This window comes from Thermus kawarayensis JCM 12314 (genome assembly GCF_055393575.1).
Map to the genome: position 1 here is coordinate 1 of NZ_AP043757.1, position 57671 is coordinate 57671.

A 57671-nucleotide genomic window follows, 5' to 3' on the forward strand; every position below is an offset into this window, starting at 1 on the left:
ATCCCGGTCAACCACAAACGGATTCACCGCCTACTGCAGGACTTCCACCTCTCCCTGAAGCGCGCTGTCCGGAGGCCCAAGCCCAACCCCCTGCTGCAGATTGTGCTCCTGGCGGGGGACAAGGCCGACCTCCGGGGTTTTCTGCTGAAGCAAAGGGAGCCTGAGCCCTTCGAGCTCCACAAGGCGTTTCCCTTCGGGAAAGCGGGTACACCGACTTCACCCTCCTGCCTTACCAGGGAGGGAAGGCCTGGTTCGTACCCATCTTGGGTCAGCCGCCTTGGCGGCTACGTTCCCCACAGGACGCGGACGGTGGTGGCCTTTGGCCTGGGCCCGTCCCCTTCGGCGGAGCTGGCTCTGAAGGCGTGGGAGGAGGCCAAGGCCTTTCTCCAGGCCCAGGTGGGGAGGTTCCCCAGGGCCCTGGTGCACCACGACCGTCAGCCGAAGGCTACGTTCCGGGGGGTCCTTTCCTGAGCCACGACTGGGTGGGGACGCTGCTGCTGAAGGACGGGCAGAGGCTTTCCTACAGCCTGATGGGGGCCAAGGGCGTCACGCGAAGCGTACATTTTCTCCGGTGGTGGAGAGCTTTTTTGCCCGGTTCAAGGGGGAGGGGAGAGACCAGTTTTTGGAGGCCAGAAGCCTTGGGGAGCTAAAGGAGGTGGTGAAGGAGCGCCTACGCTACTACCACGAGAGCCGGTTGCACTCGGGGCTCGGTTATCGGACGCCAAGGGAGGTGATGGAGGAGGCGCTGGGGCAAAGCACGCAGGACATCACACGGGAGGCAGGGTGAAAGTGTCTAAGTTTAGGGGGCTGGATCAGGGGATCTGGGACAAGGCCTCGCGTAGGGTCATGCCCCCTCTTTACCCTAAGGCCGTATAGCGGTCAAGTCTGAGGGACGGTGACCCCCGCAAACTCCGGGGAGCCCCTAGGTGTAGACTGGTGAGGAGAGCCTGGGCGATGAGGGGAGGGCTTGGGAAGGCTACGGTCCTACTGCTCTTGCTGGGGCTGGCGGCGTGTGCGGGAGGCCCCGCCGTTTCGCCCTTCACCGCCGGGTCGGTGGGCACGTGGAACCGGGAGGGCGAGCCGCCGGGCTTGGCCTTCATGGTGGCCGCCTCGCCCGTGGAGTGGGGCACGGTGCGGGTGATCCTGACCACCCCGGATCCCCAGGTGTTGCTGCGGAGCCTGGATGTGCGTCCCCTAGGCGGCTCGGGGCCTGTCTTCGGTTGGTGGGTGGACGGCCTAGCCCCGCGGCCGGGCACGTACCGCCTCGAGGCCTCCTTCCCGGGGGGCCGGTTCCTGAACCGTGAGATGCCGGTGGATCCGGCAACCCTGCTGCCGCTCGCGGAAAATCCCTCCCTTACCTTTGGCACCCGGGAGCTCGTCCTCCGCTGGGGAAGGGCGGTGGGGGCCGAGGCCTACTACGCCGAACTCTGGCGCCTCGGCGAGGGGGATCGGCCCGAGACCTCCTACTTTCTGCTCTTCACCCGGGCGTTGGAGATCCGGCTTGATGCGGGTACCGGCGGACTCTCGCTTCCTCCGGGCCGCTACCGCGCCCGGATCTTCGCCCTGAGCGCCGACCCCTACGACTTCGGCCACCTCCCGGACCGCCTCGCCCTCCCCTTCAACGTCTCTTCGGACTGGACACCCGTGGCCTCCTGGGGACTGCCCTAGACGCCGGGGAAGGAGAGGGCTTACTCCACCTCCAGGGCGAAGGGCGCGTAGCGGGCGACGGAGCCGTTGCTCACCTCAAAGCGCAAGCGGTAGACCCCAGGGGAGGCGGAAGAGGCGACCTCCACCTCGAGGTCCAGCCGCGCTTCCCCTTGCGCCCGGAAGGGGAGGCAGGCCTCTCCCCAGCCGATCCCTGGGGGAGGGGGGTTGCCCCGGTCGTCCCGGAGGCACACGACACCCCCGAAGGGGACCGAGGGGTAGTCGGAGACCACCCGGAGGGTGAAGAGGGCAGCTTTTCCCCTTTGGACCTTCTGGTAGGTGGGCTCGAGGTACACCTGGAAGGGGGGATCTGTGGCACCACCCCCGCAGGTCCAGCAGATGGGGCCAAGCTGGCCGCCACATCCCACGAGGAGGAAGAGGGTCAGCGAAGCCACCTTGGTGGCGAGGACCCACCGGCGCACGTTCCTTCCTCTTTACCTTTACCTTGCGGTCACCGGTCGTGTCAATCCTGTAGGGCCGCGTTTGCCCAGATATGCTCCCTCCACCTCCGAGCCCCAAAAGGCCCTGGTCAGCAAAGCTACCTTGAGGAAGGCGCTTTCGGGACCCTCCTTCCCTCGGTGTTCGCGAAAGAGAGCTTTCGCGAAAGAAGGCAGCGGCGGGCACCCCGAGGCAGATGCCGGGGGGCGAAAGCCCCCTGGCGCTCTTCCGCCTAGCTAAGGGAACCCCGAGGTTTTAACTGTGGAGCGGTCCGGACCTCCGCCCGCCTCCAACCAGAAGGGGCGGCTACGGAAGGCTTCCCTCGCCGGCTGCTCGTTCTGCTCCCGAGGCGTCCCCTACTCCCAGAGGCTCTTGACCCGAGGGTACTCCCTCAGGCGCTCGTCCTTGGTCACCAGCACCGCCCCAAGCCTCAGGGCCGTGGCCAAGATGAACCGGTCCGCCGGGTCCGGGTGGGGCAGGTCCAGGTAGGCCGCCTCCAGGGCCATCCCCGCGTCCAGGGGGACCACCCCGATCCCCCGCACCCGCAGACCCCGAGGAGGTAGAGAAATGCCGCAGAGGTGGTCGAGATCCGGTTTACCGCTCGGTCTAGCGCTCACCGTCTTGCTCAGCGCCTGCAGCTCGCTCCTCCAGGTGCCCTCCACCGTGGAGGTCGCCCTGGCCTTCCCCCAGGAGGTGCCCGCGGGGGAGGTGGCGAACGGCACCCTCACCGTGAGGGCCAGCGAGTTCAACGGCCAGGTGGCCCTCCGCATCCTCTCCCCGGAGGGCTTCACCCTTCTCTCCCCCACCTCCCTCACCGTGTCCAGCGGAGAAAGGCAGTACCCGGTGCAAGTCCGGGTGGAGAGGACGGTCTCCCCGGGAAGCTACGAGGTGGTGGTCCAGGTGGTGCCCCAGGGACAGGCCCCAAGGGAAGTGAGAGCCACCCTGAGGGTGGTGGCTCCTAGACCTCCCGACTTCACCCTCTCCCTCTCCCCCACCAGCCTCTCCGTCCAGCAGGGGTCCAGCGGCGCCACCACCCTCACCCTCACCCCGCAGAACGGCTTCACCGGGACGGTCTCCCTCTCCCTGGTGGACGGGAGCGGGAACCCCGTCTCCGGGATCACTCTCTCCCCCACCAGCGTGGCGGTCCCGGGCGGCGGCCCCGTCACCCAGACCCTCACGGTGAGCGTGGCCGCCAGCGTGTCCACCGGCACCTACGACTTGCAGGTCAGGGGCGCCTCGGGGAGCCTCACCCGGCAGGCGGCCCTGAGCCTGACGGTGAGCCCCCCGCCCGACTTCACCCTCGCCCTCGACCCCGGTTCCCTCGACCTTAGGGCGGGAGAGACGGCCACCTTCACCGCCACCCTCACCCCGAGGGGAGGCTTCCAGGGAGTGGTCCTCCTCTCCGTGAGGGCTCCCGGGTTCGCCCGCGTCTCCCCCGCCGAGACCGCGGTTAACCTCGCGGACGGGCCGAGGACGGCCACCTTCCAGGTGGAGGGGAGCGCCGAGGGAACGGGGGCCCTCGAGGTCAGGGCGGAGTCCGGGAGCCTGGCGAGGACCGCCACCCTTCCCCTCACCGTCCGCCCCTACGCCATAGAGGCCTCCGCCACCCCCGCCACGGGCTACGTGCCCCACGTCCCCCCCACCACCACCCTCACCCTCGCGGGCCGGGGCTACGCGGGCCTGGTCCAGGTGGCGGCCTCCGGGGGCTACACCGTTTCCCCCAACGTGGTGGAGGCCAGGGACGGGTCCCCCCAGACCTACACCCTCACCCTGACCCCGCCCGAGGGCGCCCCCTTCGGCGACCAGGAGGTGGCCCTCACCCTCACCACCACCGCGAGCGGCCCCAGGACCACCGTGAGGGTCCCCGTGACCCTCCAGGGCATCGCCCTGAGGATCACGGAGGTCACCCCCTACGACACCAACCCCAACACCTTCCACGTGGGGTTCGCTGTGGACCGCCTCGGAGGGTACGCCGGGACCCTGCGCCCGGAAGATTTCGCCTTCTACCAGGTCGACGGCCCCGCGTGCTCCTTCTTCTACAGCCCGCCGACGGGATTCCCTCACGAAGACTACTCCGCCGCGGTGGACCTGCGCTCCTGCCCCCCGGGGGACTACACCCTGGGGCTCCGGGCGGACAACGGCCAGGTGGCCGCCTCCACCACCTTCCGGGTGACGGTGGTGGCCCAAAGCCTCTCCGCCCGGGTGGAGCCCTCCAGCCTCACCGCCTACCAGGGGGGAGAAGCCCCCCTCACCCTGAGGCTCACCCCCTCGGGGGGACTCTCCGGCCTGGTGGCCCTGAGCCTCCTGGAAGGGGGTAGCCCCGTGTCCTGGGCCAGCCTCTCCCCGGGCTACCTCACCCTGGCCCCCAGCGGGGAGCAGTCCTTTCCCGTGAACCTGGACCTCTCCTCCACGGCTCCCCTGGGGGACCACGCCCTCACCCTGAAGCTGGTCCACAGCGCGGGGGAGACCGCCCTCCCCCTCTCCCTCGCCGTGAGAGCCCCCACCTTCTACGTCTCCCTCTCCCCCGCGAGCTTCACCCTCCGCCCCGGGGAAAGCGCCTCCACCGTCCTCAGCCTCACCACCGAGGGCGGCTTCACCGGGACGGTCTCCCTCTCCCTCACGGGGGCCTCGGGCTTCAGCCTCACCCCCTCCTCGGTGGACACCTCGGCCGAGAACTGGGGCCTCCTCCTGAGAAACGACAGCGCCTCCGCCCCCGGCACCTACAACCTGACCCTGGTGGCCACCTCGGGCTCCACCACCCGCACGGTCCCCATCACCGTCACCGTGCCGCCCCCACCCGACTTCCTGATCTCCCTCTCCCCCAGCGCCCTCACCGTAAACGCGGGCTCCAGCGGCGCCGCCACCCTCACCGTGACCCCGCAGGGGGGCTTCACCGGGACGGTCTCCCTCTCCCTGGTGGACGACGCCACGGGGAGCCCCGTCCCCGGGATTACCCTCTCCCCCACCAGCGTGACCGTCTCGGGCAGCTCCCCCCAGACCTTCGCCCTCACCGTGAGCGTGGACGCCGGCGTGGCGAGCGGCACCTACTACCTGCGCCTCCAGGCGGTCTCGGGCCCCATCGCCCGCGAGGCCCTCCTCAGGCTGACGGTGCCGTAGGCCTCCCAGGAAGGGAGGGGGCGGCCCGGGCCGCCCCCTCCCCCTTATGAGGGCGGGGAAGCCCCCGCTAGAATGGAGGCAAGATGGCACAGCGGAAGCTTCTCCTACCCCTCTTCCTCCTCCTCGCCCTCGGGGCCTGCACCCCGGGGACGCGGGAGGCGGCCCCCGAGCTCAGGCTCTCGGCCCAGGGCGCCCCCCGGGTCTTCCTCGGGGGGGAGGCGCCCCTGGCCCTGGAGGTCTCCCTCAGGGGCGGGCGAGAGGGCACCCTGTACGTCTTCCCCCTGGAGCCCCCCCAGGGCCTGACCTTTGAGATTCCCCCAGCCACCCTCCGCCCCGGGGAGACCGTTCGCCTGGAGGGGAGGGCGCGGGCCTCCCAGGACCTCGCCCCCGGGGAACACAGGGTGCGCCTCCGGGCCAAGGTCCTGGACCTCACCGCCGAGGCCGACCTCTCCCTGAGGGCCCTCGCCCCCTTCTCCCTGGAGGCCCCCTCCGAGCTCGGCCTCGCCCCCGGGGAGGAGGCCAGGCTCCAGGTGCGCCTCGTCCCCGGGGAGGGCTTCTCGGGCAAGGTGCGCCTGGAGGTGTCGGGGGCGGCCCGGGGCTCCCTGGAGGTGGACCTCTCCGGGCCCCAGGACCTCGCCCTCCCCCTCACCCTTCCCCAGGCCCTGACCCCCGGCCTCCACCAGGCCACCCTCGCCGCCTCCTGGGAGGGGTTCCGCCTGGAGAGGCCCCTCCTCCTGAGGGTGACGGCCCCGCCCCCCGACTTCCAGGTGTCCCTCACCCCCCAGAGCCTCCAGGTGGAGCGGGGGGGAACGCCCAGGCGGTCCTCACCCTCACCCCGCAAGGGGGCTTCACCGGGACGGTGAACCTCAGCCTGGTGGGCGCCCCCGATGGGGTCTCCCTCTCCCCCCAGAGCCTCCAGGTGACGGGCCCTGGCCCGGTGAACCAGACCCTCACCCTCTCCGCCTCCCCCGCCACCCCCACGGGCACCCACCGCCTCCTCCTCAGGGCCTCGGGGGGGGACGTGACCCGGGAGGCGGCCCTGGCCCTGGAGGTGCGGGACGCCCCGCCCCCGCCCGGCTTCGCCCTCTCCCTCTCCCCCGCAAGCCTCACCGTCCAGCGGGGAAACAGCGCCCAGACCACCCTGACCCTGGTCCCCCAGGGGGGCTTCGCCGGGAGGGTTTCCCTCTCCCTGGTGGGGGCTCCCTCTGGGATCACCCTCTCGCCCACGGAGGTGGAGGTCAGCGGATCCGCCCCCGTGAGCCAGACCCTCGCCCTCGAGGTGGCCCCCTCCGTGGGTCCGAGCGCCTACGCCCTGAAGGTCCGGGGCGTGGCGGGAGGCCTCGTCAGGGAGGCGGACCTCGCCCTCACCGTCACCGCCCCGCCCCCCGACTTCGCCCTCGCCCTCTCCCCCGGCGCCCTCACCGTGGCCCAGGGGGGTAGCGGCGCCACCACCCTCACCCTCACCCCGCAAGGGGGCTTCACCGGGACGGTGAACCTCAGCCTGGTGGGCGCCCCCGATGGGGTCTCCCTCTCCCCCCAGAGCGTGGCCGTTTCCGGCTCCACCCCCGTGGCCCAGCCCCTCACGGTGAGCGTGGCCTCGGGCGTGAACCCCGGCACCTACGCCCTGCGGGTCAGGGGCGCCTCGGGGAGCCTCGCGCGGGAGGCGGACCTCGCCCTCCGGGTGGTGGAGCCGGGGTACGCCCTCGTCCTCTCCCCCGCCTCCCCCAGGGCCCCCCAGGGGGGAAGCCTCCAGGTCCAGGTGCGCCTGGAGCGCCAGGGCTTCCCGGGCCCCGTGGCCCTCTCCCTGGAGGGGAGCGACCTCCTCTCCCAGAGCCCCGCCCCCGACCGCATCGCCTGGAGCTTCTCCCCCAACCCCGCCACGGGAGACGAGGCCACCCTGACCCTCCAGGTGGGGGGAAGCGTGCCCGCCGGGAGCTACGCCCTCGCCGTGCGGGGCAGGGCCCAGGACCTCGCCGACCGCACCGCCTCCCTCTCCCTCACCGTGACCCCGCCCCCCGACTTCCAGGTGTCCCTCTCCCCCTCCTCCCTGACCGTGGTCCAGGGGGGCCAGGCCCAGGCCACCCTCACCCTCACCCCGCAGGGGGGCTTCACCGGGACGGTCTCCCTCTCCCTGGCCCCGGGGCAGGACGGGGTGCCCGAGGGGCTCTCCCTCTCTCCCCCGAGCGTGGCGGTCCCGGGCGGCGGCTCCGTGACCCGGACCCTCACCCTCTCCGCCTCCTCCGCCACCCCCACGAGCACCTACCGCCTCAAGGTGCGGGGGGCGGCGGGGAGCCTGGTCCGGGAGGCGGACCTCACCCTCGCGGTGAACCCCGCGCCCGACTTCACCCTCTCCCCGCCCGACCCCGCCTCCCTCCAGGTGCCCCAGGGCGGACAGGCCTCCTTCCAGGCCACCCTGACCTCGCGGGGAGGCTTCTCCGGGACGGTCTCCCTCTCCTTGGTGGGGGCTCCCAGCGGGCTCGCCCTCTCCCCCACCAGCGTGAGCCTCTCCCCCGACGCCTCCCAGACGGTGCGCTTCACCCTCTCCGCCTCCTCCTCCACGCCCACCGGGACCCACAGCCTCACCCTGAGGGCGGCCTCCGGGAGCCTGGCGCGGACCCAGCCCCTCTCCGTGGAGGTCACCCCGCCCGCCACCCGCCTCCGGATGGACTACGAGTGGGGGCAGGTGCTCATGGACCGGGACCTCGCCCTCCTCGCGGGCAAGCGGGCCTTCCTCCGGGTCCACCTCACCGCCGACCCCCCCACTTCCCTGGCGAGGCCCCTGGCCGCCACCGCCTACAGCGGTTCCACCCGCCTCGGGGACCTCTCCTTCACCTGCCCCAACCCCATCCCCGCCACCACGGACCGGGCCAGGCTGGAGACCACCTGCTACGCCGAGCTCCCGGGGAGCTGGGTGGCCCCGGGCCTCCGGGTGGAGGTGCGGGCCGACCCCGAGGACCGCCTGAACAAGACCCCGGACAGCCTCACCTCCCTCACCCTCTCCCCCCGGGTGGAGGGGGAGGCCTGGAACCTCTGGGAGAACGTGGTGCGCATGCGGGACCCCGTGACGGAGGACACCGCCACCCTCTCGGGCACCCGCTGGGGGGACGCCACCGCCTTCCTCCCCCTGAAGGCCGTGCTGGTGAGGGACCGGGGGGTCTACACCTTCCCCCGCCGCTGGCGCTACACCTGGGAGGACTGGTTCGACTTCGCCGACGCCGTGGCCCAGATCGCCCGGGACGACCTGGGGGGAAGCCTGGACAGCGTGCACCACTACGCCGGGGTGGTCCCCGTGGTGCGGGCCCTCCCCGGGGAGACCTGGGTCGGGTCCCCCGTGGGCGGCATGGGAGTTGTTGGCTGGGGAATCCTGGTCTTCCTGCAGTCCCTGCCCGACGGGTCCATCTTCACCCACGAGCTCGGGCACAACCTCAGCCTCGAGCACGCCCCCTGCGGGGACCCGGGGATGCCCGACCCCAACTACCCCAACCCGGACGGCACCACCGGGACCTGGAACCTGGACCGCATGAACTTCAGCACGGGAGGCCCCCTGGTGCGCACCCCCGGGGACTACGACATCATGAGCTACTGCGGCCCCGCAGGAATCTCCCGCTACCACTACGAGAAGGCCAGGGCCTGGCTCACCGCCAACCCGCCCCAACCCTGGCCCTCCTACGCCTACCCCCTTCCCCAGGCGGTGGAGCCCTCCCCCCGCCGCCTCTTCGCCGCCTGGGTCCTCCCCGATGGCTCCCTCCGGGTCTACCCCTTGCGGGAGGGGAGGAGGGCCTCGGGGGAGCCCACCCCCTACCGCCTCCGGGCCCGGATAGGGGGGGAGGTCCTGGAGGTGCCCCTCCTGGGGCAGGTCTACAGGGCGGGGGAGGTGACCGCCCTCAGGCTGGAGGCCCTCCTCCCCGGGGAGCCCGAGGCCCTGGAGGTGGTGCGGGACGGGGAGGTCCTCCACCGGAGGGAGCGGGGCCTCGCCCCCCAGGCCGCCCCCGAGGCCCGGGTGCAGGAGGAGGGGACCCTCGCCCGCCTCACCTGGAGGGGCCTCCCCTACGCCACCCTGTACCACCTGGCCCCGGACGGGAGGAGGACCCTCCTCACCCAGTTCGCCGAAGGCGGGGAGATCGCCGTCTCCACCGAGGGCCTGCCCCCCGGGGGGAGCTTCCTGGTGGAGCTCTCGGACGGCCTCCGGGCGGCGAGGCTCACCCTGCCCCGGTGAGGCGGCCTCACCTCACCCGCCTGGCCTCCACCAGGACGGCGGGGGCGTAGGGGGAGAGGCGCGGGTAGGGCGGGTAGAGGGGCCGGTGCCGCACCTCCACCCCGAGGGGGGGCAGGAAGCCCAGGTAGGCCCCCTCCACCACCGCCTCCCTTCCCTCCGCCCGGTCCAGGAGGCTCCCCACCAGGGCCCGGTACCGCCCGGGGTGGAGGACCAGGGGCCCCTCGGCGAGAAGGGCCAGGGCCTCCCCCCGCGCGGGGAGGGCCTCCACCCGGCCCCCGGCGAGGACCAAGGGGACCTCCCCGGCCTCCCCGCCCTCCACCCGCAGGACCCCCGCCCGGAGGACCCCGGAGAAGACCCGCTCCACCACCCGCTTCCCGAGGAGGAGGGGCCTCCCGGGCCCCTCGGTGTAGAGGACCCGCCCGTCGGAGAGCCGCGCCTCCACTCCCCTCCCCCGCCTGGTCAGCCTCAGGGCGGCGAAGGGTCCGAGGTCGTACCCCCGGGGGAGGGAGAGGGAGGGGTAGGGGGCGGAGAGGTCCGCCACCGCCCCCCTGGGAGGGCGGAAGGGCGGGGAGACGTACCCCCCCTGGCACCCCCAGGGAGCGGGGCGGGCGCAGGGGGCGAGGAGGAGGGGGTGACGGAAGGAGGGGCGGCCCCGGGGGAGGCTTCCCAGGTAGAGGGGCCCCTCGGGGAGGCCGGAGAGGCCCCCGGGGGCCAGGACCAAGGCGGCGAAGTCCCCCACCCCCCGCGCGGGGTAGAGCCTGTACCGCAGGTGCCACCCCTCCCCCGTGGCGGCGAGGCGCAGGAAGACCCCCACCTCCAGAAGCCCCCCCAGGACGGGCCTGGCCCCCAGGGAGAGCCCCTGGGGGACGGGGAGGCACCCCCCGGGTCCGAGGACCGCCTGGAAGGGGGCCCTGGCGTCGCAGAGGAGGAGGGCCTCCTGGGGGGAGGGCTCCCCCGCGGAGCGGGCGAGGACCAGCCGGACCCGCTCCGCCCCCTCCAGGACGGCGGGGGGAGGGGAGGCCTCCCGCGTCCCGCACCCCGCGAGGAGGAGGGAGAGGGCCAGGGCTAGTACCGGGCGGTGATCCACAGGGTGTCCTCCGGCCCCAAGGTGACGGACACGCTGTCCCCGGTGAAGGTCTGGGGGGGAGAGCCCGGCCTGTCCACCCGGACGCTGAACCCGTTCTGGCACCCCGGGACCCGGTGGAAGAGGATCTGGTAGCTACCCGGGGGGAGGTGGTAGGAGTAGCTCCCATCCCGCACCTGCCCCGTGACCGGGGGGAGGGTGAAGTTCCACCAGGCGTAGTCGCTGGACCCCGGTCGCACGTAGACCGCGCCGTAGGAGCAGGACCCCCGGGAGAGGCTCACGTTCACGCGCGCGTCGTCCCGGTCCCAGCCGCTCCCCTGACGGCGCCAGAGCCGTATGTAGGCGAGGGGGTCGGAGGTGAGGGCCCGGGAACCCTGGGCGAGGGACACGGTTCCCCCGAACGAGCCGGGCGGGGAGCCGAGGGCGGAGAGCACGGGGTTGTAGCTGGCAAAAGGCCCCGCGGTGAAGGTGTAGGTGTACCCCGTGGAGGCGTAGAGGTCCAGGCCCCAAGCCGAGGAGACCTCCTGGTCCGACCCGCCCACGAAGCTGTTCCCGCCCATCAGGAATTTATCGTAGAGGGGGAGGGACGAGCCCCCGTCGCTGGCGTCGATATGCATTGCGAGGGACGGCCCCCCCGAGATCCACCCCAGGCTCTGGAGCAGGTAGGGCTGGTACCAGGCGTAGCTCTGGGGAGAGGGGACGTAGACCACCGTCAGCGTTCCCCCCGTCACGCGGTACCAGAGGGACCGCGCCTTGCGCACCACGGGGTAGTAGGTGGTCCCGCCCGCGGTGGCGTTCCCGAACTCCAGGGCGAAGCCGGGATACGCGTACGAGCCCGAGGAGAAGTCCCACGACCCGTAGTCCCGCTGGGCGCAGGCGAGCGTGGAGACGGGCGAGCCGCTGGTCCCGGGAGTGAGGGAGAGGGAGTCGGTAGCGATCTGGGTTTCGTTGCCACCACCGGTGACCCCGTAGCGCGTCACGGGCACGGTCACCCCCTGGCCGTTCAGGTTGCCGGGGAAGCAGAAGCGGACGGTGATGGAAGGGGTGCGGGACGGCATCGAGTACGTGGAAGCCCCGAGGTACAGGGTCCCTCCCGTCTCGGGCAGGTCGAAGGTGAAGTTCGACGTGGAGCCAGAAACCGGGGTACAGTTATCAGGGTAGTCGCAGGGGTAGAAGCGGTACCCGTTCACCTGTAAAAACCCGTTCCCGCTGGAGGCCCCGTGAACCCCGGGATAGGGCGCCGTCACGGTGTACCTCCCCACGGGGAGGTCGTAGGCCTGGACCCCCTGGGCGAGGCTTATGTGGTACCCCTGGTAGGTCCCCGACACGGGCCCCGAGAGGGTCACGGGGAAGGTGGTAGAGGGGTGGAGGACCCCGGACCAACCGAAGAGGATCTTGAGCCTGCCCGTGGCCTGCCTGGCGTACTGCACCCGCACCGTAGCGCCATCCCCTCCCTGGAGGGTGACGGGGCTCCCCGTCACCGTGGGGACGTAGGTGTCGCCCCCCGAGGTCACGGGGTTCGCCCTCACGGTGTAGGTCCCGGGGGGGACGCTGAAGGTCTGGGTGCTCCCCAGGGAGCGGTAGAGGGCGGTGGTGGAGTTGGGCCCGTAGACCTTCACGTCCCCCTGGACCCCCTGGGGCAGGCCCACCACCTCCACGGTGAGGGCGGCGGCGGCCGCGTAGTCCACGTAGACCGTGGTGGTCTGGTTCCTCTGGACCGTGGCGCTCTGGCTCGGGGGGCTCGGGTAGTAGGTGGCGGAACCCGCGCTCACCGCGAAAGCGTCCACGGAGTAGGTGTTGGAGGGGAGCGTGAGGTCCGTGGTCCCGGGGGCCGTGACCCGCTCGTTCACGAGGCCCCCCAGGCCCGTGACCCGCACGTCCGCCTGGGCCCCCTGGGGAAGCCCCCGCACCACCACCCTCAGGACGCCGGGCTGAAGCCGCTGGTAGTCCACCCCGACCTCCGCCACCCCCCCCTCGGGCACCGCCACGGAGGAGGCCGAGAGGAAGGCCTGGTAGTAGTCGCCCCCCGAGCGCACGTAGAGGGGCCTCACGGAGAGGCTGTAGGTCCCCGGGGAAACGGCCCGGTCGTAGGTGCCGCTCGCGGCGTAGGACAGGGAGCCCGAGCCCGCGCTCCCCCGGTAGGAGACTGCGCTCTCCCCGGCCCCCAGGGGGTAGTCCGTCACCGTGACCCGCAGGGTGCCCCCCGCCCTGGTGTAGGTCACCGTCACCGTGGCCCTCTCTCCCTCGGCCACCTGGGCGGGGCTTCCCTCCACGGTGGGGGCGTAGGTGGCCCCACCCACGGACACCGCCCCCGCGCTCACGGTATAGGTCCCGGGGGGGACGGAGAGGTCCTGGGAGGCGGTGAGGGTCCGGGAGAAGCCCCCGGGCCCCTCCACCCGCACGTCCGCCTCCGCCCCCTGGGGCAGGCCCAGCACCTGCACGGAGAGGGTGCCCCCCGAGGAGGGAGGCGGGACGGGGGGCCGGGAGCCGCAGGCCACCAGGGCCCGCACCCGCTCCGCCTGGGCGGGGTGGCCCAGGAAGGCGGCCACCCTCAGGTCCCGGTCCCCGATCCTGCCCCCGAGGAGGAGGTCCTCCAGGTAGAAGCCCTTGCCCCCGAGGACCAGGTAGGGGCTCAGGACGCCCCCGGGGAGGAGGCGCCCCTCGGGGTCCACCCGGGCCTCCCCATCCTCGGCGCGGTAGCGGGCGCTAACCTGGAAGGAGGAGAAGCCCGCCCCCACGAGCTCCCACGGGCCGTTTCCCTCGGAGAGGTAGAGGGCGTCGGCCCTGGTCCCCTGCGCCCCCGTGGCCCCGCCCAGGGCCAGGGCCACGGGGTAGAGGCGGTAGAGGTAGGCCATGCCCGCGAAGGGCGAGGCGCAGGAGGTCTCCAGGCGCCACTCGCTCCCCGCCTGCGTCAGGGCCGTCCGGGTGAGCACCGCCGCCTCCCCGGTGGCGGGGTCCAGGAGCAGGTAGAGGTCCCCATCGGCCCCCCCGGGGTCCTCGGGGAGGCGGTAGGCCGTGTCCCCCTTGGCCAGACCCAGGGGCACCCAGGGAGAGGTGTTCCAGCGCTGGTAGACCACCGTGGCCCCGTCCGCCTGGACCAGAAGCCCCGAGGGCCTGGCCTCGAGGCGCTGCCGCACGTACTCCAGGCCCTGGGAGAGCCCCTGGGCGGCCACGCCCTGCTCCACCACGTCCTTGGAGGCGAGCCAGCCCCGCACCAGGGACGTGGCGGCGAGATAGGCCAGGCCCGCTCCCAGGGCCAGAGCCACCAGAAGCTCTATCAGGGTAAGACCGTGTCTCCTCATGCTCTCACCTCACCTGGAAGCCGCCCTCCAGAGGAAGCCGTCCCACACCTGACAGCTCGTAGAGGCCACGGGGCACCGGAAGAGGGTCCAGTTGATGTAGGCCGAGGCCGCGCCCCCCGCCCCCGGGGTGGAAGCGGGGAAGGAGACGCTCTTGAGCTGCCAGTAGTACTCGTAGGTCACCCCCGAAACCGACTTGGTGTCCAGGTAGACCCGGAAGCCGGGGGAGGGGGTGTAGGTCAGAAGGGCGTTGGGGGGGACGGAGTGCCGCACGGCCGAACTGTAGACGCTACCGTAGGGGCTGCCCCCCCGCGTGAAGCTCTCCTGTCCCACGGTGAAGGTTACCTCCCCTCCCCTGCCGTCGTAGCCCGCTGATCCAGCCCCCAAAACTTAGACACTTTCACCTTGCCTCCCGTGTGGTGTCCCGCGTGCTTTGCCCCAGCGCCTCCTCCATCACCTCCTTTGGCGTCCGATAACCGAGCCCCGAGTGCAACCGGCTCTCGTGGTAGTAGCGTAGGCGCTCCCTCACCACCTCCCTTAGCTCCCCAAGGCTTCTGGCCTCCAAAAACTGGTCTCTCCCCTCCCCCTTGAACCGGGCAAAAAAGCTCTCCACCACCGGAGAAAATGTACGCTTCGCGTGACGCCCTTGGCCCCCATCAGGCTGTAGGAAAGCCCCTGCCCGTCCTTCAGCAGCAGCGTCCCCACCCAGTCGTGGCTCAGGAAAGGACCCCCCGCAACGTGGTGCACCAGGGCCCTGGGGAGCCTCCCCACCTGGGCCTGGAGAAAGGCCTTGGCCTCCTCCTAGGCCCCCAGGGCCAGCTCCGCCGAAGGGGACGGGCCCAGGCCGAAGGCCACCACCGTCCGCGTCCTGTGGGGAACGTAGCCGCCAAGGCGGCTGACCCAAGACGGGTACGAACCAGGCCTTCCCTCCCCGGTAGGGCAGGAGGGTGAAGTCGGTGTACCCGCTTTCCCGAAGGGAAACGCCTTGTGGAGCTCGAAGGGCTCAGGCTCCCTTTGCTTCAGCAGAAAACCCCGGAGGTCGGCCTTGTCCCCCGCCAGGAGCACGATCTGCAGCAGGGGGTTGGGCTTGGGCCTCCGGACGGCGTGCTTCAGGGAGAGGTGGAAGTCCTGCGTCACGGGCGGAAGCCCGTACCTTGCAAAGGCGGTGAATCCGTTGCAAGCTTAGCCCTTTGGACTGACGCGGAGCTCCTCGGTGACCCGGCGGTAGCCGTACCCAAGCTACGCTTCGCGTGACCGGGGTGCTCCAGCGGGATCTCTTCAATGGCCCTCTTGAGGCGGAGCTCCAGGTCTATTGACGGACCCATCAGGGTTTGTTAGCATCAAGACAAATCTAAGGGGAAAGAGTTGATGGTCCATATGGCGAAACAGTGGAAGTTAAAAGCCCTCGCAGATATATGGACAGGTGACCTGAACCGGGAGGGAAACTCCTTTAAGCCCACGGGTCTGTTAGGGTCCATCCGCTGGTGGTACGAGGTGCTTGTGCGGGGCCTTGGCGGAAAGGCGTGCGATCCCACTGCAGACGGCGTCCGCTGCCCGGCCGGGAATAAGAACCCTCACGAGCCCGGGCACCACTGTGTCGTCTGCGAGCTCTTCGGCTGCACCGGCTGGGCGCGCAAGTTCCGGCTCGTGATCTTGGACGAGAACGATAAAGTCATTCAGAAGCAGATCCGGGCAGGCCAGACCTTTACCCTACGTTTTATCCCCCTGCGGCCTATTACATCCGAAGAATGGTGCCTGCTGGACGCCACCCTTCGCCTCATTGCCGAGTATGGAGCCATAGGTGGGAAGACGGTGTTTAAGCCGTCGGATGAACAGAACAGACAAAACGAGCATCATCACCGGGATTTCGGCCTTGTGCAGTATGTGAAGTGTCCTGTGGGTTGGCAGTGTGACAAAACGCTTGAAGACATCCGAGCTTATGTAACTGACAACCGTTGGCTCACCGGCTTTCCCGACGATAATTTTTCCTGGGCTTCTTTGCAAAATTTTTGGTTTGTGAAGGGGCGGTATCTAACCAGAATAGATCCTGACAATAGCTCATTTAACAGGGTTGTGGGCCGTAACCAAAGTAAGCGATGTAAACGCTGTAATCAAGTTCACCTGCCAGGACAAAGATGTCCACAGACCAGTCGACACGAAAGGCGGTATAGCGACGATGATCCCCCGACTCAGTACGGTTGGCTCGCTGGTCGCCAGCAAGAGAGCAAGAAGGTGTTCAGTTTCAAGCACCCAGGAGAAGGCGGCCGCACTTTTGGCTTTGTGAAGCCGGGGCTGGTGGATTTTGACGAGATAAAGCGCCGCCTCGGGCAAGTCTGGCCTGGTTTCCAGCCCGAGAGGGAGTTTCAAATAGGTGCACAAATTTTGACCAAACTATTTGAGCAGGAGGAAGGCGCATGACCTGGGATTATTTTGTTTCTTTAAGCAACGACCCAGGACTACAAGAAACGCTGACCCTGCCTGAAGGCCTTGCGGGCGGTTTTGTGGATGAAGTTTCAGTGCGTTTTTTCCAGGCAGACAAAAAAAACGCCCGCTCTCGCTATATGCAACAGGCAAGTAGAAGCATCACGATTCCTGATCTAATCTTAGAGACTGAGCCGGATTTCCCCAATGTTCCTTCACGGAGTTGGCTCGCCCTCCAGGTGGACTTTGAACTCCTCACCCCGTGGTACTCCAAAGACGACCGGGTCTTCCATGTGCTGGACAACCCGGTGCGCAAGGACCGGGTCTTCGGGGTGCCCTTCATGGCGGCTTCGTCCTGGAAGGGAATGCTCCGCTGGGCCTGCCGGATGCAGGCCGGTTTGCGGGAGCACCTGGAGCGGCGCAACGGGAAACTGGACGGCTGGCGCGACCCGGACTGGATTTTGCACCTCTTTGGCCATGAGAAGGGCGAGGAGGAGCACGAGAAATTACATCAGGGCGCGCTGGTCTTCTACCCCACCTGGTTTGACCGCATAGGCTTTGAGGTCATCAATCCCCACAGCCGAGAGCGCCGCGCTGGCACAAAGCCCATTTATTACGAAGTAGTGCCGCCCGGCGCAAAAGGAACACTCTCGCTCCTTTATGCCCCCTGGCCGGGGATGAAGCCAGAGCTCAAACCCAAAGAATTCCTCCCCAATTTGTTAGAAGCCATTGAGGCTCTGCTCACTACCTACGGCATCTCCGCCAAGCGCACCGTAGGCTGGGGCACGGCGAAGATAACCAAGTGGCGCGCTTTCCACAAAACGCACGGCAGTGTGGAAAGAAATACTCGCGACGAGCTCTGGCAGGAAGTGGAAAGGTGGCTCAATTAGGGAGGTACACCATGAGCACTACCTTTTCCCCAGCTGAAACCCTGCGCCAGCACCGCCCTCTGCTTCTGGCCATGGAGGCCGTCGGCTGGTTCCACATGGCGGGCAAGGCCCGGGTTGAGTTTTTGCGACGCCATGGTGGTGAGAACGACAATGGCTATCAGGAGCGCAAGTGGCATCAGCAAGAGTCGCCGCCCTTCCCCTGGGATGACCTGCTGGGGTGGGTCAAACAACGTTACAACAGCGGCAACCTTGCCGACGCATGGCCCAATACTTTTGCCACATTTACCGAAAAGCACGGTGGGCGAGGGGCAAGCGATCCTGGACTACTAGGCCTACTTCAGGCCGGACACGGTACCGTATCCGGCGTTGAGAAAAATCTGCCGGCGTCCACATCTGACTACCTTGACCAGACCATTCCCCACATGTGGCTTTCTTCTCCCTGGGGTCATCCCAAGCGCAACCTGCTAGCCGACCCGCCGGAGATCCTTTCGCCGCAAGGGTGGCGCCAACTGGTGAATGAGATCCGTCGTGTGCTGGAGGAACTGTGCCATCTCGGTACACAGAACGTCCAGGATGTGGCCCTCTGGCAGCGCTGGCGTGAAGGAGCCATCGGCGAGGGCTCCTTCATCCGCCGGGCCTTTCTTTCCACTCTGGCCGAAACACGGCTTCCCAACAACGATGTGACTCTTTGGGACCAATCCTATGTGGCAGCTGCCCTGTTCAAGAGTGCGGTGGCAGGGGCATTGCTGGATCCTTCACCTAGCCTGACGGAGCAAGACATCGAAAAACGCCTTAGAACCCAGGTGGCAAACTGGAATAATTTAGGGAATAAGCGCCAGCAGATGGTGAACTCCTACTTGAAAAACAACACTCGCTGGCGCTTGCTTACTGTGGCCCTGGGTACGGAGCACTATGAGGCCCGGGCAGTAAAAATCGGCGACTGGACGGGGGCGCAGGGAACGATTGAAGAATTCTTCCGCCGGGTGGCCACGCTGGTGGAGGTGGACCTGGCGGTGGGCTCTTTGCTGTACCGCGATAGCAGCGTGGCCGTTTTCTCCTTCCCTGGGGAGCGGTTTGACGAAACGGTTCCGGCCGATTGGTTGAACGGGTGGGCGCGATGGTTGCAGGAACAAGTGGAAGAAATCGCCCGCGACCTGGACCTGGAAACTCCACCCTATGTGCGCCTGAGCCAGCCCACCCGTTCCCTGGTGCCCCTGGTGGAAGAATGGAGAGAGGCACAAAAGACCGTGGCCGTCCCGGTGCACAGACGATGGGATATTCGCTGGTTAATCCCCTCCGAGGCACATGGCCACGTCTGCCCCGTCTGCCAGGTGCGCCTGAACGGCGACCCCACCGACAAAGGCAAGCCCTGCCGGGTCTGCCGTGACCGCCGCCACCACCGCCGCGATGCCTGGCTTCAGGGCCAACTGGGCCACGACACCATCTGGTTTGAAGAGGTGGCCGACCGCAACGGCCGTCTGGCCCTGCTCACCCTTTCCCTGGACCTGGAAGACTGGCTCAACGGCAAGCGGGTGGACAGCCTGCGAGCCCAGGCCATCCCGGAGTGGGCACGGTTCAATCCTGTGCTTGATGGCACACCTAATCCACTAAACCCACAAAGCGCCTATGACAGTCTCTTAACCTATGTGCGGGGTAAACTTGTTTCCTTTAATAAGAATGATCCGGTTCTGAAGAATCTGTCAGAGGGATATAGGCACGAGAATGATTGGCCAGATTTTTTCTACAAGATCGTCGAGGACCGCGCGGACGCACCTCCATGGAACAACCTGAACGATGACCAGCGGGCGGCATGGCTGGCACATCAACTTTTCCGCAAACTGCCGTCACCGGGCCGGGTCTACCGCTTCTGGCGGGAAGCGGAAGAGTTTTTCCGAGACCTCCTGCGGGAGTTCCGGCAATTAGCAGCACGCAGCGACAACCCCTGGCGGGTGCGACGGCTGCTCTTGGTCCCAAGGGACCCAAGCGGATGGTCGGACGGAGAGGTCTACTCCGGCTCCTGGCGAGGTAAGCCCCTTAGCCTGCTTTACCTGAGCAACCTGGAGGGCTTCCTGACCATCTCCAACCTGGCTTGGCACTTGAAGCCCGAGGAGGCAAAGCGGGCCCTTCAGGGGCAAATGATCGCATTGCAAAAAGAAGACGCCTCTGGGAAGCCTCGGGATGTGGAGATATCCGAGGTGAAAGAGGTCTCTAGACCCCACAGCCATCTCGGCGTTTATTACCCTACCATCCCGCTGGAGCTTTCCCCCTTACGTTTGCGGGTGCTGGTGCCCTTGGAAGCCGCCTCCGCCTGCGTGGACCTGGCCCTGAGTCGGTGGCAGGAGCGCTTTGCCCGGGTGTGGGACCGCCTTCCCCTTCGCACGGGCGTGGTCGCCTTCCCCCGCCTGGTCCCCTATCAAGCGGTGGTGGAGGCCGCGCGGAACCTGGAAGAGACCTTGGAGGCCGAGGAGGAGGTTTGGGAAGTCCGAGAAGTCAAGCAAAAAGAGGGCGTGGTAGCTCTGTGCCTGCGGAGGAAGGATGGCCAAGAGGTCCTTCGGCTCGTGCCGGTAGGCCTGCCCGATGGCCGGGAGGACGTGTTCTACCCGTACGTGGCCGTGGAAGACCCAAAGGTGCGCTTTCCCCGGGACTTTCGGCACCCGGAGGGCCAGGTTTACCGGCATGTGGCCGACCTGCGACCGGGGGACCGAGTCCGGGTACTACCCGCGAGGGTGAAGACGCTCTTCATGGAAACCAACGCCGCCCGGTTTGACGCAACTCCTCCACGGTACCTGGAAGACTGGGCGGAGATGCGGGGAGTGTGGGAGCTCCTGCGGAGGGTTGCTCCAAGCCAAACGTCCCTGCAACGCCTCCGGAGCGAGCTGGCCCGCCTGGAGGAGGACTGGCACCCACCCGAGGGTGGGATGGAAGCCTCCTCCCAGCTGTGGCAGGCCACCCTGCGTGGCCTTCTGGCGGACTACCTGGGGGTGCAGGGTACGAGCTTGGAAAGCCTCACCCGAGCGGCCACGCGGGAAACTCTGCAGTGGGCCATAGACTGGCACTTAAGCGTTGTCAAAGAGGGTCTGCAGAGGAGGTAGGCATGGCAGGCTATAAAAAGTTTACACAAGTAGGCGTTGCCCTGGACCCTATCCACGTGGGGACCGGAGGTGCCCGCATCGGCCGGGTGGACCTGACCATCGTCCGGGACCCGGTCACCCAGGTGCCCAAGATCCCCGGCTCCAGCCTGGCGGGCGTGTACCGGACCTATGTGGCGATGCATTATGAGGAAGACCGCCAGCAGCAAATTCAGCAAGCCCGCCAATCAGGACAGCAGTTCCAGGGCAGACAGAAACCCTATTACCCCGATTGTGCCGGTCTGAGCCTGGACGAGAACCAAGGCCACTGCCGCCAGCCCGACTGCCCCGTCTGCACCGTCTTCGGCTTCGCCCGCGGCGCGGGCCAGGAGGGGGGCTTCGCCGGCCTGGCCGCCTTCACCGATGCCCACGTGCTCCTCTTCCCCGTGCCCACTCGCCAGGGGCCCATGTGGATTACCTGCCCCATGGCCCTGCGCTCGGTGGGGCTGGAGGTTAATGGGGTGGAGGACAACGCGGTATATATGCAGAGCAGTTCCAATAATCAGATTAACCTAGGGTGGCTTCTCCTTCCCGTGAAGGCGCTTGGCCAGATGAGGGCAGTAACCCAAAAACTTTCAAGCGTTTGTGTTCCAGACTACATCTCTCGCCGCCTGGCCCTGGCGCCCGACCACCTCTTCGCCCACATCGTCAACAGCAACCTCGAGGTCCGCACCTCGGTCTCCATCAACCCCGCAACCGGCGCCGCGGAGGAAAGGGCGCTCTTCTCCTACGAGGCCCTGCCGCGGGGCACGGTGCTGGTGTGGGAAATCATTGCCAAAAACCCGGCGCATTTCAACATTGGTGGGCAACCTATTACGGCAGTCACCGACCCGGACGCTGTTGGAAATGTAACCAAGAAAGCCCATCTCTACCTGGAACACCTGGGCATCGGCGGTATGGGCACGCGCGGGATGGGGCGGCTAAGGGTAGTCCACGACGGGGGATCCGCACCTTGCCAGCAAAGCCAGCCCTCGGGGCAGGGCGCCGCCTCGGGGGCAGGGCAACCTCAAGGGGGAGGTCGGCCATGAGCCGCGCTCACGGCATCAACCTGGACATCCTGTGCGCCGAACTGGGGTATCAGTTGGCCGACATCCGGGATGACAGGGGCAAGGGAATAGAAGAAAAGGTGTTCAACGAGGCCCTTGCGGTCTTGGAAGAGCAAGGTCCTTACGCCACGTTCCTTTACCTCGAGGCCAGGCACGACAGGTTCGCGCGCCACATCGACCAAAAGTCCCTAAACTTCTTGAAGGACGTTTTCCAGGACCGGCTCGAGGGGGCAGGCAACATCCTGGATGCCGTTAAGAAGCTGGCCGAAGACCTGGACGACCTCCTCTTTGCCCGGGACCTCCTGCGCGCGGCCTTTTCTTACGCCCGCTACCACCTGAAGGCTAAGGGTGGAGGCTCCTCATGAGCTGGAAGATCTACAGCTGGGTCTGGCAATTGCTTTCACCGGTCCACGTGGGCACCACCCCCGCAGGCTCCCTGAACCGTACACGCCTTTACGTCCCCGCCCGAACCCTCTGGGGCGCCCTCACGGCCCAGCTGGCCAGAAAGGAGGCGGGGGACGCTCCTCCCGACTACGGGGGCACGGGCGAGCGGCTCTCCGAAAAATGCCGCTTCAGCTACCTCTTCCCCGCCCAAAAGGAGGGGGAGCGCTACCTCGCCTGGCTCCCCAGGTACGAGGATGCGGAGGGGAGGGGGCTTGTTTGGCATCGCGAGGATAACGAGGGTAATAAGAAAGCGGACCGTGAGTTCCGCCTGTGGATGCTCACCGTGCGGCCGGGGACGGCCATAAGCCCAAGCACCGACGCCGCCCTCGAGGCCACCCTCCGGGAGTATGAGCTCCTGGCGGACTGGTCCTTCTGGGGCAAGCAGAAGGTTCCCCAGCCCGTTTTTCTCAAGGGCTACGTTTTCTGCCGGGAAGCCGACGTAGAGGCGGAGGTCCTGGAGATGGAAGAACTCTTCCTGGGGGGCGACACCCGGTACGGCCTCGGCAGGGTCAGAAGGGTGCACCTGGACGGCCAGCCTCCGGAGGGCTTCTTTGGTAAGCCCCTGGACCTTTCCAATAGGGAACCGATGGTGAGCACGGACACCCTCCTGGCCCATGCGGCTGTCCAAGAGGTAGCCAACACAGGGCTTTCAGGGGCCCGGGAGCAACTGGTTGAGTGGGATAACGGACAGTTGAAGGCAGGCCCTTTGGCTTGGGTACCGGGGTCGCGCACCCAATCCGATCCTCTGAAGTGGAAAATCGGGGAGGGCAACCTTTGGGAGCCGTTTTTTAGCCCATAACGGTGCCCCGGCCCTGGAGGCTCCCACGTAAGGGGCGGGCCGGGGACGGGACCGGGCCCCTTCTCCACCGCACGCACCCGGCAGGGTACGAACACCGCGGAAGCCTTGGAAACGGGCAACAGCCCCCTGAAGGGCCGCGCGTCCTGCACCGGGCCATCGGGAACCCAGGCCCAGCCCGGCGGGTTTGCCCTCATCCTAGCAGCCCTTGCAGCAGGGCGCAACTTCTGCGTTTCAAACCCTCATAGGTACGGTCAAAACCCCAAAAGGGCATAGAGCAGGTTTTCTAGCGGCTGGGACTGTTTCAAACCCTCATAGGTACGGTCAAAACGGGAGGTAGTCTTGAACGGAACGGTGTATCTCATTGGGTTTCAAACCCTCATAGGTACGGTCAAAACGCACGGGCTCCCACCTACCGCTACCAGCCGAAGCCCTGTTTCAAACCCTCATAGGTACGGTCAAAACGCTGACAACCAATCTGATAGCGGCGGTGGGGGGATAGTTTCAAACCCTCATAGGTACGGTCAAAACTGGTGATGGTGACTATGTTCCTAAACTACAATCTGTGGGACTAAAAGTTTCAAACCCTCATAGGTACGGTCAAAACCCGGGTTTGGTCCTTGTTTGTTTAGCATGGAGTGGAAGTTTCAAACCCTCATAGGTACGGTCAAAACGAGGGAGTACGCTTCGCAGAGAGCCTGGAGCGGACGTTGTTTCAAACCCTCATAGGTACGGTCAAAACCCGTTTTGAGGAGGTGTGCGATGGCAAACGAGTTGGGTTTCAAACCCTCATAGGTACGGTCAAAACCGAGGCCCTCCATAGCTTCTGGACCCGTCCCTGGTAGGTTTCAAACCCTCATAGGTACGGTCAAAACCCGACCGGGAGTCCCCGGGCCTCTGGAAGTTCGAGGAGGCGTTTCAAACCCTCATAGGTACGGTCAAAACGGCCCTTAGGGCGGTCCCCGAGGCCGAGGCTAAGGCGTTTCAAACCCTCATAGGTACGGTCAAAACAATACCATGGCGGACTTCACCGCCTACATCACCGCACTGTTTCAAACCCTCATAGGTACGGTCAAAACCGCTCGGCCACCTTTTGCACCTGGGCCGGGACGCGGGTTTCAAACCCTCATAGGTACGGTCAAAACGCCCACCCCGACTTCCGGCCCTAGGCTCAGCGGGCGTTTCAAACCCTCATAGGTACGGTCAAAACTCTACTTCGACGGAGAGCTATGGCACCAAAGGTAGAAGTTTCAAACCCTCATAGGTACGGTCAAAACCCGTTCCAGACTACACCCTGCCCCCCTCTGTGTGGCTGTTTCAAACCCTCATAGGTACGGTCAAAACTGATGATGGCGTCCTTGAGCCGGACGCGTTCCTGATTGTTTCAAACCCTCATAGGTACGGTCAAAACTGGGCGAAGGGCTCCACCAGCACCGCCGCCAGAAGAAGTTTCAAACCCTCATAGGTACGGTCAAAACTTGCCGAGGGGTGGCTTCCCGAAGTGAGCCGGGTGGGTTTCAAACCCTCATAGGTACGGTCAAAACTTCCTCCACATCCGCTTGGAGGCCGTAGCGAGCCATGTTTCAAACCCTCATAGGTACGGTCAAAACTCCTGGCCAACGCGGCCATGGACCTGGAGGTGAACGAGTTTCAAACCCTCATAGGTACGGTCAAAACCTGCCAGGGCGGCCAGAGCCCGGCTAAACCCCTCGTTTCAAACCCTCATAGGTACGGTCAAAACATGGAGCTCCCCATCTACTGGAAAGGTGACCTCGCCATGTTTCAAACCCTCATAGGTACGGTCAAAACTACGTCCAGGCCGAGGTGTTCGCCATGCCTGCCACGTTTCAAACCCTCATAGGTACGGTCAAAACACCGCACCATCGCCTTGACCTCCGAGGTCAGCCGTTCGGGTTTCAAACCCTCATAGGTACGGTCAAAACGCTACAGGAGGGAGTAGATGCATAGGGTCTACCTAGAGGTTTCAAACCCTCATAGGTACGGTCAAAACAGGAAGCGACGCTAGGGGTAGGCGCGGAGGACATCGTGTTTCAAACCCTCATAGGTACGGTCAAAACAGGAGACTCTGCCGGCTACCCTGACCGTGGTAATTGTTTCAAACCCTCATAGGTACGGTCAAAACCCCTTTGGGGGGAGGGGTGGGGGGAGGGGGGATACAAGTTTCAAACCCTCATAGGTACGGTCAAAACTTGGGGGGCCGGGCCTCGCATCAAGGCCCGATGGGCGTTTCAAACCCTCATAGGTACGGTCAAAACTCGGGGTCCGGGGCACGGGGTGGGCCGGGGCCCCGTGTTTCAAACCCTCATAGGTACGGTCAAAACGGGCATTGCGGCTTGCTCCTAGCAAACACTCCGCGTTTCAAACCCTCATAGGTACGGTCAAAACCCCTTAACATCCCCCACAGCACGCGCGTCTCTCATGAAGCTTTAATCCCGGTTTTCAAGAACCCCTGCGGCCGAACGGGGAAACTCCGGCCACCTGAACCCCAGGATAAGGGGTCGGGGGTGTTGCGTCAACCCCCCCGGGTTTTGGGGGGGATTGGGGGTTGGAGTCAAAGTGTGCTCAGTTCAAATAATCTGGCCGGGTTCGTTTTTGGACGTCCCTAGGACCTCTATCCTCAGGGATTGCCTGCTGGGAAAGACGTAAAACCGCACCGCATCGGAAGGCTCAACCACCTTGGTCAAATCCGCCTTCAGGCGGGCAAGCTGGGAGGGAGAAAGCTCCCCCTCCAGGACCGAGTTCTGCACCCAGGTCAGGTAACGCCGCCCTACCTGGAGCACCTTGGTCACGCGCTCCACCGCCACGTCGTAGACCATCACCACGTACATGCCCCTAGACCCTCACCACGCCCACGGCCCGCCCTTCCACCAGGAGGACCTCCCCCTGGTAGCGCACGGGCAAGGGCTCTCCTCGGAGCTCCAGGGCCAGCTCCCCCACCTGCTTGGGCCTCCGCCCAGGCCCCAGGGCTATGGGAAAGCGGTCCCGGTAAAGCCGGGTCCCCGGGGGAGGAGCCTCGAGGCGGAGCCGGTCGGCCCACCACCAGCCCACCCCCTTCCCTTCCCAGCCCTCCCTCACCTCCCCCTCCCCGAGGAACACCTCCTCGGCCCAGGCCAGGGCGAAGGCAGGCCCGAGGGAGAGGGGATAGGCCGGGGACTCCAAGGCCCGGGCCAACTCCTCCAGAAGGGCCTCCTCCCTCGAGGCCACGTGGACCTCAAAGGCCACCCCTCCCCCCTCCTCCCCCACCAGGAACTGGATGGGGATCTGGGTCCGGCCTTCCTTGTGGAGGCCCCGCAGCTCCTCCAGCCTCCCCTCCTTCAGGAAGAGGTAGTTCACCGTCTGGAAGAGGAGCCTCTGGACCCCCAGGGGGCGGGCGGAGAGGTAGAGGCCCGAAAGGAGGTCCACGTACTCCGGCCCCAGGCCCAGGGCCGCCCCCAGGAGGCCCTGGAGGGTGGTGGGGGGCGGCACGGGGTAGGTGAGGGCGGAGGAGTTGGTGTAGAAGCGGCGGAAATGGGCCCGCTTTCCCTTCAAGACGAAGCGCAGGACCCTCAGAAGGCCACCTCCTCCACCTCAAACCCCTCCAGGGAAAGGCCCTCCACCTCGAGGTCCGGGTGGCGCCAGAACCGCACCCGGGCGATGTCCTCTTGGAAGCGCCTTAGGGCGCCGCTCAGGCTGCTGGCCTCCAGGACGTAGTCCCGGACGGAGCGGATGGCCTCCGGGGACCTCCCTTCTAGGGGGCGCACCCGAAGGCCGTCCCGGGGGTCCCCCAGAGGGCGGAAGCCTTCCCTCCAGTCCACCCGCAGGTAGAGCCTGGGCGTCTGGCCCACCTTGCTCCGGGTGGTGGCCCCCTCCAGAAGGCCCTCCAGGAGGCCCCGCTCCAGCACCCCCAGGTCCTCCGGGGTGAGGCCCACCCCCTGGGCCCGCCTGGAGGAAACCCGCCCCCAGAAGGCAATGAGGGCGTAAGGCACCCGGTGGTCCTTGCCAAAGGTGCCGTGCTCCCCTTTCCCCCCCTCCGTCCTGCCGGCGAACTGGCTGGAGATGGTGTCGGTGCGGACCTCCACGGGATGGAGGGAGTAACCCCACTCAAACTGCACCGGGCCCGCGAACTGCCCCGTGCCCCCCCTGTCCTCCCCCTCCCCCTTGATGGGGAGGACCGCCCCGAAGAGCCGCACGTCCCGCAGACGCCCCAGGTACCAGCGCAGAAACTCCGGGCTTAGGTCCTTCTTCTTGGCCCCCGCCTCCTTTCCCGTTTCTTTCCGGTAGAGGGCCTTGAGCTCCTCCAGCCTCCCGTCGGCGTCGGTGCGGGTACCGTCCTCAAGGGTGCGCACCCACACGTCCTCGCCCCGGGCCAGAAGGAAGTCCCGCACGTAGCGCTTGAGGCGGAGGTCGCTCACCAAGAGCCTCCGCCCCACGTGGTCCATGCGGGGGCGGTTCTCGGCATCGGGGTCGCCGTTGGGGTTGGCGTCCTTGGCCTCGTAGAGGAACAGGATCTCGGCGTTAAGAACCCTCTCCCTTCCCTCCATGCTCCACCTCCTTCTTGCCCGCCCTCAGGCGCCGGGCGCGCGCCTGGGCGTAGCCCATGAGGATGTAGTAGGGCACCTCGCGGTTGGAAAGGCCTCCCCGGGCCCTTTCCATGAGGTCGGTGGCCCGGCCCAGAAGGTCCAGGACGCGGGTGCGCTCCTCCCCTTCCAGGTAGTAGACCGCCTTGCCCATGACCTCGGGCACCAGGTGGCGCACCTGGAAGAGGCCCATGCCCTGCCAGCCCAGGGCCTCCAGAAGGGGCTCCTTGCGGTACTCGTAGAGCCTGGCCTGGGCCTGCCCCACGGCCTCCATGGCCTTGCCCAAGAGGTAAAGCCCCGCCTCCAGGGGCCCAAACCCGTAGGCCCGGAAAATCTCCTCCTCTTCTCCCAAGGGAAAAGCGCTGTCCAAGGTCTTCTCCTCCATCTTCCCTCCCCAAAGCCCAAGCCGCACCAGAACCCAGACCCACCCCGCCCCCAAGGCCGCCAAGTCCAGAGCCCCCCGGGGGCCCCGGTAGCGGCCCAGGGCGTAGAGGGTGGCGTCCTCCCGGAAGGCCCGCTCCGCCGCCCGGAGGAAGAGGGGCACCCAGTCCCCGGGGTGGAAGGGCAGGCCCAGGAAGAGGCGCGAGACCGCCCTCAGGGCGAGGCCCGCCCCCGGCCCACCCCTGCCTCGGTCCAGGGGCAGGAGGTAGAGCCAGTCCCCGAGCCCCTCCACCCGGAAGCCCCTTTCCACCGCCTCCTCCATGGCCTGAAAGAGGGCCTCCACCCGGGAGGGGGGGACTTCCAGGAGGACCTCCTCCGCCTTGGTGGCCGCCTGGGACCTGCGGAAGAGGAGGAGGGAGAAGCCCAGGTAGCCCACCTCCTCCCACCTCCCCTGTGCCCGCCCCAGGAACTCCCGCCAGGCCTCGAGGCGCTCAAGCCCCCGCACCTGGGCGAGAAGCCTCTCCAGGAGGAGGGAAAGCCTCTCGGGCTCCGGGTCCGCCTCGGGCAGGACCAGGGCCTCCGTGCCCAGGAAGCGGAGGGTGAGGCGCTCCAGGGCGAAGCGCTCCCCCACCTGAAGGTCCTGGAAGCACTCCTGACAGAGGGCGTAGGCCTGAGGGAAGGCCTCCTCCCGGACCCCCGGGGCGAAGCCCTTCTTGTCGGTGATGTAGAACTTGAGCTGGAAGTCGGCGAAGTGCCCCACCACGGGCACCCCTTCCCGGCCGCAGGCGTGGCAGAGGCCCGTAACCCCCTCCCGGAACCGCTTCTCCCCCTCCAGGAGGCGGCGCAGGTAGTCCCGGTACTGGGGAAACTCGGCCAGGGGCTTGCCCTCCAGGGCCAGGCTGAAGAGGACCGTCTCCCCCCTCCCAGGCGTCTCCACGCCCCAGGCCCTTTCCAGGACCGCCGCCATGCGTTGGGCAAGCCCCCCGGCGTTTCGGTCCTTGGGCTCCAGATGGGACCAAAGGTCCTCCTCCACCAAGAGCCTTCCCCCCTCCACCCGGAAGGGCTCCGCCCGGGCGTCTTCCGCCCCCTCCAGGGCGTAGTCCCTCAGGTCCAGGAGGAGGCGGGCCCTGCCCCCGGGCCTCTCCGGGTCCCAGAGGAGCCCCCGGAGCAGGGGCTCGAGGCGGGGGTCCTCCGCCAAGCGGGTGGGGACCTGCCCCAAGAGGTAGGCGAGCCTCCGGGTGGTGGCCCGGTCCCGGGGAGCGTTGCTGGCCGGGGGGTCCCCCACCCAGAGGAAGCGGCGGCTCTGCTCCTCGTCCAGCTGGTAGCGCTGGAGGCGGGCCCTTTTGCTCCTGGGGTGGAGGTCCAGGAGGTAGAGAAGGCCCCTGGCGGGCTGGACGTACGCCTCCAGGCCGCCCCCCAGGGCCCGCCCCAGGGCGAGGAGGGCCCTCAGCATCCCTCCACCTCCCGCACGAACCCGAACCCCTGGCTGTTCTTGGACCCGAGGCCCGTGAGGAGGGCCAGGCGCACCAGGTGGGGGGCGCCCTGCAGGCGGTAACGGCCCATCCAGCCCTCCACCCAGGTGCCCTTGTACCGCTCCAGGCGCTTGTGGCCCGGCCGGAAACCCAGGGGCCGCACCCGGAAGGGGCCCTCCTCCAGGCCCAGGGCCCTGGCCTTGCGGTGGAGGTTGGCCTCCAGGAGGAGGGCGAACTCCCGGTTCAGGGGGTTGAAGTAGACGGTGGCCCCGCCCTCGCCGCGGTAGGCGGTGATGGGGGCGAGGGCCTCCACCACCACCTCCCCGCCCAGGGGAAGGGGCTCCAGGTCCAGCCCCAGGAGGCGGAGGAAGAGCCCGTGGACCTCGAGGCCCCCCCGCGTCCAAAGCCCCTGCCCCAGGGCCCCCACCACCTCGGCCAGGGCGGAGGCGAAGTAGAGGACCACCTCCCCCTCCGCCAGGAAGGCCTTCTCCTCGCCAAGGTACCTCAGGCCCAGGAGGCGGCTAAAGACGAAGAGCTTCAAGGGGCGGTCCGCGGGCAGGAGGCCCCGGTCGTGAAGCCTCTCCCCCAGGGGGGAGGGGAGGGCCTGGTAAAGGGCCGCCTGAAGCCCTTCCCGGTAGGTCACCGGAAGACGACCCTCGGCGTGAAAGCGGAGCCTGAGCCTTCCTCCCGTGAGCGGGTTCATCTTGCCTCCAGCATACCATCCTCCCTATCCTGGTTCCTAAGGAAGCATGGCCCTCCTCGCCCGCACCCGGCCGGAAGAACCCCTCCTGGACCACCTCCGGGGGGTGGGGGAGCTGGCGGAGCGCTTCCTGGCCCCCCTGGGCCTCGGTCCCCAGGGACGGGTGGCCGGCCTGGCCCATGACCTGGGCAAGGCCACGCCCTACTTTCAGGATTTACTCCAAGGAAAGCGGCCCAAGGACGACCCCCGCACCTGGCACACCCTCCCCGGGGCCCTCTTCGCCGCCTGGACGGCGAGGCGGTGGGGCCTGGAGGGGGACGCCCTTCTCCTCTTCCTGGCGGTGCTGGCGCACCACGGGAGCCTGCCCTCCCCCTGGGAGCGCCTGCCCCTCTCCCTCCTCCAGGGCCAAAAGCCCCGGGAGGGGGCCTGGAAGGTCCTCCCGGAACAGCTCAGGGGCCTGGACTCCCCGGGGTTCAGGGAGCTGGTGGCCTCCCTGGGCCTCCCGGACCCCGGCCCCTTCCTGGAGGGGGGGGCCTGGGAGGAGGCGGGGCGGCTCGCCCGGGAGGCCGACGCCCTCCTGGACCGAGAGGGCAGGGACCTTTCCCGCCACTACCGCCTCGCCCTCCTCTACTCCGCCCTCCTGGACGCCGACCGGAGGCTGGCCGGGAAAGCCCCGCTCCCCTCCCCCACCCCCCTGCCTCCCGAGGCCGTGGAGGCCCACCTCTCCACCAAGGACCCCAAGGGACCCCTGGGCCCCCACCGGGAGGCCCTCCTTCGGGGCGTGGTCCGGGCCCTGGAGGCGCCCCTGGAGCAGCTTTTCCCCGCCCGCCTCACCCTCACCGCCCCCACGGGGGCCGGGAAGACCCTGGCCGCCCTCCGCTTCGCCCTGGGCCTCAGGGAGCGGGTGTGGGCCGAGCGGGGGTTCCTCCCCAAGGTGGTCTACGCCCTCCCCTACGTGAGCATCGCCGACCAGGTGGCGGAGGAGGCGGAGGCGGTGCTCCGCCAGGGGGGGTTGGACCCCTCCCGGCACCTCCTCGTCCACCACCACCTGGCCCTGGCCCGACTCCGGGAGGAGGAGCCCGTGGAAGAGGCCCTGCTCCTGCGGGAGACCTGGGACCGGGAGGTGGTGGTCACCACCTTCCACCAGGTCTTCCCCGCCCTGGTGGGCCCGGGGAGCGGGCTCAGGCCCCTCCACGCCCTGGCCCAGGGAGCCATCCTCATCCTGGACGAGGTGCAGACCCTCCCCGCCGAGCTTTGGCCCCTCCTTCGGGGCCTCCTCAGGGAGCTCCCCGGAAACGTCACCGTGGTGAGCATGACCGCCACCCAACCCCGCCTGGTGGAGGGGAGGGAGATCGCCCCCAGGCTCCCCGGCTACCCCCGGCGGGTAAGGCTCGCCTGGGGGGAGGAGAGGACCCTGGAGGACCTAGCCCGGCGCCTACTCCGGGAGGGCCCGAGGAGCCGCCTCGTGGTCCTGAACACCGTGCGGGAGGCCGTGGAGCTCTACCGCCGCCTCAAGGAGGGGGGCTTGCCCCACCTCCACCTCCTCACCAGCCACCTCATGCCCAAGCACCGCAGGGCGCGCCTGCGGGCCATCCGGGAGGGCCTGGGGGCGGGCCTTCCCCTCACCCTGGTGGCCACCCAGGTGGTGGAGGCGGGGGTGGACCTGGACTTCCGGGAGGGCTTCCGGGCCTTCGCCCCCCTGGAGAGCCTTCTGCAGACCGCGGGCCGGGTGAACCGGGGAGCCTGGGGGGAGGGTCGGCTTTGGGTGCTGGACCTCGAGGGCGGAAGCGGAAAGTGGGTCTACGGCGCCATCCTCTTGGAGCGCACCCGCCGGGTCCTGGGGGAGGCCCTGGAAAGGGGGCTTTCCGACCTGGAGGCCTACGCCCTCCTCGAGGACTACTACCGCCTGGTGGAGGAGGGCATCAGCCAGGCGGAGGGGCGCAAGAAGCTGGAGAGCCTGGCCTCCTTGGACTACGGGGCCTTCGGAAGCCTGCGGCTCACCGAGGGAGCCCCTACCCTGCCCATCTTCGTGGAGTGGGACGAGGAGGCCACGAGGCTCCTCCGGGAGCTGGAGGGGGCCTTCCGGGAGAGGGACCCGAGGGCGCGGCGCCTCGAGGTGCGGCGCCTCCTTCCCCGCCTCGAGGCCTACACGGTAAGCCCCCTCCTGCAGCGGGCCCTCCAGAACCTGCCCCCGCCCCTTCTCGGCAGGGAGGACTGGAGGCACGTCCCCCGGGAGGCCCTGGCGGACTACTACCAGGAGGAGGTGGGGTTTCTGTGGGAGATGGACCAGTTCCTCTGACGGCCACCCTGTTCGGGTACTTCGGGGTCTGCCCCCGGGAAGCCTGGCTCATGGGACACGCCCTGGAGCCCTTCCCCGAGCACGAGCTTCTGGCCCTGGGCAGACTCCTCCAGGAAAGGAGCTATTCCCGAGAGCGCAAGGAGGTGGCCCTGCCCGGGATGCGGCTGGACCTCCTGGGCCGGGGCGGGAAAACCCTGGTGGTGGCCGAGGTGAAGCGAAGCTCGGGGGAGAGGGAAGCCCACCTCCTCCAGCTCGGCTACTACCTCCTGCGGCTCAGGGAGATGGGCCTCGAGGCCCAAGGAGAACTCCGCTACCCCGAGGAGAGGCGGGTGGAGCGGGTGGCCCTCACCCCCGAGCTGGAAGCCCGGGTGCGGGAGGCGGAAGAGGCCCTGCAGGAGCTCCTGGCACAGCCCGCACCCCCACCCCCGAAGAGGATTCCCGCCTGCTCAGGGTGTGCCTATTTTGAGTTCTGCTTCGTGGGGGAAGAGGATGGCTAAGCCGGTGTACGTCTTCGCCTCGGGCAGGCTTGGGCGCGTGGCCAACACCATCGTCTTGGAAACGGAGGAGCGCAAGCGGCACCTGCCCGTGGAGCAGGTCTCGGAGCTCTACCTCTTCGGCGAGGTGGAGCTGAACAAACGCTTCCTGGAGTTTGCCGCGCAGAAGAGGATCCTGCTTCACTTCTTCAACCGCTTCGGCTACTACGTGGGCTCCTTCTATCCCAGGGAGCATCTCCTGAGCGGATACCTCACCCTGCGCCAGGCGGAGCACTACCTGGACGGGCGGCGCAGGCTGGACCTGGCCCGGCGCTTCGTGGCTGGAGGCTTGGAGAACCTCCGGCGCCTCCTGCGCAAAGAGGGGACCAGGGGGAAGGAGGTAGAGGAGGCCCTGGACTTCCTGGACCGCCTTCTCCCCCAAGTAGAGGAAGCGGGAAGCGTGGGGGAGCTGATGGCCCTCGAGGGGCAGGCGCGGGAAGCCTACTACGACACCTGGGAGACCCTACTGGGAGAAGAGTGGGCCCTAAAGCGGAGCCGGAGACCGCCCAAAGACCCGGTGAACGCCCTGGTCAGCTTCGGCAACAGCCTCCTCTACACGGCGGTCCTCGCCCAGATCTACCAGACCCACCTGGACCCCAGGATCGGCTTCCTCCACGAGGCCAACTATCGGCGCCACTCCCTCAACCTGGACGTGGCGGAGGTCTTCAAGCCCGTTCTGGTGGATCGCCTCATCTTCCGCCTCGTGCGACGGGGACAGATCAGAGCGGGCCATTTTCTCCGGGAAGGGGACGGCGTCTTCCTGTCAGAAGCAGGGAGACGGCTGGTGGTGGAAGAGTGGGAGAAAACCCTCCAGACCACCTACCGGCATCTCACCCTGCGTCGTTCCGTCTCCTACCGCACCACCCTCCGCCTAGAGCTTTACAAGCTGGAAAAACACCTTATAGGAGAGGTCTCCTACGTGCCCTACCGCCTTCGTTAAGCTGGCTTCATCGGGGGGTTGACGCAACACCCCCGGCCCCTTATCCTGAGGCTCAGGTGGCCGGAGCTTCCCCGTTCGGCCGCAGGGGTTCTTGAAAACCGGGATTAGAGTCTCATGAGAGGCGCGCGTGCTGTAGGGGATGTTAAGGGTTTTGACCGTACCTATGAGGGTTTGAAACTCGTTGCGCTCTCCCTCGCTGAGCTTTCGATGGCCCTGGTTTTGACCGTACCTATGAGGGTTTGAAACGCCATCCTTGCCAGCAAGTGCGCGGCGAGATACCAGAGTGTTTTGACCGTACCTATGAGGGTTTGAAACGGGTCAGCCACCCACCCCCCACGTACCAGGCGAAGGCGGTTTTGACCGTACCTATGAGGGTTTGAAACCTCCAGATATGGTGGTTTAACCTGTACATGGCACCTCCGTTTTGACCGTACCTATGAGGGTTTGAAACTACGCACCTGAGCGAGGTCGGGGCGGGAAAGGTTCAGGAGTTTTGACCGTACCTATGAGGGTTTGAAACGATCGCCTCTCCGAACGCTATCACCGCTCCCGCGGAGTTTTGACCGTACCTATGAGGGTTTGAAACCTCGTCCACCTTGGCGCCGATGAGCGGGCTGAACGGCGTTTTGACCGTACCTATGAGGGTTTGAAACGCTGGCTAAAGTCAGCTAAACCCATACGCAATCTAGAGTTTTGACCGTACCTATGAGGGTTTGAAACCCTGGCCTAGCCCCTCCTCCCCGGAGAAAAGAGGAGGAGTTTTGACCGTACCTATGAGGGTTTGAAACTTGCATACAACTATGACTTACAGAAGATATTAACAGCGTATGAGTTTTGACCGTACCTATGAGGGTTTGAAACGTAAACAACTACTAAGTACAGTAGTTACTAAGATCAGTGTTTTGACCGTACCTATGAGGGTTTGAAACCCTTTGCCCTGGCCGGCCTTTCGTGGTGGCTCCTGTTTTGACCGTACCTATGAGGGTTTGAAACCCGGATGCGCTCCTGCAGGTTCACTCCGCCCTCCTCTCCAGTTTTGACCGTACCTATGAGGGTTTGAAACTTGCCGAGAACCCACATGATGGGAGAGGCGATAAGCCCGTTTTGACCGTACCTATGAGGGTTTGAAACGCGAACGCCATCATGAAAGCCGAGACAAAGGCGAAGCGCAGGTTTTGACCGTACCTATGAGGGTTTGAAACCCCCCCTTCCCGGGGGTCAGTATTCCACAACGACCCTCGTTTTGACCGTACCTATGAGGGTTTGAAACTTCGAGATGATCTGGATCTCCCCGTTCATGAGGCGCAGCCGTTTTGACCGTACCTATGAGGGTTTGAAACTTCCCACAAGGGAGGCGAGACCGCGAGCAGGGCGGCGTTTTGACCGTACCTATGAGGGTTTGAAACTCCGAATCCTCCGGAAATCAAAAAACGAAGCTCCAGAAGAGTTTTGACCGTACCTATGAGGGTTTGAAACCTCCTCCATCCGCTATCTATGTGAGCCTACATACGGCTGGTTTTGACCGTACCTATGAGGGTTTGAAACTTCTATGACCTCGTGCAGTTCGCTGAGGCAGGTACCCCTGTTTTGACCGTACCTATGAGGGTTTGAAACGTGCCTGCTGGTGCCCGTTGGTTCCGGCTGTTTAGGGTTTTGACCGTACCTATGAGGGTTTGAAACCCCGCATCATGGCCCAGTACGCCATGCGGGACCGGGCGTTTTGACCGTACCTATGAGGGTTTGAAACCTGCTATGGTCACATGCATGGCCTCTAGCATGTCGTGTTTTGACCGTACCTATGAGGGTTTGAAACCCATGCCCTGCAGAAGCCGCCTGAGAATCTCCCTGGTCGTTTTGACCGTACCTATGAGGGTTTGAAACTCGGCACAGGAGCGGTGGCCGCCGGTGGGCTTCTGGGGTTTTGACCGTACCTATGAGGGTTTGAAACAAAGCGTCGAGGTAGTGGTGGAGCTTCCACCGGGCTAGGGTTTTGACCGTACCTATGAGGGTTTGAAACTCGGCATCCTGAGGAGGAAAGATGCATGAGGGAGAGGCGTTTTGACCGTACCTATGAGGGTTTGAAACCCTTCCTCTGGAGGAGGATCCACTTCCCATCCTCGCTCTTGTTTTGACCGTACCTATGAGGGTTTGAAACGCCTCCTGGCGGCGGTGCTGGTGGAGCCCTTCGCCCAGGTTTTGACCGTACCTATGAGGGTTTGAAACTGTGGCGTGCCGTTCATGACTGGGGGGCCGTGTACGTGTTTTGACCGTACCTATGACCCACATTCCGCACCCCCTTCACTCCAGCAGGTAATATCGCCCGGCCCCCAGGAGGCGCACCGCGTTCTCGTGATGGGGAGCCAGGTTGATGACCAGCAACTTGCCCCCCAGCTCCACCAGGCGAACCCACATGAACAGTTGAAACACCCAGCGCAAGGTGGGCTTGGCTGTGGGTCTCCCCTTCTGGTCCGGCAGGCTGGACCCCGTCCCCTCCAGCCTCCGCCTCAGCGCCCACTCCCCCAGGGCGTACACCAGAAGGGCCAGGGCCATCCCCATCCCCAGGGCCATCACCCGCTCGGGCCGCTTCAAGAAGGTGCTCTCCGCAAAGAATAGGGGGTCCTTCAGAAACCGGAACCCCCGCTCCACCGTCCGGGCCTGGTCCTTGTACCGCCTCAGCACCTCCTGAGGGGGAAGCCTCTCCCGGTCCAGCACGTTGGTGGCCAGGAGGAACCGCCCCAGCCCCCGCCTCGCCTGCTTCACCTTCCCCTCGTCCACCTCCACCCGGGCCAGGAGACGGTAGCCCACCACCTTTGGAACCTCCCCCTTCCTGGGACGCCCCACCCTCCCCCGCCGCCTCTCCTCCCGCACCCCCAGGTACACCAGGCGGTGGTAGGGGAGCCCCCGGCTCACCTCCTCCAGGGCCCGCCGGGCGTCCGCCTCACAGGCAAAGGTCCGAGCCGTCAGCTGGCCCAGGACCTTCAAGGTAGCTTCGCTGACCTGCGCCTCCCCTTCGCCCCGCGCTATCCGCTGCTGGAGGCTCGCTTCCTCCATCCTGGCCCGCTCCTGGCTCTCCACCAACAGCCAGCGCTGCCGCACACCCCCGTACTCGCGCTCCACCTCCAGCCCCCGGTAGCCCGGCAGCAGAGACCTCCAGGCCTCCTGGGGTAACTCCTTGCGCGGCAGGACCTTGGCCTCCTTGAGGGTGGCCGGCACCCGCATGACCCAGGAGAACCCCTGCAGGGCCCCCAGGTTCTCCTGGCTGTAGCTGGCCCCGTCCAGCACCCCCACCTCCCCCAGGTCCAGGCCCTCCCGGAACCGGGACACCAGGGCCACCAGGGTCTTGGCGTGGCTGGCGTTCCCGTCCTGGGGAGCGAAGAGGAGAGGGATGCCCCCCGTGTCCGCGCACACCAGGCTCATCACCCACTGCTTCAGGTCCGGGCGGTGGTCCCGGCTGTACCCCTGCACCAGGCGGATAGCCCCCTCTTCCTCCCCCTCCCCGTACCGCCCGTGCACGTGAAAGCTGGTGGCGTCCGCATGCAGGGCCCGTACCGGCAAGGGAAAGGCCTGGCGTGCCCTCAAGGTAGCTTCGCTGACATTGGCCACCTCCAGGAAGAGCTCTGTCACCCCCGCCTGGTAGATGACGTCCAGCATGCGGCCCATGCGGTCGTCGTTCAAAAGCTCTGGAAAAGCTCTGGGGTGATGCCCTCCCCCAGGAGCCACTCCGTGGGTTTGCCTTCCCAGTAGTGGCCGAAGAGGTAGAGGGGGGAAAAGACAAAGCCCAGGGCGTTCAGAATGGCCGCCTACAAGGTAGCCCCTTCGGGGCTGACCAGGGCCACCCCCGTGCTCACCTTCTCCCCCGGGCGGGGGCCCACCCGTTCGTCCACCAGGGGGACCAGCCCGATGCGGTCCACGATGCTGGCCACCAGGCCCAGGTGGCCGAGGTCGTACACCTGCAGGTCGGGTGTGGCTGCCTTCCTAAAATCCTAACGAGGGGAAGGAGGGGTGCGGAATGTGGGTTGGGGGCCGTCGTAAAGGTCCCCCACCGGGAGCTACGCGGCCCTGGCCAACCGCTCACCAGCAAGGGTAGCGTGGCCGGATAGACCCGGGTCGCGAGACCAGAGCGCAAGCGCTTACCCCCTCCAGAGCCGCTCCATCACCGCCCCGAGGGGAGCGGCGAGGACTCCCTCCCCCACGGGGAAGGTCTCCCCTCCCGGGTAGACCACAAAGGCCTCCCGGGGCTCGAGGTCCTTCAAGGCCTCGTGGAACCCCCGAGAAGGCCTGGGGTCCAGGCTTCGCTTGACCTCCACGGCCCAGAGCCTTCCCCCGGGCAGGAGGAGGACCAGGTCTACCTCCGCCCCGGCCCGGGTGCGGTAGAAGTAGGCCTCGCACCCCTCGGGAATCACCCGGAGGAGGTTTTCCACCACGAAGCCCTCGTAGCTCCTTCCCACCACAGGGTGGGCGAGGAGGTCCTCCAGGGTCCGGAGCCCCAGGAGGGCGTGGACCAGACCGCTGTCCCGCAGGTAGAGCTTGGGGCTTTTCACCAGGCGTTTCCCCACGTTGGCTTCCAGGGGAGGCAGGCGCCTTAGCAGGTAGAGGTCCACCAGGAAGTCCAGGTGGCGGTTCACCGTGCGCCCGTCCAGGCCAAGGTTTCTGGCCAGGGCGGAGGTGTTCAGGAGCTCCCCCTGAAGGTGGGCCAGCATGGTGAGGAAGCGGCGGAGCGCCTCCGCGGGAAGCCGCCCCCCGAGGAGGGGGATCTCCCGCTCCACGTAGGACCGGAGAAAGTCCAGGCGCCAGCGAAAGCTCTCCTCGTCCCCCAAGGCCAGGAAGCTCTCGGGAAAGCCCCCCCGGAGCCACAGGACGGGCTCGGCCTCCCGGCCTACCTCCAGCAGGTCAAAGGGGGAAAGCTCCAGGTAGCTGGCCCGGCCCGCCAGGCTCTCCCCCGCCTGGCGGCTCACCTCGGGGGAGAGGGAGCCCAGGAGGAGGTAAAGGCCGCTTCGCAAGCCCCGCCTGCGGGCGCGGTCCACGAGGCTACGGAGGAGGGGGAAGAGCCCGGGCATGCGGTGGACCTCGTCCAGGATCACCAGGCGGCCCAGGTAGGCCTCCAGGTAGAGCTCGGGGGCGGAGAGCTTGGCCCGGTCGGCCTCCGATTCCAGGTCTAAGTAGAGGGCTTCCCGCCTTTTAGCCACCTCCAGGGCCAGGGTGGTCTTGCCCGCCTGTCGGGGGCCGGTGAGTACCACCACGGGAACCTGCTCCAGGCGGGCTTCCAGCAGGGGTTGCAGACGTTGGGGTATCATCCCTGCTAATTTAGCATTACGATGTCCAAAAAGCAAGGAAATGAAGGTGCCGCGAGAAGTCGTGTATCTTCTTCCGCCGTTCCCCGAGTATAAGAGGCTGTCGTAAAAGCCCTCCACCGGGCTGGGCCTGGGGTCCCGATAGCCCGGCGCAGGACGCGCAGCCCTCCAGGGGGCCGTTGCCCTTTTATGGCCAAGTTTCAACCGTACCTACTGAGGGTTTGAAACGTTGGTCGGCCAGGGAGCCATAATGGGAACATGAAGGTCCTCATCCTCACCGTGGGCACCACCCGGGAGCCCCTGGAAGTGGCCTTGGCCGAACACGCCCCCGAGGGGGTGGTCTTCCTGGCCAGCCAGGCTTCCCATCCCGTGGCGGCGGAGCTTCTAAGGGACTACGGGGCCTCCTTCCGCCATCACACCCTCCTCCTGGAAGACGCGGAAAGCCTCCTCGAGGCCTACCAGAAGGCCCTCCTCGCCCTGAGGAAGGCCCTGGAATGGGAGGCCACGGCCATCGTGGCCGACCTCACCGGGTGGACCAAGCCCATGGCGGCGGGGCTCGTTCTGGCCCTCACGGGGCGGGGCGTGGTCTTCAGCTACGTGGGCGGGGAGAGGCGCGACCCCGGGACGGGCCGGGTCCTCCCGGGAGCCGAGCGCCTCCGGGCCCTGGAGGACCCCACCTCCCGGCTGGGGCTGAAGGAGTGGGCAGGCTTCACCCGGGCTTGGAACGCCCTGAACCTGGGCATGGCCCTCTCTGAGCTGGAAAGCCTTCTGAGCCGCCCCCTTTCCCCCTCGGAGGCCCGCTTCTACGGGGCCATGAGGGGCGTGGTGGAAGGCCTCATGGAGTGGGACCGCTTCCGGCACCGGGAGGCCCTGGAGAAGCTCTCCTCCCACCTCCCCGTGGCCCTGGCGGTGGCCGAGGCCTGGGGGCACGGGGGCAAGGTGCGGGTCCTACAGGGCCTGGAAGCCCTCCTCCCCCACCTGAAGGCCACCGTGGAGGCCGGGGGGAAGCCCACCTTCGCCCTCCTCCGGGACCTCCTGGCCAACGCCGAACGCCGGGCGGAGCTCGGCCGCTTTGACGACGCCCTGGCGAGGCTCTACCGGGCCCTGGAGCTGGCCGCGGAAGCCGACATCCACGAGCGGTTGGGCCTCGTGCTCAAGGACCACCAGACCTGGCCGGAGGGCTTCCCGCAGAGCCTGAGAGAGCGCCTCCTGAAGCCCCGGGGCCTCATGGACCTCCTGGAGGCGGCCTTTGAGCTGGACCTGGCCTTTGGCCAGCAGGGCACCCTGGCCCAGCGCCTCTTTGGGGAGAAAAACCGCCTCCAGGCCCTCCTGCAGAGGAGACACGAGAGCATCCTGGCTCACGGCACGAGGCCCGTGGAGCGGGAGGTGCAAACAGTTGGGGCATAGCGCACACCTCTTCACCCAAGCGCTCGCACGCCTTCGCGTCCTTCCGCCTCACCCGGGCGAGTCCCGTACGATGAAAAGCCCCGGAGGGGCTATACTCCCTCACAGGAGGCCGTCGGTGGTCAGCGGAGCTACCTCGCGGGGAAGGCCCAGGAAAAGGAAGAAGGAGAAGGCCTTCACCGGGGCCCAGGCCCTCCTGGTCTTCCTTTCTGGAGAAGACCAAAAGTCCACCCTGGACCTCATGCGCCGCTTCTCCGCCGCCGTGCGCTACGCCTACAACCGCCTTCTAGAGGGAAAGGACCGGGAAGAGCTCAAACGACAGGACGGCCCCCTCTGTACCCTCTTCCGCCTCAACACCCGCCACGCGGACGACGCCATCTTGAAAGCCCAGGCTACCTTAGACTCCACCAGAGAGAGAGGAGAAGACCCCCGCAAAGTCGTCTTCGGGGGAAGGAAGCTCTTTGAGCGACTGAAGCGGGGGCACCTCTCCGGCGAAGCCCTCAAGAAACTCAAACGGGAGTGGCGGGAAAGGCGTCAGGGCCTTCTCTACTCCCGCGGGGACAGGACCAAGGGGGGCAACCTCAACCTGAGGCTCCTCGTCAAGGACGGGAGCTTGTGGCTCCGGATCAACCTGGGGGACGGGAGCCACGCCCACGCCCTGGTGAAGACGGGCCACCCGAACCTTAACGCCCTCCTCCAGAGGGTGTACGCCTCCCTCCCCTACAACGTGGGGCTCACCCTCAAGGGGGGCAAGGTCTACGCCACCTTTACCTGGGAGGAGGAGCCCGCTCCTCTCACGATCACGAAGGAAAACGGGGTCCTTGCCCTGGACGTGAACTCGGACCCTTACCATCTCGCCTTGGCCCTCGTCTCCCCTGACGGGAACCTGAGGCGCCACCTGACCCTTTCCCTGGAAGAGGTGGACGCCGCTTCCAACAAGGGGGCGAAGGAACTGGTCCTCTGGAAGGTGGCCCACCAGGTGGTCTCCCTGGCCGAGGAGCGCGGGGTGGCCATCGCCACGGAACGCCTCAGATACCTCCGCAAGACGATGAGGGGCGATGGCTCTGGCAGGGCCTTCCGGAGGAAAGCGCACCGCTTCGCCTACCGTTCCCTCCTGAGGAAGGTGCACGCCCTCGCCAGGAAGCGGGGCGTGGAGGTGTTGGAGGTGAACCCCCAGGACACCTCCACGATAGGGATGCTGAAGTACGCCCCGCAGCTTTCCCTCTCCAAGGACGTGGCCGCCGCCCTCGTCATCGGGAGAAGAGCTCTGGGATTCCAGGAGAGGCTTCCTGAGGGCTACCAAGCTCTTCTCTCCGACGAATCCTTCCTCGCCTACGCCGAGGGCTTCTACGCCTCCAGGGTCCAGGAACTCCGGGAGAAGAAAAATACGGAGCCCAACCCCTACCTCAAGCGAAGGCTTTCCCGGGAGATCGGGAAAGTTGAGCGCTACCTCTCCTTGCTTTCAAGCCTTCAGGGCTCTCCAGGGAGCCGGAAGGGGTTTACCTATGGAAGGAACTCTTCCGGTGTTAATCCCTGGTGGGTCTTGAGGGTAGGTCTCTTCCTTCCCCTCCTCGGGCGAGAGGTGCCGAGAGATCTCTCTCCCCTCAAGCCCGTCCTCAATGCGTTTCCCGGACAGGAAAGCGGCTTCGGGGGACCGTGGGAGGGGTGGAGGGTTGGCCTAGGTCCTCATCCTGGTGGAGGGCCGGCGCGCAGTAATGTGCGCTTTGGTTGACCAGGACTACGAGCGCCTGCGGGACTTCCTCACGGGCCTGGACGAGCGCCTTAGGCCCCTTCCCCCCTGGCCCAAGTTCTAACCGTGACCCTGCACCTCACCCACCAGGGGGGCACCCTGCGCCTCCGGCAGGGGAGGCTTCTTCTGGAAGAGAACGGGGTGGAGGTGGCGGGCTTTCCCGCCCGGCAGGTGCGCTCCGTGGCCGTCTGGGGCAACGTGCGCCTCTCCACCCCCGCCATGGTCTTCCTTCTGCGGCAGGGAGTGCCGGTCTTCTTCTACTCCCTGGAGGGCTTCCTCCACGGGGTGGCGGGGGCTTTTCCCGACCCCCACCCAGGCCACCTCCGGGCCCAGTTTTCCGCCGAGGCTTTACCCCTGGCCCAGGCCTTCGTGGCAGGCAAGCTCCGTTCGGCCCTGACCCTTCTGGAACGCCAGCGCCTTCCCGAGGCGGGGGACGTGGCGGAGGCCCTGGCCCGGGCCGAAAGGGTCACGGGCCTCGAGCGCCTCCGGGGCGCCGAGGGTGAGGGCAGCCGGGCTTACTTCCGGGGACTGGAGCGGCTCCTTGGGAAGTATGGCTTTTCGGGCCGCACCCGTAGACCGCCCAGGGACCCGGTGAACGCCGCCCTCTCCTACGGGTACGCCCTGCTCCTCGGGCGGACGCTGGTGGCGGTGCGGCTGGCTGGGCTCCACCCCGAGGTGGGCTTTCTCCACGCCGAGGGGCGGCGGAGCCCGGCCCTGGCTCTGGACCTCATGGAGGAGTTCCGGGTGCCCGCCGTGGACCAGGTGGTCCTCTCCGCCTTCCGGCGGGGACTCCTCACCCCCTCCCACGCTGAGGTGCGGGAGGGGGGCGTGTACCTGAAGGAGGAGGGGCGGAAGCGGCTCATCGCCCTGGTGGAGGAGCGTCTGCGGGAGGAGATGACCCACCCCCTTGGCTTCCGCAAGCCCTTGGTGGAGCTCATAGAGGTCCAGGCCCGGCGCCTGAAGGCGGCCCTTCTGGGGAGGGGGGAGTACACGCCCTTCTACCTCTGGCGATAGGCCACGCTATACCTGTGCGCAAAATTGCGGCGCAAAAGCCATTCCTTGAGCTTTGAAAAGCATAGCTATCTCCTGGACGGCGTTCTTCCTATAAACTTTGACCCGCTCCAAGGTTGCTGTGTGTGCTATACTTCCCCTGACCTGGGCCTCCAGGTGGGGACCTTGAAAGCCAGTTCTTCCCTTGGGGATGGGCAGTATGCGTTTTCTCCTTCTCATCGCCCCTTTTGCTGTAAGTTCTGGACGGCAGAAACTCCCAAAAACCTCCGTTATTCGCCCCATGCATATTCCAGACTTCATCTTTCTCACAAACCCCCCCTCTGAGGGCACCGTCCAGGACGGAGTTCTCAGGGGGGTAGAGTTGCAAACCACTTAGCCCCGTAAGGGGATTGCGACGATACCAGCCCATAGCCATCCCGCTCAGCGATATAAAGTTGCAAACCACTTAGCCCCGTAAGGGGATTGCGACTAACCTCCTCTTGCTTAAGACGAACCCACGCCTCAACTTTGAGGTTGCAAACCACTTAGCCCCGTAAGGGGATTGCGACTTCATTAGCCGTCAAAACCCGGAAAGCCCGCCCAAACTCGTTGCAAACCACTTAGCCCCGTAAGGGGATTGCGACTACCAGTCCCCCACCAGCACCCAGCGCACCCTCAGCATTGAGTTGCAAACCACTTAGCCCCGTAAGGGGATTGCGACTCCCCGGCCTCCTCGAAAACCTTCCAATCAAGAAGGTCCTGGTTGCAAACCACTTAGCCCCGTAAGGGGATTGCGACTGTTTACAAGGCCCGTGAAGTCAAATTGCACACCCTTATTAGTTGCAAACCACTTAGCCCCGTAAGGGGATTGCGACTGTTTACAAGGCCCGTGAAGTCAAATTGCACACCCTTATTAGTTGCAAACCACTTAGCCCCGTAAGGGGATTGCGACCGAGTTCATTGCCTTTGAAGGCGGTTTTTCCGGTGGACAGGTTGCCAACCACTTAGCCCCGTAAGGGGATTGCGACCTGGGGTCCAGGGGCCACTCGTCCACCCGCCCCTCGGGCAGGTGTTGCAAACCACTTAGCCCCGTAAGGGGATTGCGACCAGACGATTCCCTTCCCGAGAAAGGCGATGTGGGAGAGTCGCAGTTGCAAACCACTTAGCCCCGTAAGGGGATTGCGACCTCGGAATACTCGCTCCAGAAGGTCCCGGGCTCGTCAATGGGTTGCAAACCACTTAGCCCCGTAAGGGGATTGCGACTGGATGTAGACGGCGTAGGTGGTTTGACCCACCCAGGTTGCAAACCACTTAGCCCCGTAAGGGGATTGCGGTTGGCGGGCAGGGTATACTGGACCTTCAAAGCGGCTATGACGCAAGGCCCGGTTTACCTTGCCCTTTGTGGAAACCCCCCCACCGCAGACCTTCCCCCCGGGGGCCCGCGCGGCCCGGCTTCCCCAAAAGGACGGGCTCTTCGTGGTCTACCGGGGCCGGCCCTACTGGTTCAGGCCCTCCCTCGGGGAGGAGCGGAAGGAAATGTCCCGGAAGGCCCTCGCCCAGTTCGCCCAGGAGGCCAGGACCCTCGGGGGCCAGCTCTGCCTTGCGGTGGTGCCTTACCACAGTGCCAACCTCCGGAGCCGTCATCCTCGGGAGCGGGAGAAGGTCCGAGGTTCACGGGAGCGTCCCCGGGGTGTATCGCTTTCCCCAGGAACTGGAGAAGGCCCTGGGGGGCTAGCAAGCCCTTGATGGGGTTCCCGGAAGCCTGGTATTCTGGAGGCCAAAGAGGGGGATCTATGGAACGTCTCCTCGCTATCGCCCTGGGCCCGGTGCAGGAGTTCATCGCCACGGCCCGGAGGACCCGGGACCTCTTCGCGGGAAGCCGCCTCCTCTCCGAGGCCGCCGCCCGCGCCGCCCAGACCCTCGCCCAGGAGGTGGGGGCGGAGAACCTCATCTTCCCGGCCCCCGAGGACGGGGCGGGGCTGGAGAGGCTGGCCGAGGCGGGCATCCCCAACGTGCTCCTGGTCCGGGTCCCGGAGGGGAAGGACCCGGAGGCCCTGGGGGAGGCGGCCCTGAGGGCGGCCAAGAACTACCTCCTGGCGCGGGCGGAGGAGGTCTTTACCCCCCGCAAGAACCACCTTCTTTGGGAAGAGGCCCTGGCCCAGGTCCAGGACCTCCTGGAGGGCTACTACGCCCACCTCCCCCTCAAGGGGGACTACCCCGGGGCCCGGGAGCGGCTCATGGCCCTCCTGGCGGCCCGCAAGAACACCCGGGACTTCGCCCCCGTGGCCTGGGGAAGCCCGGCCTACAAGAGTTCCCTGGACGGGGCCCGGGAGAGCGTCCTCCGCCTGCCCGAAAGGGAGGCGGACCGCCTCCGGGTGCGCCTCGGCCTGCGCCCGGGGGAGTACCTCTCGGGCCCGGACCTCCTCAAGCGCTGGTGGCAGACCGAGCACGGCTTCCTGAGCACCACCCACGTGGCGGCCCTCCCCTTCTGGGAAGGGGTCAGGAGGGCTGGCCTCGAGGGGGCGCTGAGGAAGGCCCTGGAGGACCTGGGGAGGCTGGTGGGGGAGGAGGCGCGGGCCAGGACCCACCACCCCGCCCTGCGGGAGACCCCCTTCGGGGAGTGGGACGTCCGCCTCCTGTACGAGAGCCGCCTCGAGGAGTTCCCCGCCCTCGCCGAAGACCCCGGACGCCTGGAGGAGGCCCGAGACCGCCTCGGGAAGCTCTGGAGGGAGCTTTCCCGGGGAGGGGTGAAGGCGCCTCCCGGGGCCTACTACGCCCTCCTCCACGCCGACGGGGACCGCATGGGGGAGACCTTGGACCGGCTCAAGAGCCCCGAAGAGCACCGCCGCTTCTCCAACGCCCTGGCCCTGGGGTTCGCCGCCCGGGTCAAGGGCATCGTGGAGGCCCACGGGGGCGCCCTGGTCTACTCCGGGGGGGACGACGTCTTGGCCCTCCTTCCCCTCCACAAGGCCCTCATGGCCGCAAGGGCCCTGGCGGAGCGCTTCCAAAAGGTCATGGCTCCCTTCGGACAGGGTGGCCAGGCCCCCAGCCTCTCCGTGGGCCTGGCGGTGGTCCACCACCTGGAGCCTCTGCAGGACGCCTTGGACCTGGCCCGCAAGGCGGAGAAGTGGGCCAAGGAGGGGGAGCCCAAGCGCAACGCCCTCTGCGTGGCCTATAGCCCCCGCTCGGGCTCCGAGCGCATGGCGCGGGGCCGGTGGGACGAGAGCCCTCCCCTCACCCGCCGCCTCCTCCGCTACGCCGACCTCCTGCGGGCGGGGGAGGTGCCCTCCAAGGCCGCCTACGAGCTTTGGGCGCTCACCCAGGAGGCGAAAGGGGCCCTCTCCCACGAGGCCCTGGTGGCCGAGGCCCTGCGCATCCTGGGGAGGAAGGAGATGAAGCGGGCCTACCGGGAGGAGCTTAAGGCGTGGCTCCGCACCGGGGAGGACGTGCGCCGCCTGGCGGAGGAGCTCCTCCTCGCCCGCCCCTTCGCCGAGGCCCTGGACCAGGCGGGCGTGCCCGTGGAGAGCCGGGAGGTGTGGGATGCTCATTGAGCCCAGGGACCCCCTCATCGTCCGGGATGGCAGGCCCTTCACCAATAGCCCCGGGGCCCGGGCCAGAAGCCTCCCCTTCCCCCTTCCCCAGACCCTGGCCGGGGCCTACCGCACCCGCCGCGCCCTCCTGGAGGGCCTTCCCCTGCCCGAGAGGGCGGAGGAGGTCCTGGGGTGGGGCCTCCGGGGCCCCCTCCTGGCGGAGGAGGGAAGGGAGGGGTGGCAGCTCCTGGTGCCCCGGCCCCTGGACGCCCTGAAGCTGGGAGAGGCCGTCTACCCCCTCCGCCCCCTGGAGCTTCCCCAGGGAGCCGGAACCAACCTGCCAGAGGGGCTTGCGCCCGTGGGCCTTCCCAGCCCCGCCCTCAAGGAGAAGCCCGCTTCCCTGCCCGCCTTCTGGTACTGGGAGAGCTTCCTGAAGTGGCTCCTTCAGGACGCCCCCGAGGGCTTCTCCCCCGAGGGCCACGGCGGGCCCACCCCCGAGCTCCGCACCCACGTGGCCCTGGACCCCGCGGCCCAGACGGCCCGGGAGGGGTTCCTCTTCCAGACCTCGGGGCTGGAGTTCGCCCGGGAAAGGCGCCGCCTCGCCCTGGCCCTCTGGCCCGAGGGGCCGGAGCCCGAGGGGGTCTTCCCCCTGGGCGGGGAGAGGCGCCTCGCCTTCTGGCAAAGGGGGGGTCCTGGGGTTCCGCCCCTGCCCGGGGAGCTGGTGGAGGGCCTGGTGCGCCTCCGGGCGGCCCGCCTCGTCTTCCTCACCCCCGCCTTCCTGGAAGGAGCCTACCTTCCCAAGGACGGGGCCTTTGGCGGGGCCAGGGTGGTGGCGGCGGTGGTGGGAAGGCCCCTGGCGGTCTCGGGCTGGGACCTGAAGAGCGGGAAGCCCAAGCCGAGCCGCCGGGCGGTGCCCGCGGGGAGCGTCTACTTCCTGCGGTTCCCGGAGGGCTGGGGCGAAGGGGAGGTTCGGGACTGGGCGGAGAAGGTCTGGTTCCAGAACCTCTCCGATGGGGATCAGGACCGGAGGGACGGGTTCGGCCTGGCGGTCTTGGGGGTCTGGGAGGGGAAGCTCGGTCGCTGGGAGGAGGCATGAGAAGGGCGTTTCAGGAGGCGTTTTCGCCGAGGCGAAGGGAGGAGGGAGGAGCCCTGGTGCGCCAGGACGGGGCGCGGATCCTCACCTGGGAGCGCGTCTACACCCTCCTCACCCCCCTCTTCGGGGGCGGGGTGGAGCCCAGGGAGGCGGACCCCGTGAGCGTGGTGCGGGCCACGGAGGTGCGGGGGCACCTGCGCTTCTGGTGGCGGGCCCTGAGGGGCTGGCAGGCCCAGGGAAGCCTGGAGGAACTTCGGAAGCTGGAAAGCGCCCTCTTCGGAAGCGCGGGGGAAAGCGGGGCCTCCCCCGTGGCGGTGGAGGTGGAGATTTTGGAGAGGGGCCGGGAAGTTTACCCCTTCACGGACGTTCCCGGAAAGAAGTTAGCCCGGGCCCATCCAGAGGTGGCCCACCCCTATCTGGCCTTCCCCCTGCGGCGCACGGAGCAGGACCCCCAGAACTACCCCGTGCGCGTGGACGTGTCCTTCCGCCTTCGCCTTCGCTTTCCCGAGCGGGTGAAGAACCTGAACTTGGCCGAGGAGCTGGGGGCCGCCCTCTGGGCCTGGGAGATCTTTGGCGGCATCGGGGCCCGGACCCGGAGGGGCTTCGGCGCCCTCCTCCCCCAAGGAGCCAGGGCGCCCACGGAGGAGAAGGTCCGGGAGGGGCTTCGGCGCTACAGCCGCCTTGAGGGGTGGCCCGAAGGGGTGCCCCACCTCACCCCCAGTAGCCCGGTGCGGGTGGTGCCCCTTTCCTGGAGGGAGCTCGCCGAGCGCTACCAGGCCTTCCGCCAGGCCCGGCCCGGGGGGGGCAACCCCCGAAACCCTGGCCGCTCCCTCTGGCCCGAGCCCGACGAGGTGCGGCGCCTCACGGGGCGGCACGCCTCCACGTACCCGCCCAGGCACCCCGTGCGCAAGTTCCCCCGGGCCCAGTTCGGCCTGCCCATCATCTTCCACTTCGAAGACGGGGGAGACCCCGAAGACACGGTCCTGAAGCCCGATCTAGAAGACACGGACCGCCGGGCGAGCCCCCTCCTCTTCCGACCCCTGGGAGAGGGGCAGAGGCCCTGCGTGGTGGCAGTCCTGGAGGGGGCCCGGTTCCCCGGGAAAAAGCTGGTCTTGGAGCATGGTAAGGACCGCACTTGGGAGGTGGACCCCTGGCTCACCCCCGGGGAGGCCAGACAGATCCCGCCCCTAAGGGGCCAGGTGGACCCCGTTTTGGCCTTCGTGAAAAGCCTTTGAAGGAGGTTTGGATGAGCCAAGCGGCGCTTCTCTTTCTTCACGCCCTCTCCCCCCTGCACGCGGGGACGGGGCAAGGCATCGGGGCCATAGACCTGCCCATCGCCCGGGAAAAGGCCACGAACATCCCCTACCTGCCGGGAAGCTCCCTCAAGGGGGTGCTCCGGGACCGGGCCTCCGACTGGCACAAGGACACCCTCTTCGCCGTCTTCGGGCCGGACACGGAGAGCGCCTCCGAGCACGCCGGGGCGGTGCAGGTGGGGGACGCCAAGCTCCTTCTCCTTCCGGTCCGCAGCCTTTGCGGGGTCTTCGCCCTGGTGACGAGCCCCTACCTCCTGGAGCGCTTCCGCAGGGAGGCCGGGATGGTGGGCCTCCAGGTCCCCGGGGTCCCCGGGGTCCCGGACCCCACCCAGGCCCTCCTGGCCCCCGGGTCCCGGGTGCGGGAACCCGGGGGGAAGGTCTACCTCGAGGACCTGGACCTCAAGGCCCGGGAGGAGGCGGGGGCCGGGGCCTGGGAGGACTGGCTTGCCGAGCGCCTCGAGGCCCCGGTGAAGGGCCGCCTGGTGGTGGTCCACGACGACCTCATGAGCTTCCTCCTGGAGACGGCCACGGAGGTGGTGGCCCGCATCCGGCTGGACGACGAGACCAAGACCGTGGCCCGGGGAGCCCTCTGGTACGAGGAGAGCCTGCCCACGGAAAGCGTGCTCTACAGCCTCCTCCGGGCCGAGGCCTCCCGCAGGAGGGGGAAGGACCTCCCCGCCGAGGCCGTTTTCGCCCTGGTGAAGGGCCTCTTGGAAGGGGTGGTCCAGCTTGGGGGCAAGGCCACCGTGGGCCGGGGACTTTGCCGGATCGTGGTGGGGAGGTAGGCCGTGCGCACCCGCTGGCAGGTATGGGCCCAGGAGGCCTACGAGAAGGTCCGGGAGGCGGCCAAGGGCGAGGGCCGGGGCGAGTACCGGGACATGGCCCTAAAGCTTCCCGTCCTGGTCCGCCAGGCGGGGCTTTCCCAGGCCCTGGCCTTCGTGGACTCCCGGGGGAAGGACGCCCACAGGGCCCTGGGGAACGACCTGGCCCAGGTGCTGGGCTACCGGGACCTCCGGGAGTTGGCGGAGGCCGCCCGGCAGGCCGAGCTCCTCCAGTACCTCCGCCTCACCCGGGAGGTCTTGGCCGCGGCGGAGTGGTTCAAGCGCTTCGCCCAGGCCCTCATAGAGGACCCCAAGGAGGGCTCGTGAGCCGCAGGACAGCGCTGGAAGGAGTCCGCCTTCCCCGGAACGAGGAGCCCCACCGGGGCCTCTGGCTGGACAAGTTCCTGAGAAGCGCGGACCGGGAGGACACCGAGGCTAAGCGGGAGCTGGTCCGGGAGGTGGCCCGCATCCCCGAGCCCCGGGAGTACCGGGCCTTTTTTGAGCGGTACCGCAAGGCCCTGGAGGCCGTGGGGGCCGAGGCGCGCCAGGCCCAGACCCTTTCCCGGCTGGTGGTGGGGCTGGGGGGCGAGGGGGTGCTGGAGACCTCCCTCACCCTGCACCGCACCTACGGGGTGCCCTACATCCCGGGCTCGGCCCTCAAGGGCCTGGCCAGCCGCTACGCCCACCTCTACCTCCAGGGCGAGGCCTGGCGGCGCCACCTGGCCCGCTTCCACTGGGGCGAGGCCCAGGCGGCCCTCTTCGGCACCACGGAGGAGCAGGGCCTGGTGGTCTTCTTTGACGCCCTGCCCCTCCCCGGGAAGTGGCGCCTCCACCCCGACCTCCTGAACCCCCACCACCCCGCCTACTACCGGGGGGAAGACGAGCCCCCGGCGGACTGGGATAGCCCCACCCCGGTCCCCTTTCTCTCCGCCACGGGCACCTTCCTCCTGGCCATGGCCCCGGCTCCGGGCGTGGACCGGGAGGCGGCCCGCCCCTGGCTTGGGGCCGCCTGGGAGATCCTGGCCTGGGCCCTGAGGGAGGAGGGGGTGGGGGGCAAGACCTCCTCGGGGTACGGCCGGATGGGGCTAGAGGGGGAAGCCCCCCGGCCCCCCGGCGGCGAGGCCTCCCGGGACCCCAGGTATGCGGAGCTGGAAACCCGGCTACGCGGCCTCAGCTACCGGGAGCTCAGGCCCTTTTTGGAGGCCCACGCTCCCCTAATAGCCGCCTTCCCCGAGGAGGAGGCGCGGCGCTTCAGGGCGCTCCTAGAGGAGAAGCGCTTCCTCAGCAACCCCCGGGACCTTCGGGAGTGGGCCAAGAGGAACGAGGCCCTGAGGAAGGCCCTGGAACGCCTGGGCCTCTAGGCGCCCCCGGGATCACCGGAACCCCCTCCGGCCGAGGCTCCTCCTGGGAAGGGCCAGGGGCCGCTGGGACCAGGGGCGCCGGGGCACCTCCAGGGGCCTCTTGCCCGGGGGCACCTCGGGGGCGCGGGCCTCGGGAGGCAGGATGACGGTTTCCTTGAACTCTGGAGGCGGGGGAAAGCGGCGCAGGACCTGCAGCCGCTCCACCAGCTCGGGCCAGGTGAAGACGGCCTGGCGCTCCAGAAGCTGGAGGAGCTCGGCCACCACCCGGCTCCCCTCCACCAGGGCCTCATGGGGCACCGGCTTGCGCTCGTGCACCACCTGGTTGCGCAACCGGACCAGCTCCCAAAGCTCCCGCACCAGCCCGCCCCCGCCCCACTCCGCCAGGTATCCCTCCACCGCCTTCACCTTCTCCCCCAGGGTGCCCTCCGGCCACGCCCCGAGCCGTTCCAGGGCTTCCTCCAGGAGAAAGACCAGGCGCAGGAAGTCCCCCAGAGGGTCCCCGCTCCTTTGCCAGACCAAGCCCATTCCCTCCCCCTACCAGAACTGACACACCCGTGGGGAGAAGCCGTACCCCACCAGGGTACCCCCGCTCCGCCTCACCAGCTCCTCCCAGAAGAGCTTGATGGCGCCGGTGAGGCGGGCGTTGGCGTTGTTGTCTTGCCCAGCGCTCAACCCCGTGAAGCACACCTCCTGCTTCTTGAGGTTGGGCAGGCCCACCTTGGTCTCTATCCGCTTAAAAAGCCCCTCCCTCACCTCCGCCCGCTCCAGCCGGAGGTGGTAGTTGTAGAGGTTCACGAGCTCGGACTGCTCAAAGCCGTGGGCCATCACCAGGATCTTTCCGGGGCCTCGAGCCCGCTCCCCCGCCGCCTTGAGGGCCCCCACGATCTCGGTGCCCCGGGAGCACTGGAGGGCGGCCCCACGGCGGAGCTCGTCAAAGGCCTGGAGGGCCTCCCGCTTGAAGGTGGCCCGGTAGCGCTCCAGCCGGAAGCGGGGTTCGTTAAGGGCATCGGGGGTTTCCAGCACCCGCACGGGGGCCGTGTAGGACCGCCCGGTGATGGGGGCGATGGTCAGGCGCAGGGAACGGTCCACGAGGCGCGCGGAAAGCTTGGGCAGGACCTCGTTGGCGAACATGGAACGGTACTCGTTCTGCAGGTGCCTGGGGGCGCTGCACCCCAGGGCCACCAGCACCTGGTAGTCTTCCTTGCCGCCCAGGAAGGGCAGGGTCAGGAGGAGGAGAAAACTCATCATACCGCTTGGGCTTCCAGGGTCTCGGGGCCGGGAGGGGCCGGGGGGAGCCTAGGGGGGTCCAGGGGGGGAAGGGCCCCCACGAACTCGGGAGCCGGGTCCCAGGTGGGCCAGGCCCGGGCGAAACCGCGCCAGTAGGCGGCCACCTCCTCCCGGTAACGGGCCCCCAGGTAGTCCAGATGCCGCAGGGCCCCGTGGTGCAGGTGCAGAAGCTTGGCCATAAGGGCTTTTTCCCGGCTCTTGTGCTCCAGGTAACGCCTCAGGAGGACCTCCCGCTCGTGGGGGGCCCGGTAGCCCAGGAGAAAGGTGAAGGCCACCAGACCCAGGCCCAGCACCAGGAGGGCGGGAAGGGCCAAGGGGTTCTGGGGGTCCCCGTTGATCTGGGCCATGCGCCGGGTAAAGTCCACCCGCAGAAAGGCGAAGGCCACGGCCATGAGCACGGGAACGGCCACCATGGCCACCATGGGCAGGTTCCGCTTCCGCAAGGAGTTCCCCCCCTCGTGGCCCATCCAGAACATCACCAAGGTGGCGATGAAGGCGATGGTGTAAGCCTCCAGCTGGTTCACCTCCAGGGTGTCGGCCGCCAGCTTGTTGTACACCAGCTCCGCCAGGAACACCACTCCCAGGAGGGCGTAGCGCCCCCAGGAGGCCAACATGTGGACGAAAACCTCGGGGGTGGGGGTGTCCTGGCCCACCACCCGCTCCATGGCCTGGCGCATGTGCCGCACCTGGAGGAGGCGCTTCTCCAGCTTTGCCCTTTGGGCCTGGTAGCGGTGCACCAGGGCTTCCATGCCCCTGCGGTAGCGCTCGGCGAGCTCCTTGGGGAAGGGGGGCACCGCCAGGTAGGCCAAGGAGGCGTGCTTTTTGGAAAAGGCCTTGCCGTCCCTCATGCCAAAGCGGTAAGCGCGGATGTTCCTAAGGGTGGCCCACAGGTTCATCTTTCACCTCCGGGAAAAGGGTGTCCAGGTCCAGGGAAAGCCCGCTCCGCGAGGACAACCTCGCCACTTTGAGCCGCGCCTTGCGGTACACCTCCAGGGCGGCCATGCGAAAAGTCTCGTCCAGTTTCCTTATCTCCTCCTCCAGGTTCCGGACCCGGAGCTCCTCCCGAAGCAGGGCCTGGGCCAGCTGGGCCCTGGGGTAGCGCTCCTCCGCCTCCAAGGCCCGCAGGTGCTCCAGGTTGCGCTGGAACTCGGCCAGGGCCTTCTCCAGCACGAGACGCCTCTTCTTCCACCTGGCCTCCAGGACCCCCACCCTGCGCCGGGCCTGCTCCCTGAGGAAGCGGGCCCGGGCGGCGAGGGCCTCTGGGTTACGCGCCCTGACGAAAAGCATGCCCACCTCCTAAGCAAGACCTTCTCCCACACGCCTTGACCCCTCTCACGGGAACACCTCCCCAAGATCCTCCGGAAAGCGTTTCACCCCCTCTGGAAGCGCCTCCGGCCGCAAGGCCAGGTAGACCAGGTGCCTCGAGGAACGGCTAAGGTCCCCCGTCCAGGTGTTGACCACGAGAAGGGCCCTACCCCGGCTTCCCCCCACGCTCTGCGCGAGCCTTTCCATGAACTCCACCCGACCCCAGAACTTCGCGTTGGGAGTCGGCTTGCACTCCACGGGGAAAAGCTGGCCGCGGTAGTAGACCAGGCCGTCCAGCTCCGGGGCCTGGTCATCGCCCAGGTTCTCCTGACCCCGGAGAGGCTCCAGTCTGCCCGGGGGAAGGACCTTCCCTCCCCTGGGCTCCAAGGCCTGCGCCAGGCTGGCAAAGACGGCGTATTCCAAGGGAAGGCCCTCCTTGGGGCTCTGGGGCCCGAAGGCGTGCCCGGACAGCCTCTCCCAGCGCTCCCGGAAGGCCCGGACCCCCGGATCTTCCGGCCACGCCTTCTCCACCTCAGGCCAGCGGGCGAGGAGGTCCAGGGCGAGCCCGAGGAGGTCCCGGTCAAGGCCGAGCCCCCGCCACTCCTCCCCCACCCTCAGGCGGTACCCCCGGGTGGCGAGGAGCTCCCCAGGCTCCCCCTCCTCCCAGGGAGGAGGGCGCTCCCCGCCGGAAAGCTCCCGGATGCGGTCTCCCTCGAGGTAGTGGGCGAGGGCGGGGTCCTCCGCCGCCAGGTAAAGGCCCGTGGCCAGGGCGTGGGTGCCCCCGTTCAGGTGGACCTGGAGGGGGAAGCCCCGGGCTCTCGCCTCCTGGACCACGGGCCTCGCCAAGCGGTAAGCGCCCTTCAGGTCCCCAGGGCCCTCCAGGTGGACCGGGTGGGTCTTCATCCCACGCCCCCTGACCCCTTTCAGGAACCAGTCCAGGCGGGTTCGCATCTCGGGGGTGACGAAGAGGTAGAGGGTCTTGGGCTTGTAGGCCAGCATGGCCCCGTAAAGGGGGGTGGACTGTTCGGAAAGGGCCGCCAGGAGGACCGGCCCCGCCTTGGGCGGGGGTGGCTCGGAGGGCTCGAGCGGGGGCTTCCTGGGAATGGACCCGAGGGGCTTGCCCGGGTCCACCAGAAGAACCCCCGTGGCCTGGGCCCAGGTGCGCCACCGCTCCAGCCAACGGCTTCTCTGGTGGGGATCCAGGGCCTTCTGGTGCCAGGGCACCACGGCCCGGCAGAGCTCCCCTCCAAGGCGCCGGGCCTGTTCGGCGAAGGCCGCCATGAGCTCCTTCTTCATGTGTTCCCGGTCCGAAGCCCCCAGGTGGGGCCGGACCAGGTAGGGCTGGCCCAGGTGGACCACGAAGAAGACTCTCTCCTCGAGGGCCATGGGCACCCCGTCCTCCAGGGCGAGAAGCTGGACCGCCCTAGCCCCTTGCGGGAAGGCGGGCGGGGGCGGGGTTTCCAGCCACCTGGCCCCCGCGGGCTCCAAGTGCAGCCGGAGGTAGTCCTGGAGGTCCGCCATCTCCCCCTCCCCGAGCTCCAAGGTCCCGAGGGGCTCCCAGAGAAGGAGGGCCCTGGGGCGCTCCAAGGGACGGTGAGCATCCAGGAGGAAAGGCCTTCCCCCCACCCGCCGCACCCTCTCCAGGAGGAGGGCCGCGAGGAGCTTGCTCCCCCCGGTGAGGTTGACGAGGACCCCTTCGGAGAGGGGGAGGTCCTGGGGTAGGGCCCCATCCCTGCCCGCCGCGGGCACCAGTTCGTAGGGGACCCCCTCTTCCCGGAGGAGGGCGAGGAAGGCCTCCCGCTTGGCCTCGTACCCGTCCCAGAGGCGTTCCGCCAGGAAGACCGCCTTCCCCCTCCACCCGAGCCTCCGGGCGAACCTCAGGCCCATGAGGGCCGGGATAGGGTCGTTGCCTAGAGTGGAGAGGTAGAGGCGAGACATTTTGGCAAAGTATAGCCCCACCCCTCCCCCTAGGGCAAGGCCTGAAGGCGCCCCACCATCCAGCCCAGGGGGTAGCCGTCCTGGGGACTGCGGGCCCCCGCCGTCTTCCGGGTCTTGGGCTCCCCGCCCTCGGGGTGGTCCTCGGGGAGGAGGAGGGCGAGGCGCAAGGAAAGCCGCCCTGAGCCGAAGCCCACCCGGAGGGGGAAGGCCTCGAGGTCCCTTAGCCTCTCGGCCAGGGCCTCGTAGACCTCCAGGGCCCGCTTAAGCCCGTGGTCCTCGGCGAAGGCCCTTTCCCACTCCGCCACCTTGCCGTAGTAGTCCCGGAGGGCCCGGACCAGGGCCTCGGGAGGCAGGGGCGTGGAAACCCCCCGCTTCCCGTCCCAGTCCCGGCTTAGACCCTCGTGGTGGCGGAGGGTGAGGGCGAAGCGGGTGCCCACGCGGAAGGTCTCCGCCAGGAGGACCATCCCCGAGGTGTCCTTCGTGGGGTGGAAGACGCCGATGCGGTTCAGGAAGGTGGGGGTGGGGCCGGAGTCCGAAAGGAGCACCGCCCGGAAGGGGTCCTGGTAGAGGTCCAGGCTCATCCCCCGACGCCCCTCCCGGGCGTAGCCCAGGACCACCCCCTCAAAGGCCTGGTTCTCCTTAAGGTCCGGGCGCAGGGAGGGGTAAACGTGGGCCTCTCCGTCCCGCTCCCTCCAGGGCCGGAGGCGCCACACCCCCGCCCTCCGGTCAAACTCCGCCACCTGGCCCCCCTCTACCAGGAGGTGGAAGAGCCAGGCGGTGCGCAGGGCCCCCTTGACGCTGGAGCCCGGGAGGTAGGCCCCCAAAGGGGAGTACGGGAGGGGCCGGTACTCCAGGAGGGCCTCCTCGGTGGCGGAGCGGACGGTTTCCAGGAAGGCGGGGCTCGCCGGCACGGTGCGGAGGATGGCCTCCTCCGGGAGCTGGCCCGCCTCCAAGAGGTAGCGCAGGACCTCCTGGGCCGCCTTGGGCCCCTGGGCCACCTTCTCCAGGTACTGCCGCCTCCTCTCCCCGGGGAGGGCGAGGAGGAGGGCCGCGGGGTCCAGGAGGTGGACCTCCTTCTTGGCGAAGTCGGGCACGTAGGCGTAGGCGGGGTAGGCCTCCCCCGTGCCCACGTGCACCGGGCTCAGGGCCTCCAGCTCCAGGCGAAAGCTCCTCAGGAATCCCATACCCGCACCCCCAGGGGAAAGACCGCAAGGACCTCGCACACCCGCGCCCCCTCCTCGGGAGGCTCCTCAGGGGTGACGTCCAGAAGGGCGTTCCCCACCTCCCGGTAGAGGCTCCCCTCCCGGGTCCTGAGGTAAGGCCTCTTGAAGGGCTTCCCCCCGTGCCCCGCCCCCAGGCGGCCCCAGTAGGGCTCCACCTCGTAGTAGAGGGCGCCCTCCAGGGGCCCTGGGGCCAGGGTGGCGTAGGCGTTGGGCGCCTGGGCCTCGGGCAGGTCCACCTCGAGGGGGCCCTCCACCCGGAACCGCCCCAGGCCCACGCTGGCCCCACCCCCATACCCCATCTCACCCACGAAGGCCAGGGCCTCCCCGAGGTCAAAGGGGGGCTCCCCCAGGACGTAGAGGGCGTGGGGCACACGGGGGTCGGGGAAGAGGAGCTCCTGGGTGAAGAGGATGCCCCGCCTCGCCGCCCCCGTGGCCCGGTCTATGCCCACCCGGCTCCGGCGGAGCCTCGGGGGCTCCGGGGGCCTGGCTCCCCCCAGGACCTCCGGGGCCTCCAAAAGGGCCTCCTCTCCCCTTTCCGCCAGGGCCTTAAAGGTCTCCAGGCGCACCAGGGAGAGCCCCTTCAGGGCCTTCCGCAGGGTGGTCTCCTCCACCTGCGCGGGAGGAAGCTTGGGCCGGGGGAGCCAGCCCTCGGGGTAGACGCTGGAGAGGCGGAAAGGGGGCTCCTGGCGGAACCTTTCCAAAAGCTCCTCCAAAGCCTCCCGCCCGTGGGTGTAGCGGTACCACCAGAAGAGGTGGCCCATGAGGGTGGGGGCCCGGGGGAGGGCCTTCAGGGGGCCCCGGAAGTAGAGGCGGTAAAGGCGCGCCCGCATCCAGGCCCCCTAGAGGACCACCTCCTCCACCTTAAGCCGCTCCCTCAGGG

Annotated in this window: 45 protein-coding genes, 1 pseudogene and 3 CRISPR repeat arrays (1 of these 49 running past the window's edge); of the genes and pseudogenes, 24 read left to right on the plus strand and 22 right to left on the minus strand. The window is 67.6% G+C overall.

Translation table 11 applies throughout. The features are described from left to right. Positions 1–309 precede the first annotated feature (309 nt). The 3 genes from ACZ5RK_RS11295 (at position 310) to ACZ5RK_RS11305 (ending at position 1668) form a co-directional block, all read left to right on the plus strand. Positions 310–471 carry a hypothetical protein gene (locus tag ACZ5RK_RS11295; RefSeq protein WP_464910101.1) on the plus strand — a complete coding sequence of 54 codons (162 nt, stop codon included), beginning with the start codon at positions 310–312 and terminating at the stop codon, positions 469–471. A 103-nt stretch (positions 472–574) separates the two neighbouring features. Then, positions 575–787, plus strand: a complete 213-nt coding sequence (locus ACZ5RK_RS11300; RefSeq protein ID WP_464910102.1) for an integrase core domain-containing protein — start codon at positions 575–577, stop codon at positions 785–787. 302 nt (positions 788–1089) lie between these two features. Then, positions 1090–1668, plus strand: coding sequence for a hypothetical protein (locus tag ACZ5RK_RS11305; protein ID WP_464910103.1), 579 nt, complete (start codon positions 1090–1092; stop codon positions 1666–1668). Positions 1669–1688: 20 nt separating this feature from the next. Here the strand turns inward: ACZ5RK_RS11305 and ACZ5RK_RS11310 are convergent, their stop codons facing one another. Then, entirely contained in the window at positions 1689–2126 is a 438-nt protein-coding gene (locus tag ACZ5RK_RS11310; protein WP_464910104.1) for a hypothetical protein, read from the minus strand. Positions 2127–2498: 372 nt separating this feature from the next. Beyond that, on the minus strand, positions 2499–2684 hold the full coding sequence (locus ACZ5RK_RS11315) for a PIN domain-containing protein (RefSeq protein WP_464910105.1): 186 nt from the start codon (positions 2682–2684) through the stop codon (positions 2499–2501). Positions 2685–2805: 121 nt separating this feature from the next. Here ACZ5RK_RS11315 and ACZ5RK_RS11320 point away from each other — a divergent pair, with 121 nt between their 5' ends. The 3 genes from ACZ5RK_RS11320 (at position 2806) to ACZ5RK_RS11330 (ending at position 9475) form a co-directional block, all read left to right on the plus strand. After that, positions 2806–5259, plus strand: a complete 2454-nt coding sequence (locus ACZ5RK_RS11320) for a COG1470 family protein (protein ID WP_464910106.1) — start codon at positions 2806–2808, stop codon at positions 5257–5259. Positions 5260–5342: 83 nt separating this feature from the next. After that, a complete protein-coding gene (locus tag ACZ5RK_RS11325; protein ID WP_464910107.1) occupies positions 5343–6122 on the plus strand; it encodes a COG1470 family protein in 780 nt (259 codons plus the stop codon). After that, the gene (locus ACZ5RK_RS11330; RefSeq protein WP_464910108.1) at positions 6119–9475 is read left to right on the plus strand and encodes a M66 family metalloprotease; all 3357 of its coding nucleotides are present in this window, start codon (positions 6119–6121) and stop codon (positions 9473–9475) included. The genes ACZ5RK_RS11325 and ACZ5RK_RS11330 overlap by 4 nt, the downstream gene beginning before the upstream one ends. Positions 9476–9482: 7 nt before the next feature. Here the strand turns inward: ACZ5RK_RS11330 and ACZ5RK_RS11335 are convergent, their stop codons facing one another. The 4 genes from ACZ5RK_RS11335 to ACZ5RK_RS11350 form a co-directional block, all read right to left on the minus strand. After that, a complete protein-coding gene (locus tag ACZ5RK_RS11335) occupies positions 9483–10562 on the minus strand; it encodes a hypothetical protein (protein ID WP_464910109.1) in 1080 nt (359 codons plus the stop codon). Then, positions 10541–13861, minus strand: a complete 3321-nt coding sequence (locus ACZ5RK_RS11340; RefSeq protein ID WP_464910110.1) for a pilus assembly FimT family protein — start codon at positions 13859–13861, stop codon at positions 10541–10543. Before ACZ5RK_RS11340 ends, ACZ5RK_RS11335 begins: the two co-directional genes overlap by 22 nt. Positions 13862–13870: 9 nt before the next feature. Then, on the minus strand, positions 13871–14131 hold the full coding sequence (locus tag ACZ5RK_RS11345; RefSeq protein WP_464910111.1) for a hypothetical protein: 261 nt from the start codon (positions 14129–14131) through the stop codon (positions 13871–13873). A 127-nt stretch (positions 14132–14258) separates the two neighbouring features. Next, entirely contained in the window at positions 14259–14471 is a 213-nt protein-coding gene (locus ACZ5RK_RS11350; RefSeq protein ID WP_464910112.1) for an integrase core domain-containing protein, read from the minus strand. Between the two features lie 764 nt (positions 14472–15235). Between ACZ5RK_RS11350 and cmr1 (ACZ5RK_RS11355) the strand changes: the two genes are divergently transcribed. From cmr1 (ACZ5RK_RS11355) to ACZ5RK_RS11380, 6 genes are read left to right on the plus strand one after another with little or no spacing between them, the layout of a single operon-like run. Then, the gene (cmr1, locus tag ACZ5RK_RS11355; protein ID WP_464910113.1) at positions 15236–16276 is read left to right on the plus strand and encodes a type III-B CRISPR module RAMP protein Cmr1; all 1041 of its coding nucleotides are present in this window, start codon (positions 15236–15238) and stop codon (positions 16274–16276) included. Next, a complete protein-coding gene (locus tag ACZ5RK_RS11360) occupies positions 16273–17169 on the plus strand; it encodes an RAMP superfamily CRISPR-associated protein (RefSeq protein WP_464910114.1) in 897 nt (298 codons plus the stop codon). The genes cmr1 (ACZ5RK_RS11355) and ACZ5RK_RS11360 overlap by 4 nt, the downstream gene beginning before the upstream one ends. 11 nt (positions 17170–17180) lie before the next feature. Continuing rightward, entirely contained in the window at positions 17181–20261 is a 3081-nt protein-coding gene (locus ACZ5RK_RS11365; RefSeq protein WP_464910115.1) for a hypothetical protein, read from the plus strand. A gap of 2 nt (positions 20262–20263) precedes the next feature. Beyond that, the gene (locus tag ACZ5RK_RS11370) at positions 20264–21325 is read left to right on the plus strand and encodes an RAMP superfamily CRISPR-associated protein (RefSeq protein ID WP_464910116.1); all 1062 of its coding nucleotides are present in this window, start codon (positions 20264–20266) and stop codon (positions 21323–21325) included. Continuing rightward, entirely contained in the window at positions 21322–21708 is a 387-nt protein-coding gene (locus ACZ5RK_RS11375) for a hypothetical protein (RefSeq protein ID WP_054647172.1), read from the plus strand. Before ACZ5RK_RS11370 ends, ACZ5RK_RS11375 begins: the two co-directional genes overlap by 4 nt. Continuing rightward, positions 21705–22586, plus strand: coding sequence for an RAMP superfamily CRISPR-associated protein (locus ACZ5RK_RS11380; RefSeq protein WP_464910117.1), 882 nt, complete (start codon positions 21705–21707; stop codon positions 22584–22586). The genes ACZ5RK_RS11375 and ACZ5RK_RS11380 overlap by 4 nt, the downstream gene beginning before the upstream one ends. A gap of 228 nt (positions 22587–22814) precedes the next feature. Then, a CRISPR array of direct repeats spans positions 22815–24989; the repeat unit is 30 nt; unit sequence GTTTCAAACCCTCATAGGTACGGTCAAAAC. A gap of 182 nt (positions 24990–25171) precedes the next feature. Here the strand turns inward: ACZ5RK_RS11380 and cas2 are convergent. From cas2 to cas6, 5 genes are read right to left on the minus strand one after another with little or no spacing between them, the layout of a single operon-like run. Further along, positions 25172–25432 carry a CRISPR-associated endonuclease Cas2 gene (cas2, locus tag ACZ5RK_RS11385; protein WP_464910118.1) on the minus strand — a complete coding sequence of 87 codons (261 nt, stop codon included), beginning with the start codon at positions 25430–25432 and terminating at the stop codon, positions 25172–25174. 4 nt (positions 25433–25436) lie between these two features. Next, on the minus strand, positions 25437–26132 hold the full coding sequence (cas5, locus tag ACZ5RK_RS11390) for a CRISPR-associated protein Cas5 (protein WP_464910119.1): 696 nt from the start codon (positions 26130–26132) through the stop codon (positions 25437–25439). A gap of 17 nt (positions 26133–26149) precedes the next feature. After that, a complete protein-coding gene (cas7b, locus tag ACZ5RK_RS11395) occupies positions 26150–27124 on the minus strand; it encodes a type I-B CRISPR-associated protein Cas7/Csh2 (RefSeq protein ID WP_464910120.1) in 975 nt (324 codons plus the stop codon). Continuing rightward, the gene (locus ACZ5RK_RS11400) at positions 27099–28994 is read right to left on the minus strand and encodes a TM1802 family CRISPR-associated protein (RefSeq protein ID WP_464910121.1); all 1896 of its coding nucleotides are present in this window, start codon (positions 28992–28994) and stop codon (positions 27099–27101) included. The genes cas7b and ACZ5RK_RS11400 overlap by 26 nt, the downstream gene beginning before the upstream one ends. Then, positions 28988–29716 carry a CRISPR-associated endoribonuclease Cas6 gene (gene cas6 / locus ACZ5RK_RS11405; protein ID WP_464910122.1) on the minus strand — a complete coding sequence of 243 codons (729 nt, stop codon included), beginning with the start codon at positions 29714–29716 and terminating at the stop codon, positions 28988–28990. Before cas6 ends, ACZ5RK_RS11400 begins: the two co-directional genes overlap by 7 nt. Positions 29717–29762: 46 nt before the next feature. Between cas6 and ACZ5RK_RS11410 the strand changes: the two genes are divergently transcribed. Genes ACZ5RK_RS11410 through cas1b form a run of 3 tightly spaced genes read left to right on the plus strand, consistent with a single transcriptional unit; the run spans position 29763 to position 33485 of the window. Further along, on the plus strand, positions 29763–32012 hold the full coding sequence (locus ACZ5RK_RS11410; RefSeq protein WP_464910123.1) for a CRISPR-associated endonuclease Cas3'': 2250 nt from the start codon (positions 29763–29765) through the stop codon (positions 32010–32012). After that, a complete protein-coding gene (cas4, locus tag ACZ5RK_RS11415; RefSeq protein ID WP_054647627.1) occupies positions 31988–32509 on the plus strand; it encodes a CRISPR-associated protein Cas4 in 522 nt (173 codons plus the stop codon). The genes ACZ5RK_RS11410 and cas4 overlap by 25 nt, the downstream gene beginning before the upstream one ends. After that, positions 32502–33485 (plus strand): type I-B CRISPR-associated endonuclease Cas1b, encoded by a 984-nt coding sequence (cas1b, locus tag ACZ5RK_RS11420; protein ID WP_464910124.1) that lies wholly within the window; start codon positions 32502–32504, stop codon positions 33483–33485. Before cas4 ends, cas1b begins: the two co-directional genes overlap by 8 nt. Before the next feature lie 148 nt (positions 33486–33633). Further along, positions 33634–35708: a CRISPR direct-repeat array (repeat unit 30 nt; unit sequence GTTTTGACCGTACCTATGAGGGTTTGAAAC). Positions 35709–35783: 75 nt separating this feature from the next. Here cas1b and ACZ5RK_RS11425 read toward each other — a convergent pair. Together ACZ5RK_RS11425 and ACZ5RK_RS11430 are read right to left on the minus strand one after the other, a co-directional pair. Further along, positions 35784–37441: pseudogene (locus ACZ5RK_RS11425) on the minus strand (IS1634 family transposase). Positions 37442–37615: 174 nt separating this feature from the next. Then, positions 37616–38779: an ATP-binding protein gene (locus tag ACZ5RK_RS11430; protein ID WP_464910125.1), complete on the minus strand. Its 1164-nt coding sequence runs from the start codon at positions 38777–38779 to the stop codon at positions 37616–37618. A 255-nt stretch (positions 38780–39034) separates the two neighbouring features. Here ACZ5RK_RS11430 and ACZ5RK_RS11435 point away from each other — a divergent pair, with 255 nt between their 5' ends. The 3 genes from ACZ5RK_RS11435 to cas1 all read left to right on the plus strand — a co-directional run bounded on the left by ACZ5RK_RS11435 (position 39035) and on the right by cas1 (position 42944). Further along, positions 39035–40183, plus strand: coding sequence for a TIGR02710 family CRISPR-associated CARF protein (locus tag ACZ5RK_RS11435; protein WP_464910126.1), 1149 nt, complete (start codon positions 39035–39037; stop codon positions 40181–40183). A gap of 115 nt (positions 40184–40298) precedes the next feature. Beyond that, on the plus strand, positions 40299–41912 hold the full coding sequence (locus ACZ5RK_RS11440) for an IS200/IS605 family accessory protein TnpB-related protein (protein WP_464910127.1): 1614 nt from the start codon (positions 40299–40301) through the stop codon (positions 41910–41912). Between the two features lie 84 nt (positions 41913–41996). Then, on the plus strand, positions 41997–42944 hold the full coding sequence (cas1, locus tag ACZ5RK_RS11445; protein WP_464910128.1) for a CRISPR-associated endonuclease Cas1: 948 nt from the start codon (positions 41997–41999) through the stop codon (positions 42942–42944). Between the two features lie 6 nt (positions 42945–42950). Here the strand turns inward: cas1 and ACZ5RK_RS11450 are convergent, their stop codons facing one another. Beyond that, on the minus strand, positions 42951–43250 hold the full coding sequence (locus ACZ5RK_RS11450) for a hypothetical protein (protein WP_464910129.1): 300 nt from the start codon (positions 43248–43250) through the stop codon (positions 42951–42953). A gap of 51 nt (positions 43251–43301) precedes the next feature. Beyond that, a CRISPR array of direct repeats spans positions 43302–44256; the repeat unit is 37 nt; unit sequence GTTGCAAACCACTTAGCCCCGTAAGGGGATTGCGACT. 457 nt (positions 44257–44713) lie between these two features. Between ACZ5RK_RS11450 and cas10 the strand changes: the two genes are divergently transcribed. The 6 genes from cas10 to cmr6 are packed head-to-tail and all read left to right on the plus strand — an operon-like array spanning position 44714 to position 51038. Continuing rightward, the gene (gene cas10, locus ACZ5RK_RS11455) at positions 44714–46471 is read left to right on the plus strand and encodes a type III-B CRISPR-associated protein Cas10/Cmr2 (protein ID WP_464910130.1); all 1758 of its coding nucleotides are present in this window, start codon (positions 44714–44716) and stop codon (positions 46469–46471) included. Next, complete coding sequence (locus ACZ5RK_RS11460; RefSeq protein WP_464910131.1) at positions 46461–47546, plus strand: type III-B CRISPR module-associated Cmr3 family protein; 1086 nt, start codon at positions 46461–46463, stop codon at positions 47544–47546. Before cas10 ends, ACZ5RK_RS11460 begins: the two co-directional genes overlap by 11 nt. Beyond that, entirely contained in the window at positions 47543–48778 is a 1236-nt protein-coding gene (gene cmr1, locus ACZ5RK_RS11465; protein ID WP_464910132.1) for a type III-B CRISPR module RAMP protein Cmr1, read from the plus strand. Before ACZ5RK_RS11460 ends, cmr1 (ACZ5RK_RS11465) begins: the two co-directional genes overlap by 4 nt. A gap of 11 nt (positions 48779–48789) precedes the next feature. Further along, positions 48790–49641: a type III-B CRISPR module RAMP protein Cmr4 gene (gene cmr4 / locus ACZ5RK_RS11470; protein ID WP_464910133.1), complete on the plus strand. Its 852-nt coding sequence runs from the start codon at positions 48790–48792 to the stop codon at positions 49639–49641. A 3-nt stretch (positions 49642–49644) separates the two neighbouring features. Continuing rightward, positions 49645–50004: a type III-B CRISPR module-associated protein Cmr5 gene (gene cmr5 / locus ACZ5RK_RS11475; RefSeq protein WP_464910134.1), complete on the plus strand. Its 360-nt coding sequence runs from the start codon at positions 49645–49647 to the stop codon at positions 50002–50004. Beyond that, positions 50001–51038 carry a type III-B CRISPR module RAMP protein Cmr6 gene (gene cmr6, locus ACZ5RK_RS11480; protein ID WP_464910135.1) on the plus strand — a complete coding sequence of 346 codons (1038 nt, stop codon included), beginning with the start codon at positions 50001–50003 and terminating at the stop codon, positions 51036–51038. The genes cmr5 and cmr6 overlap by 4 nt, the downstream gene beginning before the upstream one ends. Before the next feature lie 12 nt (positions 51039–51050). On the opposite strand, the gene ACZ5RK_RS11485 is transcribed toward cmr6, so the two are convergent. The 8 genes in view from ACZ5RK_RS11485 to csm3 are tightly spaced (at most 45 nt apart) and all read right to left on the minus strand, a layout consistent with a single transcriptional unit that may run on beyond the window. Next, a complete protein-coding gene (locus ACZ5RK_RS11485) occupies positions 51051–51563 on the minus strand; it encodes a hypothetical protein (protein WP_464910136.1) in 513 nt (170 codons plus the stop codon). 9 nt (positions 51564–51572) lie between these two features. Then, entirely contained in the window at positions 51573–52286 is a 714-nt protein-coding gene (locus ACZ5RK_RS11490; RefSeq protein ID WP_464910137.1) for a hypothetical protein, read from the minus strand. After that, entirely contained in the window at positions 52283–53221 is a 939-nt protein-coding gene (locus tag ACZ5RK_RS11495; protein ID WP_464910138.1) for a hypothetical protein, read from the minus strand. Before ACZ5RK_RS11495 ends, ACZ5RK_RS11490 begins: the two co-directional genes overlap by 4 nt. Then, positions 53199–53612, minus strand: a complete 414-nt coding sequence (locus ACZ5RK_RS11500; RefSeq protein ID WP_464910139.1) for a hypothetical protein — start codon at positions 53610–53612, stop codon at positions 53199–53201. The genes ACZ5RK_RS11495 and ACZ5RK_RS11500 overlap by 23 nt, the downstream gene beginning before the upstream one ends. Before the next feature lie 45 nt (positions 53613–53657). Beyond that, on the minus strand, positions 53658–55568 hold the full coding sequence (locus tag ACZ5RK_RS11505; protein ID WP_464910140.1) for a hypothetical protein: 1911 nt from the start codon (positions 55566–55568) through the stop codon (positions 53658–53660). A 29-nt stretch (positions 55569–55597) separates the two neighbouring features. Next, on the minus strand, positions 55598–56752 hold the full coding sequence (csm5, locus tag ACZ5RK_RS11510; protein WP_464910141.1) for a type III-A CRISPR-associated RAMP protein Csm5: 1155 nt from the start codon (positions 56750–56752) through the stop codon (positions 55598–55600). Beyond that, positions 56740–57621 carry a type III-A CRISPR-associated RAMP protein Csm4 gene (gene csm4, locus ACZ5RK_RS11515; protein WP_464910142.1) on the minus strand — a complete coding sequence of 294 codons (882 nt, stop codon included), beginning with the start codon at positions 57619–57621 and terminating at the stop codon, positions 56740–56742. The genes csm5 and csm4 overlap by 13 nt, the downstream gene beginning before the upstream one ends. Before the next feature lie 9 nt (positions 57622–57630). Further along, positions 57631–57671: the final stretch of a type III-A CRISPR-associated RAMP protein Csm3 gene (gene csm3 / locus ACZ5RK_RS11520; RefSeq protein WP_464910143.1), read on the minus strand. The gene runs 685 nt beyond the window's last position; 41 of the gene's 726 nt are visible here — the last part of the coding sequence; its start codon lies beyond the right edge, outside the window; it ends in the stop codon at positions 57631–57633.

Coding starts and splice junctions, on each gene's coding strand:
- ACZ5RK_RS11325 (WP_464910107.1), top strand. CDS start 5,343: ATGGCACAGCGGAAGCTTCTCCTACCCCTCTTCCTCCTCCTCGCCCTC.
- ACZ5RK_RS11340 (WP_464910110.1), bottom strand. CDS start 13,861: ATGAGGAGACACGGTCTTACCCTGATAGAGCTTCTGGTGGCTCTGGCC.
- cmr1 (WP_464910113.1), top strand. CDS start 15,236: ATGGCGAAACAGTGGAAGTTAAAAGCCCTCGCAGATATATGGACAGGT.
- ACZ5RK_RS11360 (WP_464910114.1), top strand. CDS start 16,273: ATGACCTGGGATTATTTTGTTTCTTTAAGCAACGACCCAGGACTACAA.
- ACZ5RK_RS11365 (WP_464910115.1), top strand. CDS start 17,181: ATGAGCACTACCTTTTCCCCAGCTGAAACCCTGCGCCAGCACCGCCCT.
- ACZ5RK_RS11370 (WP_464910116.1), top strand. CDS start 20,264: ATGGCAGGCTATAAAAAGTTTACACAAGTAGGCGTTGCCCTGGACCCT.
- ACZ5RK_RS11375 (WP_054647172.1), top strand. CDS start 21,322: ATGAGCCGCGCTCACGGCATCAACCTGGACATCCTGTGCGCCGAACTG.
- ACZ5RK_RS11380 (WP_464910117.1), top strand. CDS start 21,705: ATGAGCTGGAAGATCTACAGCTGGGTCTGGCAATTGCTTTCACCGGTC.
- cas2 (WP_464910118.1), bottom strand. CDS start 25,432: ATGTACGTGGTGATGGTCTACGACGTGGCGGTGGAGCGCGTGACCAAG.
- cas7b (WP_464910120.1), bottom strand. CDS start 27,124: ATGGAGGGAAGGGAGAGGGTTCTTAACGCCGAGATCCTGTTCCTCTAC.
- ACZ5RK_RS11400 (WP_464910121.1), bottom strand. CDS start 28,994: ATGCTGAGGGCCCTCCTCGCCCTGGGGCGGGCCCTGGGGGGCGGCCTG.
- cas6 (WP_464910122.1), bottom strand. CDS start 29,716: ATGAACCCGCTCACGGGAGGAAGGCTCAGGCTCCGCTTTCACGCCGAG.
- ACZ5RK_RS11410 (WP_464910123.1), top strand. CDS start 29,763: ATGGCCCTCCTCGCCCGCACCCGGCCGGAAGAACCCCTCCTGGACCAC.
- cas1b (WP_464910124.1), top strand. CDS start 32,502: ATGGCTAAGCCGGTGTACGTCTTCGCCTCGGGCAGGCTTGGGCGCGTG.
- ACZ5RK_RS11430 (WP_464910125.1), bottom strand. CDS start 38,779: ATGATACCCCAACGTCTGCAACCCCTGCTGGAAGCCCGCCTGGAGCAG.
- ACZ5RK_RS11435 (WP_464910126.1), top strand. CDS start 39,035: ATGAAGGTCCTCATCCTCACCGTGGGCACCACCCGGGAGCCCCTGGAA.
- cas10 (WP_464910130.1), top strand. CDS start 44,714: ATGGAACGTCTCCTCGCTATCGCCCTGGGCCCGGTGCAGGAGTTCATC.
- ACZ5RK_RS11460 (WP_464910131.1), top strand. CDS start 46,461: ATGCTCATTGAGCCCAGGGACCCCCTCATCGTCCGGGATGGCAGGCCC.
- cmr1 (WP_464910132.1), top strand. CDS start 47,543: ATGAGAAGGGCGTTTCAGGAGGCGTTTTCGCCGAGGCGAAGGGAGGAG.
- cmr4 (WP_464910133.1), top strand. CDS start 48,790: ATGAGCCAAGCGGCGCTTCTCTTTCTTCACGCCCTCTCCCCCCTGCAC.
- ACZ5RK_RS11485 (WP_464910136.1), bottom strand. CDS start 51,563: ATGGGCTTGGTCTGGCAAAGGAGCGGGGACCCTCTGGGGGACTTCCTG.
- ACZ5RK_RS11490 (WP_464910137.1), bottom strand. CDS start 52,286: ATGATGAGTTTTCTCCTCCTCCTGACCCTGCCCTTCCTGGGCGGCAAG.
- ACZ5RK_RS11495 (WP_464910138.1), bottom strand. CDS start 53,221: ATGAACCTGTGGGCCACCCTTAGGAACATCCGCGCTTACCGCTTTGGC.
- ACZ5RK_RS11500 (WP_464910139.1), bottom strand. CDS start 53,612: ATGCTTTTCGTCAGGGCGCGTAACCCAGAGGCCCTCGCCGCCCGGGCC.
- ACZ5RK_RS11505 (WP_464910140.1), bottom strand. CDS start 55,568: ATGTCTCGCCTCTACCTCTCCACTCTAGGCAACGACCCTATCCCGGCC.
- csm5 (WP_464910141.1), bottom strand. CDS start 56,752: ATGGGATTCCTGAGGAGCTTTCGCCTGGAGCTGGAGGCCCTGAGCCCG.
- csm4 (WP_464910142.1), bottom strand. CDS start 57,621: ATGCGGGCGCGCCTTTACCGCCTCTACTTCCGGGGCCCCCTGAAGGCC.